The organism is Streptomyces griseoruber (assembly GCF_001514205.1).
In the GTDB taxonomy this organism is placed as follows: domain Bacteria; phylum Actinomycetota; class Actinomycetes; order Streptomycetales; family Streptomycetaceae; genus Streptomyces; species Streptomyces griseoruber.
Window position 1 is genome coordinate 146112 of record NZ_KQ948769.1, and the last position, 56293, is coordinate 202404.

Consider the following 56293-nt stretch of genomic DNA (forward strand, 5'->3'; position numbering starts at 1 on the left):
CCGGTTCGACCGGCGCCCCCAAGGCCGCGATCTGCACCCAGGGCCGGCTGGCCGCCGCGGGCCGCTCCCTGGCGGCGCAGTTCTCCGTCGTGCCGGACGACGTGCACTACATCTGCATGCCGATGTTCCACGGCAACGCGGTGATCGCCGACTGGGCCCCCGCGCTGGCCGCCGGGGCCGGGGTGGCGCTGCGCCGGCGCTTCTCGGCCTCCGCGTTCCTCGCGGACGTACGGCGCCACCGGGCGACGTACTTCACCTATGTCGGCCGGGCGATCCAGTACCTGCTGGCCACCGAGCCGGGCCCGGCCGACCGGGACCATGCTCTGCGGCTCGGCTTCGGGACCGAGGCGGGGGTGGTGGACGCGGCGGCCTTCGAGCGGCGGTTCGGGGTGCGGCTGGTGGAGGGGTACGGCTCCTCGGAGGGCGGCGCGGCGGTGCAGTGGACGCCGGGGACACCGGCCGGCGCCGTGGGGCGGGCGGGGCCCGGGCTGGCCGTCCTCGACGCGGAGTCGGGGAACGAGTGCCCGCCGGCCCGCTTCGACACCGCCGGGCGGCTGCTGAACGGGGACGAGGCGATCGGGGAGCTGGTCAATCGCGGGCCGAACCCGTTCGAGGGGTACTGGCGCAACCCGGCGGCGGAGTCCGAGCGGCGCCGGGACGGCCTGTACTGGACCGGCGACCTCTTCTACCGCGACCCCGACGGCTACCTCTACTTCGCCGGGCGTACGGACGACAGGATCCGCGTGGACAGCGAGAACCTGGCCGCCGCGATGATCGAGAACATCCTCGCCCGGTACGAGGGCGCGGACGCCGTCGCCGTGTACGCGGTGCCGGACCCGGTGACCGGGGACCAGGTGATGGCGACGCTCGCGGGGGAGTTCGAGCCGGCCGCCTTCGTCGCGTTCCTCGCCGCCCAGCCGGACCTGGGGACGAAGATGGCGCCCCGGTTCGTACGGGTGGTGGAGCGGATGCCCGTCACCGCCACCAACAAGATCCACCGCGCGCTGCTGAGGCGGGAGGGGGTGCGGTGCGCGGACCCGGTGTGGTGGCGCCCGCCGGGGGAGTCCGGTTACCGGCCGCTGACCGGCGGGGACGCCGAAGGGCCCCTCGTGTCTCCACGAGAGGCCCTTCCAGGGTGCGCCGCCAGGGACTCGAACCCCGGACCCGCTGATTAAGAGTCAGCTGCTCTAACCAACTGAGCTAGCGGCGCATGACTCCCGCCGTCCACCCTTCGGCGGTCGGCGACAGAGAAAATACTACCTGGTTCCGGGGGTGCTCCGGACCACCGGCCGGGCACCGGGGCGTGCGCCCCTCCGCGTGGGTGAACCACGTGACCGCATAGTCGTATGTCACATGCGGGTCCCCCTTCTCGCTCGATGGTGGTGGCACCAGACCTCTTCGTTCCACCGACCCGAAAGGGGCCCGCCGTGACCACCGTGGAGCTCGACTACAGCAGTGACGGGATCGTCCGCCTGCTGAGAACGCCCCCGGAGCAGCGCTCCCTGCCCTGGCTGAAGGACGCGCTTCAGCAGGCGATCATGCTGGAGCTCGCCACCCTGCCGCCCTACCTGTGCGGCATGTGGTCGCTGCTCCAGGACACCGACTCCGGGAAGGCGGCGGCCGCCGCCATCCGCGTGATCGTCTTCGACGAGATGTCGCACCTCGGGCATGTCTGCAACCTGCTCACCACGATCGGCGGGAGCCCGCGCCTCGCCGACGAGAGCGTGCTGGCGCCGTACCCCTGTCCGCTGCCCGGCGGGGTGCGGCCCGAGATCAATCCCGATCTGGAGGTCTACCTCGGTGGGCTGACGAAGGACTCGGTCGAGATGTACTCGCAGATCGAGGCGCCGGAGGAGCCGCTCGCCCAGTTCGCGGCCGCCGAGGAGACGTTCACCTCGATCGGTGCCTTCTACACCGCGATCCTGGAGGCCTTCCGCGTGCACCAGGGCGAGATCAGGGGCACCCGTCAGCTGACCAGGAGCATGGGGCACCACGGGGAGGGGAACAGCCTCTTCCCGATCAGGACCTTCGCCGACGTCGAGCAGGCGATCACGGTCATCAAGGAACAGGGCGAGGGCACGGACAAGACCCCGGACAACCCCTTCCCCGGGCACGCGGGCGAGCTGTCCCACTACTACGTCTTCCGGGAGATCTTCCGGGGCCGGAAGCTGAAGAAGATCCAGGAGACGCCCCCGAAGTGGGACTTCCAGGGCGACCCCATCCCGTTCCCGAACGCCCGTCCGATGGGCAGGGTGCCGAAGGGCGGCTGGGCGAACGACCCGGGCACCGTCCCCGACGCGGCCGTGCAGGCCGAGCTGGACAAGGGCAACACGGCCTTCAGTGCGATGCTGCACGCGCTGGAGAAGGCCTGGGAGCAGGACCGGCCGGAGGACGCCGACCCGCACATGGACGACGCGATCGGCCACATGTTCGCCCTCAAGGGTCCCGCGCTCAAGCTGATGGACATGCCTCTTCCGAACGATCCCGCGAAGCGCTACGGCCCGGAGTTCCGGTTCGTCGCCACCCCGTAGCACCGGCACCCGGAACGGCGGCCCCCCGGGGCGTGTGTCGAAAGCGGCGTCGTCCGCCCGGAGGGCGGGCCGGACGGGACTTTCGGCACACGCCCTAGATCGCCAGGGAGAGCAGGACCGGGGCCGCGTTCCTGTTCAGGGCGTCGGCCGCGTGGCGCAGCCGGTGGGCGTGGGCGACGGGCAGCGACAGGGCGAGACAGCCCACGGAGGAGCCGGCGGTGATCGGGACGGCCGCGCAGACCGTGCCGACCGCGTACTCCTGGAGGTCGAGGTGCGGGACCGTGGGCGGCTGGGACTCCAGACGGGACAGGAGCAGCCGGTCGCTGGTGATGGTGCGCGAGGTGAGGCGGGCCATCTTGTGCCGGGAGAGGTGGTCGCGCCGGCCGTTGTGGTCGAGCTGGCCGAGCAGGCTCTTGCCGAGCGCGGTGGCGTGCGCCGAGGAGCGGAAGTCGAACCACTCGTGGACGGCGGGAGTGTCGGGGCTGTCGGCGTACTGGGCGATGGTGACCTCGCCGTCCACGTACCGGCTGACGTAGACGGCGGCGCCGATCGAGTCGCGCAGCCGGTCGAGGGTGCGCTGGAGCTGCTCGTGCAGGGCCTGCTGGTGACCGTGGGCGGAGCCCAGGCGGGTCAGGGCGTCCCCGGTGACATAGGCGCCGTCGGTGATCTGCTCGACGTATCCCTCGCGGCGCAGCATGCGCAGGAGCGTGGTCAGCCGCTCCGTGTCCAGGCCGGTCTCGCGGACGAGCTCGGCGTCGGTGACTCCGGTGGAGTGCCGGGCCACCGTCTCCAGGACGCGCAGGGCGTCCTGAGCCGAGTGGTACGGCGCGGTCGGCTCGTGCTTCAGCGCCACGGTGTTCCCCCCTGGTCGCTTCCTCTGGCCGTGATCCATGAGCGGTGTTCCATGAGCGGTGATCCTGGCAGCGAATCATTTCCACGATAACGGCCAAGGAGCCGGAGGGGAGGGGTTGTTGGCGAGAACATGGTGCGCCTTTGATGCCCTCAACTGCGGTACTGACCCTCTGGCATATGCCAAAGACATGTCCAGCCGCTCCGGCCCCGTGCGCGACCTGCCCCGTTACAGCACCGCGCTCAGGAACTCCCGGGTCCGCTCCTCCTCCGGCGCGCCGAAGATCTGCTCCGGTGGGCCCGCCTCGACGACCCGCCCCGCGTCGAACATCAGTACCTGGTCGGAGATGTCCCGGGCGAAGTTCATCTCATGGGTCACACAGAGCAGGGTGATGTCGGTGGTGGTGGCGACGTCCCTGAGGACGTCGAGGACACCGGCGACCAGCTCCGGGTCCAGGGCGGAGGTCACCTCGTCGAGGAGGAGCACTTTCGGCCGCATCGCCAGCGCCCGCGCGATCGCCACCCGCTGCTGCTGCCCGCCCGACAGCCGCGACGGCCGGGCGTCGCACTTGTCGGCCAGCCCGACCATGTCCAGCAGCTCGCGGGCGCGCGCCTCGGCCTCGTCCCTCGACAGCCCGAGCACGGAGACCGGGGCCTCGGTGACGTTCCTGAGGACGCTCATGTTCGGGAACAGGTTGAACTGCTGGAAGACCATCCCGATCTGCCGGCGGACCGCGCGGCGCTGCTTCTGCGCGGCGGGGAACAGCGGCTGTCCGTCCACCGTGATGGTGCCCGAGTCGGGCTCGGTGAGGGTCATCAGCATCCGCAGGATGGTGGTCTTGCCGGAGCCGGACGGCCCGATGAGGGTGACATGGCTGCCGGCCTTCACGGACAGGTCCAGCCGGTCGAGGACGGTGTGGTCGCCGAACCGCTTGGTGACGTTGCTGATCTCAACGGACAAGGCGTCGCTCCAGGGTGCGCAGAAGAAGGGAGGCGAGGGCGGAGATGACGATGAAGGCCACGCCGATCACCGTCAGCGGCTCGGTGAACCGGAAGTGCTGCTGGGAGAAGAGCCGCGCCCGGCCGAGCATCTCCAGCACGGTGATCGCCATCAGCATCGGTGTGTCCTTGAGCATCGCGATCACGTAGTTGCCGAGCGCCGGCACGACCCGGCGGAGCGCCTGCGGCAGGATCACCGCCCGCCAGGTGCGGCCCCTCGGCAGGTTCAGCGCGGTCGCCGCCTCCCACTGCCCGGCGGGCACCGCGTCGATACCGGCCCGGTAGACCTGCATGGTGTACGTCGAGTAGTGCAGCCCGATCGCCACGACCCCGGTGGTCATCGCCGACAGGGTCAGCCCCCACTCGGGCAGCACGTAGAAGAGGAAGAAGAGCTGCACCAGCAGCGGGGTGTCCCGCACGAACTCCGTGACGATCCCGACGGGCCACCGCACCCACCGGGTCGGCGTCCGCATCAGCAGCGCCCACAGCAGCCCCAGCGTGAACGAGATCAGCGACCCGAGGGCCAGCGCCCGCAGCGTGACCAGCAGCCCGTCCCGGAACTGCGGCATGAAGTCGCGTACGGCGGTCCAGTCCCAGTTCATCGCAGCCCCGCCTTCAGCCGGTGCTCAAGCCCTCGCATCAGCCGCGTCAGCAGGAACGCGATGACGAAGTAGACGAGCAGCACGTACGTGTAGATCTCCGCGCTCTCCTGGAGCGCGAGGCGGACCAGGTTGCCGCTGAACGCCAGGTCGCCCATGCCCATCACCGACACCAGGGCGGTGCCCTTGAGCAGCTCGACCAGCAGGTTGGAGAAGGGCGGGATCATCTCCGGCACCGCCTGCGGCAGCAGGATCCTGCGCAGCCGCTGCCCGGGCGTGAACCCGAGCGCGATCCCGCCCTCCTTCTGCGCCGGATCGACCGCGCCGAGCGCCCCGCGCACGATCTCCGCGCCGTACGCCCCGTAGGTCAGCCCGAGCGCGAGCGTCCCCGCCCACATCGGCACGAGCTGCCAGCCGAAGGCGGGCGGCAGCACGAAGAACACCCAGAAGATCATCACCAGCGCCGAGGTCCCCCGGAACACCTCGGTGTAGCAGCCCGCGAGGAAGCGGACGGGCCACCGCCGGTGGGTGCGCGCGATCCCGACGGCGAAGGCCACGACCGCCCCCAGCGCCGCACTGAACACCAGGAGCCGGACGGTCGTCCACATCCCCCTGAGGACGAGTTCCCACAGTCCCGAGGTCATCCGCCGCAGAGCTCCTTCGCGGTCAGGTCCGTCATCTCGGCCTTCGTGAACCCGAAGGGCTCCAGGATCCGCAGCAGCTCCCCGCTCTTCCTCAGCTTCCGCAGCTCGGTGTTGAAGGCGTCCCGCAGCCGGGTCTCGCCCGGCCGGAACGCGAACGCGCCCCCGTCGACATGGGGTGCGCCGTCCACGAGCGGGGCGAAGGGCCGGGTCGACTCGGCCGTGCGGGACTTCTTCACGACCTCGCGGGTGGTCAGGGCCGTCCCCGCGAAGACGTCGACCCGGCCCGCCTCGACCGCGTTCAGCCCGGCCACCTGGTCCGGCACGATCAGGATGTCGCTCTCCCGGTACCCCGCGCCCACGGCGTACCCGATCTCGGCGTACCCGGTCCCGGTGGCGAACCTGGCCTTCTTCGCCACCACGTCCCGGTAGTCGTGCAGCCCCTTCGGGTTGCCCTTGCGGACGATGAAGGCGTCCAGCATCCGGTAGTCCGGGTCGGCGAAGATCACCTGCTCGCAGCGCTCGGGGGTGACGTACATCCCGGCGGCCACGACGTCGAACTGCTGGGAGTTCAGCCCGGGTATCAGCGACCCGAACTCGGTGGGCACGGGCTGCACCGTGCCCACCCCGAGCCGCTTGAAGACCACCTCCGCCAGCTCGGGCGCCTCCCCGGTGAGCCGCCCGTCCCTGTCGATGTACCCGAAGGGGATCTCGCCCGCGATGCCGAGCCGTACGACCCCGGCGGCGCGGAGCCGGTCGAGGAGGTCGCCGCCGTCCGCGGTGGACGCCGTGGCCACGCGTGAACAGCCCGCGGCGCCCAGCGCGCCGAGCGCCGCCACCCCCGCGAGCAGCGACCGGCGGGTGGGGTTGTCGTGGTGTGTGGGGTGTCTGTTCGGTGCAGCCATGGCCGCGCGGCTACCCGGGCGCCCACCGGTTATGCGGGGGCGTCGTGTGAGGGGAGTGTGGTGACCGTCAGCGGCCGGGGACGTATCCGCGCGCCTTGTCGACCACGTTCCGCAGCGGCCGGCCCGCCGCCCAGCGCTCGAACAGCTCGACGAACTGGGCACCCAGCTCGTCGTGCCGGCCGACCGCGGCGCCACTCATGTGCGGGGACACGAGCAGGCCCGGGACCTGCCACAACGGGCTGTCGGGCGGCAGGGGCTCGGTGCCGAACACATCCAGGGCGGCGCCCGCGATCCAGCGGCTGCGCAGGGCCCGTACGAGTGCCTCCTCGACGACCAGGCCGCCGCGGCCGACGTTCAGGAAGCGGGCCGAGGGCTGCATCACGCCGAAGCGGCGGGTGTCGAACATGCCCCGGGTCAGCTCGGTGAGCGGCGCCGCCGCGATCACCCAGTCCGCGCGGGCGAGCAGCCGGTCCAGGTCGTCGGGGCCGTGGATGCCGGTGCGCGGGACCCGCCCGACGAGCGCGGTGGTGGCCCCGAGCGCCTTCAGGGTGCGGGTGACGGCCCGGCCGACCGGGCCCGAGCCGACGACCACGGCCCGGGTGCCGGCCACCGGCCGGCTCTCCCGGGGCCGCCACTCGCCGCGGGTCTGCGCCGCCCAGGTGCCCGGCAGGTCCTTCGCCATCGCCAGGACCAGCGCGGCGACGTACTCGGCGACCGGCTCCTCGAAGACCCCGCGCGCGTTCGTCAGCACCGTGTCGGACGCGGCCAGTTCCGGCGACAGCACCCGCTCCACGTCCGCGCCCGCCGTGTGCACCCAGCGCGGCCTCGGCCCCGCGCCCGGCCAGGCGGCGCGCACCGCGTCCGAGGTGGTGTCCCACACCAGCAGGACGTCGGCCTCCGGCAGCAGTGCGCCGAGGGTGGAGCCGTCGGCGTGCAGCACCCGCACCCGGCCCGTGAGCCGGCCGAGGCGGGGGAGGGGCTCCGCGTCGAGAACGAGGAGCGTGGGGACGGCGGCCATCCGGTGCCTTTCCCATGACCAGGGGCCTGACGTGCGCGGACGGAACACGGTCGCACCCCGCTCCACGGCCGTCAACACGTCCGGACCGCCAACCAGGTGAGGATGGAGGCCGTGGGCTGCGCAGGCTGGGTACCCGGGTACCTCCGGAAGAAGAGCAGCAGCAGGAAGGCCGTCATGACCGCACTCGGATTCCTCCACCCGGGCCACTCCGCCAAGGACGACTACCCCCGTATCGAGCAGCTCCTGGCCGGCGACATCCGGGTGGACCTCGTCCGCGCGGACCCCGGGGAGGACGGCGGGCGCGCCGACGCCTCCCTGCGCCTGGGCGCGCCCCACCGGCTGGCGGCGGGCGTCGAGCAACTGCGGCTGTCGGGCGCGGAGGCGATCGTCTGGGCCTCCACGAGCGGCAGTTTCGGCTACGGCTGGGAGGGCGCCCACGAGCAGGTGCGCACCCTGGCCACGGCCGCCGGCATGCCCGCCTCCTCCACCTCGTTCGCCTTCGTGCACGCGGCCCGGGAACTGCGGGCCGCGCGGGTCGCGGTGGGAGCGACCTACCCGGCTCGGACCGCCGCTCTGTTCGCGGAGTTCCTGCGGACCGGCGGGCTGGAGGTGACCGCGGTGCACGGCGCCGGGGTCACGGCGGCGCGGGCCGGCACCTGGGGCGAGGCGGAGGTGCTGGCCCTCGCGCGGGTTGCCGACGCGTCCGGCGCCGAGGCGGTCCTGCTGCCCGACACCGCCCTGCACACCGTCGCCCACGTCCCGGCCCTGGAACGGGAGCTGGGCAAACCCGTCCTGACCGCGAACCAGGTGACCGTGTGGGAGGCGCTGCGGCTGACGGACCGGCGGGTGAACGCGCCGGGACTGGGGGCGCTGTTCACGCGGGAGCCGATCGTGCAGGTGTGAGACCCGAGGGGGCCCGGGGCCCCCGGGAATAAACGGGGACATCCTCCTGTTAGGGCGCGGAGGACATCGTGAAGCCCGACGACAGGAGGACCCCGTGGCGGCAGACGAGACGGCGGCAGACGAGACGGCGACGGTGGGGACGGCGAACGGCGGGAGGGCGAACGGCGGGAGGGCGACCGACGCGGCGGCGGCCGACGGCATACGGGCCACCGCCCAGGGCACCGCCCCCGCCCCCCTCTCCGTCCTCGACCTGGTCACCGTCGGCTCCGGGCACACCGCCACCGACGCCCTGCGCACCAGCGTCGGCCTCGCCCGGCTCACCGAGTCCCGCGGCTTCCACCGCTACTGGGTCGCCGAGCACCACTCGATGCCCGGCGTCGCCTCCTCCTCGCCCGCGGTGATCCTCGCCCACCTCGCCGCCCACACCGACCGCATCCGGCTCGGCTCGGGCGGCGTCATGCTGCCCAACCACGCGCCCCTCGTCATCGCCGAGCAGTTCGGCACCCTGGAGGCGCTCGCGCCGGGCCGGATCGACCTCGGCCTCGGCCGCGCCCCCGGCACCGACGGGGCCACCGCCGCCGCCCTGCGCCGGACGGCCGGCCTGCACGAGGGCGCGGACGACTTCCCCGAGCAGCTCGCCGAGCTGACCCGGTTCCTGGACGACGACTTCCCCGACGGGCACCGCTACCGCCGTATCCACGCCGTGCCCGGCCCGGTCCAGGCGACCTCGCCCGGCGGTGTGCAGTCCCGGCACCGGCCGCCGGTCTGGCTGCTCGGCTCCTCCGGCTTCAGCGCGCGGCTGGCCGGGCTCCTCGGCCTGCCCTTCGCCTTCGCGCACCACTTCTCCGCGCAGAACACCGTCCCGGCCCTGGACCTCTACCGGGAGTCCTTCCGCCCGTCCGCGGTGCTCTCCGAGCCGTACGCCCTGATCGGTGTCTCCGTCCTGGCCGCCGACGACGAACGCGAGGCCCGCCGCCAGGTCCTCGCGACCGGCCTCAACATGGTCCGGCTGCGCACCGGCCGCCCCGGTCTCTTCCCCTCCCCGGAGGAGGCGGAGGCACACACCTTCAGCGAGCTGGAGCGGGAGTTCGTCGACTCCTGGACGGCGAACATCGTCCACGGCTCCGCCGACGAGGTCCGCACCGGCCTCGACGACCTGCACAAGCGCACCGGCGCCGACGAGCTGATGCTCACCAGCCACGCCCACCGCGGCGAGCTGCGGCTGCGGTCGTACGAACTGGTCGCGGACGGGTACGGGTTGCCGACGGCCGGATAGCCGACGGCCGGATAGCGGCCGGTGTGCCCGGGGCCCCCGGGGCTGATGCCCGGGGGCACCCCTACGGGTTCTGCGGCGCCCCCACGGGTGCCGCCCGGTCCGGGCCCGCCGCCCGTAGCTCGGAGATGCGATCCGGCGACACCGCGCGCGAGTACAGCCAGCCCTGGCCGGTGTCGCAGCCGATGCTGCGCAGCCGGTTGGCCTGGGCGGCGGTCTCCACGCACTCGGCGGTGACGGTGAGGCCCAGACGGTGGGCGAGGTCGATCATCGCCTCGACGACGACCTCGTCGGCCGGGTTGGGCGCCGCGCCCGTGCCCTCGTACTGGAAGCCGCGGACGAACGACCCGTCCAGCTTGAGGACCGAGACCGGCAGCCGGCTCAGATAGGCGAGGTTGGAGTAGCCGGTGCCGAAGTCGTCGATGGCGATGTGCACGCCCATGTCGCTGAGGGCCTGAAGGGCCTGGAGCGGGCGGCCGGCCGAGCCCATGACGGCCGACTCGGTGAGCTCCAGCTGGAGCAGGTGCGGCGGCAGCCCGGTCTCGGCGAGGATCTCCGCCACGTCCGCCACCAGGTCGGAGTCCCACACCTGACGGACCGCCACGTTGACGCTGACGAACAGCGGCGGCTCGTCCGGCCGGTCCAGCTGCCAGGCGCGGGCCTGCCGGCAGGCGGTGGCCAGAATCCATCGCCCGAGCGGGACGATCGAGCCGTCCTCCTCGGCCAGCGCGACGAACCGATTCGGCGGCAGCGACCCGAACCGCGGATGGTCCCAGCGCACCAGCGCCTCCACCCCGCGCAGCCGTCCGTCCGACATGCCGACCAGCGGCTGGTACTCCAGGCGGAACTCGCCGCGCTCGATGGCGGGCCGCAGTGTGGAGGCGAGGGCCTGGCTGGTCATCAGATGCGCGTTGCGCTCCGGGTCGAACAGCGTCCAGCGGTCCTTGCCGTCCACCTTCGCCCAGTACAGCGTGGTGTCGGCGGCCTGCATCAGCGCGGTCGCGGTGGTCCCGGCGGCGTGCCGTTCGACGACCCCGATCGACGCGGAGACGTTCATCCGCTGTCCGGCGAGGTCGAAGGGCGCCTGGAGCGCCTTCAGCACGGACTCGGCGAGATCCGCGAGCTGTTCGGTGCCGGTCGAGTCCTCCACCAGCAGCGCGAACTCGTCCCCGCCCAGTCTGGCCACCAGCGGCTCGCTCGGCCGGTTCTGCCCGGCCTCCTTCGCGCACTCCGTCAGCCGCTCGGCGACGGTGGCCAGCAGCCGGTCGCCGACGCGGTGGCCGAGGGTGTCGTTGACCGCCTTGAAGCCGTCCAGGTCGAGGTAGCACAGGCCGATCCGGCCGGTCCCGCTCTGCTCGTACGACTCCGCCTCCAGGGCCGCCGACACCCGCTCGAAGAACAGCGTGCGGTTGGGCAGCCTGGTCACCGGGTCGTGCATCTGGAGGTGCCGCAGCCTCGCCTGGAGGTCACGGCGGTCGCTCACGTCGGCGACCGACAGCAGCACCCCGGGGCCGCCCTCGTCCAGCGGGGTGACGGTGACCTGGGCCCAGAGCGCGCGCCCGTCGGGGTGCTTCAGCCGCCGGGTGCAGCGCAGTTTCGCCTGGCGGCCGCGCAGCACCTCACGGTAGGCGTGCCAGGTGCGGGCGTCGGAGGCGAGGTCCAGCAGATCGGCGGCGACCCGCCCGACCAGGCTCGCCCCGTCCCCGCCGAGCAGTTCGCCGAGCGCCTGGTTGGCGTCCACGACCTGGCCCTCACGATCGACGACGGCCATGGCCAGAGGCGCTGCCGTGAACACGGAACGGTAGGCCGGGGGGTCGGCTCCCTCCAGGCTCTCCGCACAAGTAGCGGCATGACTGTCACGCTCCGTGACGGCGGACCGGTCGAGGCCTGCCGCGGGCGTCGACCCTTCGGACGTTCCGCTCACCGCTCGCTCCCGCAGTGCACTCGATCGCTGTCCTGGCAGGAAAGTGTGCCGATCATAGATGCTGCCCCCGGAGTTGCGCAGCCACTGCCCAGTGTCCCGGAACACCCCACCTTTCTGACAGATCGTTTCTGCCCGCAGGTGGACCGCTTCTGCGGACCCTCGATCACTTGTGACGGACCGTGAGAATTCCGGGGGTGTCGGGATTGATGCCCGCTTTCTCCCTCCTCACTCTTCTGGGGCAGGCAAACAGGGCATAGCGCGACAAAGTCGAACAGGCTGGGGGCGGTGTCCCGTGAACCGCCCCCGGAGGTCCGAAGTGCCGCGACTGTTCCCGCGCCCCCGACTGCGCAGCACCGCGGCCCTGTGCACCACCCTCTCGGCGATCGCCGCGATCTCCCTGGCCACCGGCCCCTCCATCGCCGAACCCTTCTCCGCCGCGCCCTGCGCCCTCAAGCGCACCGACGCCCACCACTCCGAGGGCCTCGACACCTGGAACACCGCCTACCCCCGCCCCACCCGCGCCCTCGACGCGGTGATGGTCTTCCTGTCCTTCCCGGACCGGGCCCCGGCCACCACCCCCGCCGAACTCGCCGCCGACCACTTCCCGGCCACCAGTCGCTTCTTCCAGCAGGCGTCCTACGGCAGATTCACCCTGCGCGCCCACCCCCTCGAGCACTGGCTCCGCATGCCGAAGCCGTCCACCGCGTACGCCATACAGCGCGACTGGAACGCCGAGCGCCGCGCCGCCTATCTGCGCGACGCGCTCGCCGCCGCCGACCCTTCGGTCGATTTCTCCCGGTACGACCTGGTCTACTTCGTCGCCGACCCGGACGCGCCCGGGGTGGACTCCGACGCCACGAAGGTCGTCAACCTGGACGAGCCCCTGCACGCCGACGGCACCGACATCCGCCGCGTCGTCACGGTCTTCGAGCAGCACCCCCCGGACCGGCTGGTGCTGGCCCACGAGACCGGGCACGTCTTCGACCTGCCCGACCTCTACCACCGCCCGGTCGACGGCAAGGGCGACTGGGACACGTACGTCGGCGACTGGGACCTGATGGGCAGCCAGTTCGGACTCGCCCCGGATCTCTTCGGCTGGCACAAGTGGAAGCTGGGCTGGCTGGCGCCGCGCCAGGTGGTGTGCGTACGGAAGGCGGGGCCGACCCGGCTCACCCTGGAACCGCTCGGCGCCGGCCCGGGGGTCCCCGTCACCGGCACCTCCGGCGCACCCGCCTTCGGCCTCGGCGACGGTGCCAAACTGGCCGTCGTCCGCACCGGCCCCGACTCCGTCCTCGCCTTCGAGGCCCGCGGCCCCCTCGGCAACGACCGCGCCGCCTGCCGCTCCGGCATCCTCGTCTACCGGATCAGCGGCGACGCCCAGTCCGGCCGCGGCCCGGTCGAGGTGATCGACGCCCACCCGCGCACCGAGGCCTGCTGGGAATCCTCCGTCTACCCACCCCTCGCCGACGCCCCGGTCGCCCTCGGCGAGAACTTCACGGTGCCGGGCACCGGCGTACGGGTGCAGGCGGAGGGCCGAACCCCCACGGGAGCCTGGAACGTGAAGATCACGCTGCCGCGCGTATGAGTCGTACCACGGCATGCGAAAGGCCCCCCGCTTCCGCGAGGGGCCTCTGCTGTCGGTGCGCCGCCAGGGACTCGAACCCCGGACCCGCTGATTAAGAGTCAGCTGCTCTAACCAACTGAGCTAGCGGCGCCTGCTGACGTCGTAGACCTTAGCATCCTGGTCGGCCGGGGGAAAAATCGATATCCGTACGGCCGCGCGGGCCGCCCGGACGGCCGCCCAGAGCAGCACCTCGGGGCCCGGCAGCCACGGGTGCCGGCAGTCCGGGGCGACCACCCAGCGGGTGGGCCCCTGCTCCCGCTCCGGAGCGAGCGCGGGCACGGTCACCGCGTCCCCGGTGCCGTGGCACAGCAGCGGCGGCACGGATCCCGTACGGCCGTCCCGCCGGCCGTGCGCGCCCCACTCCTCCCACTCCAGCAGCGAGGGCAGCCGCTGGGCCGTGCCCGGCGCCGCGAACAGCAGCGTCCGCCCCCGGAGCACCGCCACCGGCCCGGAGCCCGGCCCCTCGCTCCACAACCGGTCCAGCATCAGCCGCCCGAACATCGCCGGCGCGCTCACGATGTCGAAGACGGAGCCGCAGGGCAGCACGACCGGGGCGTGCGGCCGCTCGTCCCAGAAGGCGAGGGTGCTGCGCGGATACGTTCCGGCGGAGGCCAGCCAGACGGCGCCGTCCGCGGTGACACATGCGCTGCTCATGCCCACCTGTCTACCGGCTGTGAGGAAACGGTTCCCGAGAGTTGCGGAAAACCGGGACAGGGGGTGGGGAAGCGAGTATCTTGCCCGCCTGGCATATGCCGATCGGGGGTGCCGGTCCGCGCGGCCTACAGCGGGTCCACGGGCCCCCGGCCCTCGGCGTCGCCCCGCAGCAGATCCTGGCCGAACTCGACCATCTTCTTGGCGTAGTCCTCGGTCCACTCGGCCCGCCGGGCGATCTCCGCGGGCGTCAGCCGGTCGAAGCGGCGCGGATCGGCGAGCTGGGCCGCCGCGACGGCCTGGAACTCCAGCGCCCGGTCGGCGGCCGCCTGGAACGCCACCGTCAGCTCCGTCGCCCGCGCCAGCAGCGCGCCCGGGTCGTCGATCGACTCCAGGTCGAAGAAGTGCTCCGGATCACCGGCTGCCTCCGCCGGCTCGAAGAGCAGGGGCGCGGGGCGTAGCCGCGGTTCGTTCCGACGCGGCGTGGGCTCCGCCATGTCTTCTCCTCCTCGTGCGTTCGTGCGTTCGTGCGTTCGTGCGTTCGCGCGTTCCGATGCGGACCACCTTCCATTGTCCCCCGGCGGCGCAAGAGGCCCTCGGCCCCGCACTCTCAAGGAATCCGCACCCCCGGATGTTCCCCCGCCCTCACACCTTCCAGGCCACCCGATGCCAGCCAAGATGCGCCGGCACCGCGTGGTTCGCCGCCCAGCCGTCCGGGCTGTGTTCCTCGGCCGCCTCCGGCGGGTGGGCCGTGCCGGGCTCGGCGTCCGCCGGAGCCGTGCCGGTGCGTCGGTCACGGCTTCACGGCTTCCAGGGCACCCGGTGTTCCCCGAGATGCGCCAGCACCGCGTGGTTCGCCTCCCAGCCGTCCGGGAACTTCACGAGGGTTCCCAGCTGGACCGGTTCTGTCGACGGGTAGTCGTCCAGGAGGTCGTCCACTCCCGCGCGGCAGACCACGATGCAGGCGTGGCGGTGGCGGGAGGCGAGGACGCAGAGGCGGCCGGTCTCCAGGTGGAAGGCGGTGGCGTCGGGGCGGCCGGAGAGCGGGTGGAGGATCACCGTGACGTCGAACTCCATGCCCTGGAGCCGGTTCGCGGTGTCCACGGTCACCTCGGTGACGCCCACTTCCGCCAGTGCCGCCCGGACCGCCGCCGCCTGGTCCCGGTGGGCGGTGCCGACGGCGACCCGGCCGGCGGTCACGGGGGTGGGGTGCGGGGAGCGCTCCGAGGTGGCCGCGCCGCCCCGGTCCAGCAGACGCCGTACGACCGTCGCCACCGCCCTGACCGCCTCGGGGTCGGTGCGGGGCGTGTGCCGTGCGGGCAGCTCCAGCAGGCCCCAGCCCGACTCGGCCGCCTCGTCGATCACCCGGTCGGGACCCGAGCCGTCCGAGGGCACGCCGAAGGAGAGCCGCCGGTCGCCGTGCCCGGTGCCGCTGCGGAACGGGGTGTACGGGTAGAAGGCGTGGGAGACCAGGGGGGCCGCGGAGGCCGGGAGGCGCCAGGAGACCGGCAGGCGGTGCTGGGGGAGGTCCGGGTTGTGCGCCAGCAGGGTCGTCACGGCGGAGCCCGAGGGGTCGTACGACAGGCCCGCCCACTGCTCGCTGCCCACGATCGCGAACGGGTCCAGCTGCCCCGGGTCGCCGACGAACAGCGCCCGCTCGAACAGCCCGGCCACGGCCAGCAGCCCGTCCGAGCGCATCTGGTACGCCTCGTCCACGATCGCGTGCCGCCACGGCTCGTCGACCTTCACATGCGCCCACTTGGCGGCGGTGGAGATGACGACCGGCAGCCCGGCGAGGTCCGCGGCCTTCGCCGACTTCCGCACGTACTCCAGGCGGTCCAGCGCCTTGTCGTACGGGTCGGCGTCGCTGCTGTGCAGCCGCCCCACCGGCAGCTCCGGGCTCTTCTCGGCGAGCCGCAGCACCAGATCGTCGACCTGTGCGTTGGTCTGCGCCACCACCATCAACGGGCGCCCCGCGTCCGCGAGTTCCAGCGCCGCCCGGACGACGAGCGTGGACTTCCCGGCGCCCGGCGGGGAGTCCACGACCACCCCGCGCGCGGTGCCGTGCAGTGTGTCGCGCAGGATCGCGTCGGTGGCGCGGGTCGCGGCCGTACCGGGGTCGAAGGCGGCCTCGGTGGTCACAGGACGTCCTCCCGGGTGACGGAGTCGGGGGCTTCGGGCACCTGCTCACCGGGCGGTCCGCCGTGCGTCCACGGCGTCTCCTCCGGGTCCGGCAGCCTGGCGCCGCCCCGCGGCTCGTGTTCGAAGAGTGTGAAGCAGAGCAGGTCGCCCTTCTCCGGCACCGACCCCTGCTCCGGCTCCTTGCCGCGGCCCATCCGGTCGACGATCCGCAGCACCAGCAGACCCTCCTCCGGCTGCTCCACGAACTCCGCCGCCTGCGGCTTGCCGCCCAGCGACCGGTACGCCTTCGCCCGCTCCCCGAGATACGGCCGGTCGTCCGTCCGTAGGGTGACCAGCGGGCGCGGACTGGGCCGCTTGCCCTCGCTGTACACCAGGGCGACGTCGACGACCTCGCCCGCGAAGGCCTCCCCGGCCAGCCGCCGCCCGGCCATCACCAGCGGGTCGTCCAGCGCCTCCTGTGCTTCCAGCCGGGCCTGTTCCCGCTCGCGCGTGGCCAGCTTGTTCGCCGCGGTCACCGCGTCGTCGCGGCGCGGCTGCGGGGGCTCACCCGCGGCGACCCGGTCGCGGTGGCCGGTGAACGACCAGCGGTCGCGCGTCCACCGCTCCTCGCCGTGCGCCCCCTCGGGCAGCTCCCGCAGCAGGTCGATCCCCCGCCACACGGCCTGCCAGGTGGGCAGGGTCCGGCTCAGCACCAGCTCGCGGATCTCCCGCTCGGCGGCGGCCAGTGCGCCCAGCCGGTCGTCGGCCTCCAGCCCGTCCTCGGCCGCGGCGAACGCGGTCCGCGCGCGGTCGTAGCGCTCGATGGCCGGGGCGAGCAGCTTGTTGTCGAAGGCGGGGTCGGTGGCCGGTCCGGCGGGCGGGCACAGCAGCTGTCCCGCGGCGTCCCGGCCCAGCTCCGCCCGCCTGGCCGCCTCGGCGCCCGTGACGCCCGAGTGGGGGTCCCCCCCGTCGAGCGAAGCCGAGACTGGGGGAGGGTCGATCCAGGCGAGCAGCGCACCCAGGTGCTGGTCCTCCAGGCTGGACTGGCCGGTCGCCCAGTGCCGGCCGAGGACCTCGGTGAGGGCGAGCAGCAGCGACGAACCGGGCACCCGGGCCCGCTCCCCGAAGTGCGTCAGCCACCGGCCGAGCAGCGGCACGCGCGGGGGCGCAGGATGCGGCGACTCCGGGTCCTGTTCCGCCGTACGCCGGAAGCGCATGGAGCGGCCGAGGAGGCGGACGTGGTCGATGCCGGCGCGGCTCGGGACGATCAGCTGGGGCGCGTCGGCGCACAGCTCGACCTCGACCTTGACGCGCTTGCCCGTCTCCGGATCGGTCTCGTTGCGCTCGGCGGCCTCGACGGCGTCGGCGTAGGAGTCGATGTACGGCAGGACGACATCGGCGAGTTCGGCGAGGAACGCGAACCTCAGGTCGCGGTCGCGGGGCTGCGGTACGACGAGCAGCCGCGGGGCGTCCCGGTCGGTGCCGACGAGCGCGCCGAGCGGGGCTCCGGCCTCACCGGCGGTGGTCAGCGGCACGAACACCAGCGGGCGGTCGGACAGATGGCGGTGCCGGACGGTGGCCACGGGGTGGGCGCGGCCGGTGGTGACGGCCTCGAGGCGGGCGAGGGTGGCGATCAGCGACACGTCGCCCCCCGGCCGGCGAGGGCCTCGGTGCGCAGTCGTGCGGCCCGGCGGAGGGCGGCCACGGCCGGGTCGTCCGGGTCCCCGGACTCGCCGCGGGCGGCGGACAGGACGTCCTCGACGGTGCTCAGGCCGCCCAGTTCGGCGCGGAGCGAGCGGCCCAGGGTGGTCACCGCGCCGGCCGCGCGGGAGCGGGCGCGGCAGTGGAACGCCAGCTCGCAGGCGGCCAGGCACTCGGGCGCGTAGGCCGCAGGGACCGCCTCGACGGCCGCCGTGAGCCGCTCGGCGGGCAGCTCGGGGGAGAAGCAGGTGCCCTCGGGGAGGGCGTCGGCGATGTCCTGGATGCGGGTGAGCCGGGCCAGCTGGCGGCTGGTGACCGCGCGCTGCTTGCGGACGTCCACGGCGGAGGCGGTGGGCAGGTTGGAGAAGTCCTTGGGGCAGACCAGCAGGACCCGGTGGCGGACCCTGGGCGCGGGGTCCAGGCGGGCGGCGACCTCCTCCAGGGCCAGCACGTAGACCGCCGCCTGGCGGGCGGCGGCGCCCACCTTCGCCGGGTCGGCCGAACCGTCCAGCATCGGGAAGGACTTGATCTCCACGACCGTCCAGCCGCCGTCCGGGTGCACCACCACCGCGTCGGGCTCCAGGAAGGCGGTGGAGCCGGCGACGTCGAGGGCCAGCATCGGGTGGTCGAGGAACGTCCAGGTGCCGCGGGCCTGCTCGGTGGCCTCGCGCAGCGCCAGCGCGGTCCGCGCGGTACGGCCCTCGGGGCCGGAGGCGGTGAGGTCGGGGGTGCTCTTGGTGGTGGGGGGTTCGGCGCCCGGGTCCAGTCGTTCGTGCACGAGCCGCAGCAGTTCCGCGCCGCCGTCCGCCTTCACCTTCGCCTCGAACGCGTTGCCGCGGGTGAGGGCGAACTGGGACTGGCCGAAGACGGACGGGGAGCCCAGGGCCCCCGCCAGCGCCGCCTTGTTCACCCCGGCGCCGTCGAGGATCGCGCGCCGCTTGCAGCCGGGGTTGGCGGCGAGGGCCGCGAGGGCACGGGCGTCCAGCGCCTTGGCCGGTACGTCGGGGCCGCGCAGCTCAGCGAGCCGCTGCCGGAGCGCCGTCCCCCGCGTCCGAGGGGGAGGCACCCGGTTCGGTTCCTGCCCCGAACCGTGACTCGCGCTGCCGTGGAATTCGTTCACCCGTCGAAGTCTGGCATCCGCCACTGACAATCGGGGCGCCCGTGTCCGGGGAGGTCGCCGGGGAGGTCGCCACGGAGGCCGCCGGGGAAGCCGCCGCCCGGTCCGGGATCCGGGCCGCGAGCGACGGGACGCGGGCGGCGGACGCGGTCCGCAGCCGGTCCGCGGTCCGCATCACGAGCGGTGCCAGCAGCAGGCCGACGCCCATCACGGCCGCGCCGGCGACCGCGTCCAGGAAGTAGTGGTTCGCGGTGCCCATGACCACGATCGTCGTCAGCAGCGGGTAGAGCACGGCGGCCGTGCGCGCCGTGCGGGTGCGCCCGTGGCGCCACAGCATCACACCGCACCACAGGGACCAGCCGACGTGCAGACTCGGCATCGCCGCGTACTGGTTGGTCATCCCGCCGAGCCCGCGCGGCGCGCTGGCCTCACCGCCCCACCAGCCCCACGAGCTGTACTGGGCCATCGTGTCCACGAAGCCGTGCTCCGCCGACAGCAGACGGGGCGGGCAGGTGGGCAGCAGCGTGAAGCCGATCAGACCTATGAAGGTGGACGTCATCAGCCAGGTGCGGGCCGCCCGGTAGTGCAGGCTGCGGGAGCGGAACAGCCAGACCAGGATCACCGGGGTCACCAGGTAGTGCAGCGACGCGTACCAGAAGTCGGCCGGCACGCCGAGCCAGGCCTCGTGGGTGAACAGCCGGTTCAGCGGGTGCTCGGCGTTGATGTGCAGGAGCTTCTCGACGCGCAGGATCGCCAGGCCGTGGTCGACGGCGGTCGTCACATCTCCGCGCGCGAGCAGCCGGCCGGCCGAGTAGCAGGCGTACACCAGCAGGATCAGCGGCAGCTCCGTCCACCAGCGCAGCCGGATCCGAGGGGCCGCCTCGGTGCCCGGTGTCTCGGTCTGCGGCATCCGATCGCCTCCCCCTTCGTGTCGCTCATGTGTCGCTGCGCCCGTGGTCGCGGGACGTGCCACTTTACGGCGTATGCGCGCGCCCCCACGGGGCGCCCCCGGCCCTCAAAGACGCCGGGATCGCCCTCCGGGTTGCCCCGTTTCAGGGTGAGCGATGATGGAGGGGTCCCGCCTCCGATTTCTCCCCTGAGACGTCCCAGGGTTTCCCCGGAAAGGTCCCCCATGGCACCGCGCATCCTGCTGGCCCGGCACGGACAGACCGAGTGGTCGCTGTCCGGCAAGCACACCGGCAGGACCGACGTACCGCTGCTGGAGGAGGGCCGCCGGGGCGCCAAGCTGCTCGGCGAACGGCTGCACCGGACGCCGTTCGACGGGCTGCCGGACGTCGAGATACGCACCAGCCCGCTGGCCCGCGCGCGGGAGACGTGCGACCTCGCCGGCTTCGGTGAGCGGGCGACGCACTGGGACACCCTCATGGAGTGGGACTACGGCGCGTACGAGGGCATGACCCCGGCCGACATCCAGGCGGTCCGGCCCGGCTGGCTGATCTGGCGCGACGGCGTCCCCGAGGGGGAGTCGCTCGCCGAGGTCACCGCGCGCGCGGACGAGGTCGTCGCCTGGGCGCGGTCGGCGGACCGGGACGTCCTGGTCTTCGCCCACGGGCACATCCTCCGCTCCATCGGCGCCCGCTGGCTGGGCCTCCCCCTGGACTTCGCCGCTCGCATCCGCCTGAACCCGACCTCGCTGTCGGTGCTGGGCTGGGCGTACGGCGAGCCGGCGATCGAGAGCTGGAACGACCTCGGTCACCTCGCGCCGTAGCGCGGTCGGGCGCGGTGTCACACCGCTTTGCGCACCGCCGTTCACACCGCTCGGGGTGTCGACGCGTGGCGGTCCAGGAACTCCTGCACTCCGCCGGCCCGTCGGTGCGGCAGCAGCACCCGCGCCGTGCCCGCCAGCATCCCCTGGATCCGCGAGGACTGGACCTGGCCCAGCAGGTCCAGCACCCGCAGGCCCGCCACCGCCGCCTCGCCGGGCCGCCCGCCCCGGGCCAGATCGTCGGCCAGCTCGGCCGTGTACAGCGCGATGTTGCGGGTGAAGTGCGGATCCTGGAGATCGGCCGCGCGCCCCGCGTGCCGGGCCGCCCGGGTCCAGTCGCCGAGCGCGGACCAGCACTGCGCCTCGAGCCCGGCCAGCTCGGCCTCGCCGTAGAACGTCATCCACTCGGGGTCGGCGTCCGAGGGGCCCCGCTCGTAGAGGGCGTGCGCCCGGGCGAGGGCCTGTTCGCAGCCGGTCCGGTCGGCGAGCCCGGCCCAGCCGCCCGCCTCGCGCAGCGCGAGCAGGGACATCAGCCGGGGTGACCCGAGGGGGCGCGCGACGCGCTGGGCGGCCTGCGCGGCCCGTACGGCCTCGCGGGGGCGCCCGGCGTCGCGCGCGAGGAACGCGGTGTTGCAGAAGGCATGCGCCTCCAGTGCCTGGTCGCCGGTCATGCGCGCGGTGGCGAGTGCCTCCGCGTAGTGCGAGCGGGCGTCGTCGAAGCGGCCCGAGTCGTGCGCCAGCCAGCCCACGGAGATGGCGAGTTCACCGGCGCCCGAGTGCAGCCGGTCGGCGGTCGTCTGCCGGGTGGTGCCGGCGTCGAGCAGCGCGTAGGCGGCGCGCAGCGGGGCGGCCGCGCGACGGTAGAGGCCGTCGGCGCCGTGCCGGTCGTCCAGCAGACGGATTCTGCGGACCGCTTCTTCGAGGGCGCCCGCCTCGCTCGACCCGACGCGGCGCACCCGGCGCTCCGCGGCCGGGGCGTGGGAGGTCCCGCCGCCCGGGCGAGACCGGGGGGGCGGGACGGCGAGGCCCAGGGGGCCCAGCGAGGCGGAGGCCACGGTGGCGCCTCCACCGGTCATGAATGCGCGACGCAGCACGTCGCTCTCCTCGTGGTCGTGGTGCGTGTCGTACGGGTCCTGCGTGTCATACGGCTCACCCGCCCCGCGCGTCTCACTCGTCACCCGCGGCTCACTGGTGGTGAGCGCCGGGCTCGTGGTGTGCGCGGGGGGCGCGTCCCCGGCGGCGCGCGCTCCTCGTCCGCGGACGGACGCCCGGGGCGCGAACCCCAGGTCGGTGAGCGTCCGGCCGGGGAACATGTGCAGGAAGACCCGCTCGTACGCGTAGTTGGGGCAGCGGATCTCCCCCGCCTCGACCCGCCCGATGTAGCGCGCGTCGCAGCTGACCCGCTCGCCGATCTCGCGTGCGGCGCGCCGTACCAGTGCGGCGAACTCGGCCGGCGAGCGTTGTCCACGCAGGTGCCGGAAGGCGAGGTTGGGCCGTGGTGGCCGGTCGGGCCGGGGTGGGGTCACCGTTGACGACGCCATGGCCGGGTCCTCTCATGCGAACCGTCGAACCATGCCGGAATCGGGGTGACTTGGCATATTTTCGGCGGTGATCACCCTGATGTCCAGCGAGCAAGAACGTACCTGCTGTGGTTGGGCCGCCACGCGGTGTTTGGCTACAAACCGGATATCTCCTCCACGATCTGCCATGAACTGCCATCCTTTGCGGCGGACTTCCGCCGTAGCCGTTGACGCGGTCGTGCGTTGAATGCCGTGGACTGCAGGAGCGGGCTGTGTGGTGGAGGCCGGGATGGAGACCAGCCGGAGCAACGATCCTTGTACGCCGTCGTCGGCGTTCGGGCCCGCGGGCCCGGCGTGCGACCTCGTGACGGTGCCGACCCGGCAGGGGCTGGAGGCGGTCGACATCCTGCGCCGGGGCGCGGCCGAGGCGGTGGGGCCCGTGCTGCACGACGACGGCGGCGACACCCTCGGCTTCCTGGTGCCGCCCGGCACCGCCGCCGCCTGGGACCTGCCGGGAAGCACCTGCACGGAGACCGACGGGCGCGGCCTGAGACTCGACCCCGAGCCCCCGGTGGAGGGTTCGGACTGGCTGGTGCCGCCCGGCGAGGCGGACCTCGCGACCGATCCGGCGGTGCTGCGCCGGGCGCTGGGCGAGGCGGCCCGGACGATCGAGGCGGCGGACAACTGCCGGTGAGGTGACCCGCCGGGCGTGCGCGAGCCGGCCGTTGCGCCTGCGAGGATGCCCTCATGGGGAAGTCCAGGAACACCCGGCGTGAGCGCGGCGCCGACACGGCGGCCGTCGTCGAGGCCGTCGACGGGGGGCTCGCGGAGCTCCTGCCCGACCGGGACCGGGCGCGGGCCTGGACCCTGCTCATCGACGGGGCACCGCAGTCGCACGTCGACCTCGACGACCCGGCGTACCTCTCCTTCGAGTACCAGCGCCGCCTCGGCCATGTCATCGACCTCACCGGGCCGCCCGGCCGGCCGGTGCACGTCGTGCACCTCGGCGGCGGCGCGTTCACGCTCGCCCGGTACGTGGCCGCGACCCGCCCCCGCTCCACCCAGCAGGTCGTCGAGCGCGACGCCGCCCTGGTCCGGCTGGTGCGCCGGGAACTCCCGCTGGACCCCGGGGCCAGGATCCGGGTCAGGTCCGTGGACGCGCGGGAGGGGCTCGGCAAGGTACCGGACGGCTGGGCCGACCTCGTCGTCGCCGATGTCTTCAGCGGCGCCCGCACCCCCGCCCACCTCACCTCGACCGAGTTCCTCGACGAGGTCCGCAGGGCGCTGAAGCCGGGCGGTCTCTACGCCGCCAACATCGCCGACGGCCCGCCGCTCGCCCATCTGCGCGGCCAGATCGCCACCGCCGCCGCCCGCTTCGCCGAGCTGGCCCTGGTCGCCGACCCCACGGTGCTCCGGGGGAAACGGTTCGGCAATGCCGTGCTCCTGGCCGGCGACCTCCCCCTGCCGATCGCCGAGCTGACCCGCCGGGCGGCGTCCGACCCGCATCCGGCGCGCGTCGAGCACGGCCGCCCGCTCCTCGACTTCACCGGCGGCGCGACCCCGGTGACGGACGCGGCGGCGGTCGCCTCGCCGGCCCCGCCGCCCTCGGTGTTCCGCTAGGACCTTTCCGCGGTCCGGGGCCCGGCGGGGCCCGGCCCTCATGGTGGTTCTTGTTGGTTCGTGCCCTCAGAACGTCTGTACGTCGACCCTCGGCGGCCCGTCGTGCCAGGTGCAGAAGACCGACACCCGGTCCGCGCCCGAGGCGAAGTCCACCCGGATCCATGACTCCGTCTTCCACACCTGCACCGACCAGCCGGCCGCCGGGGTCGCGGACACCAGGGTCGCGTAGGTCGAGGTGAGGTCGAGGACGACCCGGCCGCCGTCGGTGTCGTAGCTCTTGACCGTCCCGGCCGGGGTGTTCTTCGGGGCGGCCGGGGTGGTGGCGGTGCGGCTCGGGGCCGCGGACGCCGAGCGGGCCGTCGGGGAAGCGGAAGAAGAGGAGGGGGAAGGTGCGGGCGAGCGGGGCGGGCCGGAGCCGGGGGAGGACGGGGGAGCCGACTCATGGGCGTCGGCGGTCACCTCGCGCACCGTCAGCGGCAGGGCGCGCGGGGGGTCGTAGGCCGTGCCCGCCATCACGGTGTGGACGCCCCACCACGACAGCGTGACCGCCGCGCCCGTGGCGAGCGTCCAGGCCAGTACGTGTACGAGTCCGCTCCGCATAGCGGGCCATCTTGCCGCACGTTTCGCACCGGTGTCGCACGGACGGGTCACCGGTCGTCCACGGAGGAGGAGTTGTCCACAGGGCCCCGGCCGGGTCCGCGGGCATGGCGTACGGTGCGGCGCATGGCAAGTGTGCTCGTGGTCGAGGACGACCAGTTCGTCCGCTCGGCGCTCATCCGGCATCTGACCGACGCCTCGCATCTGGTGCGCAGCGTCGGCACCGCGCTGGAGGCGCTGCGCGAGGTCGCCCACTTCCGCTTCGACGTGGTGATCCTGGACCTCGGACTGCCCGATCTGGACGGCTCCGAGGCCCTGAAGATGCTGCGCGGCATCACCGACGTGCCGGTCATCATCGCCACCGCGCGCGACGACGAGACGGAGATCGTCCGGCTGCTGAACGCGGGCGCGGACGACTACCTGACCAAGCCGTTCTCCGTGGAGCACCTGTCGGCGCGGATGGCGGCGGTCCTGCGCCGGGCCCGCTCCGGAGCCGGGGAGCCCCCGCCCTCCAGCGTCCTGCGCGTCGGCGGCCTGAGCGTCGATCCGCTGCGCCGCCAGGCGGAGTTGGACGGCGTACGCCTCGACCTCACCCGCCGTGAGTTCGACCTGCTGGCCTTCCTGGCGGCCCGGCCGGGACTCGTCGTCCCGCGCCGGGAGCTGCTCGCCGAGGTGTGGCAGCAGTCCTACGGCGACGACCAGACGATCGACGTCCATCTGTCCTGGCTGCGGAGGAAGTTGGGGGAGACGGCGGCCAGCCCGCGCTATCTGCACACCCTGCGCGGGGTCGGCGTGAAGCTCGAACCACCAGGGGAAGCGGGGCCCGTGCGATGAGGTGGGCACTGGTCAGGGTCTGTCTGGCGGTCACCACGATGGTCGTGGTCGCCTTCGCCGTCCCCCTCGGTCTCGTCGTCCGGGAGATGGCCCGCGACCGCGCCTTCTCCAACGCCGAGCGGGAGGCCGCGGTGGTGGTCCCGGCCCTGTCCATCACCACCGACCGGGAGGAGCTGGAGCGCGTCGTCGCCTCGGCCGGCTCAGGCGACGGGATGGCCGTGCACATACCGGCCGGTGACGGCCGGGCCGCCGTGGACCTCGGCCGGCGGCGGGCCGCCGCAGCGGACGTCGCCGCCGTACGGAAGCTGGGCCGTGCCTCGACCGCCGAGGTGCCGGGCGGCTCCGTGCTGCTCCAGCCGGTCGCGCTGGGCCTGGGGACCGTGGTGGTCGAGGTGTACGTCCCGGAGTCCGAGGTCACCAACGGCGTCGGCACGGCGTGGGCGGTGCTGGCGGGGGTCGGGATCGCGCTGGTCCTCGGTTCGGTCGCGGTCGCCGACCGGCTCGGTGTACGGATGGTGCAGCCGGCCCGGCGGCTGGTGGAGGGGGCGCACGAACTGGGGGAGGGCAAGCTCGGGGCCCGCGTCCCGGAGGAGGGCCCGGACGAACTGCGCCGGGCGGCGGTGGCGTTCAACTCGATGGCCGATCAGGTGGTCCAGCTCCTGGCGAACGAACGCGAGTTGGCGGCCGACCTGTCCCACCGGCTGCGCACCCCGCTGACCGTGCTCCGGCTGAACGCGGCCTCCCTCGGCGACTCCCCGGCCGCCGAGCAGACCCGCACGGCGGTGGCCCAGCTGGAGCGCGAGGTCGACACGATCATCCGTACGGCCCGGGAGGCCAAGCCGCAGACGACGGCGCCCGGCGCGGGGGCCGGCTGCGACGCGGCGGAGGTGGTCCGGGAGCGGATGGCGTTCTGGTCGGCGCTCGCCGAGGACGAGGGCCGCAAGGTCCGCACCGCCGGGGTCGACCGTCCGGTCCGCATACCCGTGGTCCGTGCCGACCTGGCCGCCGCCCTGGACGCCCTCCTCGGCAACGTCTTCCGGCACACCCCGGAAGGGACCGCCTTCGCGGTGGACGTCCACAACAGCGAGGACGCGGTGATCGTCCTGGTCTCGGACGCGGGCCCGGGCATCGCCGACCCCGAGACGGCGATGGCCCGCGGCCGCGGATCCGGTGCCACCGGCTCCACCGGCCTGGGCCTGGACATCGTCCGCCGCCTCGCCGAGTCCACCGGCGGCGACGTCCGCATCGGCCGCTCGGTCCTCGGCGGCACGGAGATCCGCATCTGGCTCCAACTGGACGGCCGCGAGCCGGTCCGCAGGGGCCACCGGGGAGCCATGCGCAGGCGAAGACGGCCGGCGACCAGGTGACCCCCGGCCCCGCGCCCCGGGTGCCCGACCCGGAACCGGTCTCGACCTTTAACCGGCTCCGAGGTCCGGCTTAAGCGCACCCTAAGATCCTCCGCCCCCGCCCCTGTCAGGCATTTTGCCGGGTTCGGGCTCGCTAGTGCCGCGGCAGGCAACGTTCGCCCCGTCGCGACGCCCGGCACGCACTCTCGCCGCACCGGCCGAAAGCCCAAGTACGTCCAGTACGAGGACTTCCGGCCGGCACGCCGAGAGCACGCACCGGACGCCGCTCCTTGACGGGCAAACGTTGCCTGCCGCGGCACTAGCGTGCTGCCGCACCTCACCCCACGAGCAGTGAGGGCGGGCACGTCATGAGCAGCCACCGGCGCAAGGTCAGCGGCAGGAACCAGGTGATCGGCGGTGTCGTCGCCGCGGCGGTGGTGGGCGGTGGGGCCGTGTTCGTCGCCGGTACCGCGCAGGCGGCCGGGGTCGGGGCGGCGTACACCAGGACCAGTGACTGGTCGACCGGGTACACCGCGCAGTACGTCGTCACCAACAACAGCGGGCGGGTGAAGGCGGACTGGAAGCTGGAGTTCGATCTGCCGGCGGGGGCGAGGCTCGGTTCGCTCTGGAACGCCGAGTCGACGGTCGGCGGGCGGCACGTCACCGTGACCCCGCCGAAGTGGGACACCGACGGGCTGGCGGTCGGGGAGTCGGTCACCGTCGGGTTCGTGGTCAACGGGAGCGGGGATCCGGTCGGCTGCCGGGTCGACGGGGCCGCGTGCTCGGCGGACCAGGGGGCCACCCCCGAGCCGAGCGGCCGGCCGACGGGGAGCGCGACGCCCCCCCGCGACGCCCACCACGGCACCCACCACGGCACCCACGCGGACGTCCACGCCGACCGCCACCCCCGCCTCCCCCTCCCCCTCCCCGAGCACGGGCGCGAGCACCGGCACCGGATCCGGCACCACCGCCTCCGCCTCCGCCCCCTCCGCCCCCTTCGCCCCCTACGTCGACACCTCCCTCTATCCCGCCTTCGATCTCCTCGCGCACGCCTTGGCGACCGGCGTGAAGGACTACAACCTGGCGTTCGTGACCGACGGCGGCGGCTGTACGCCGAAGTGGGGCGGGGTGACGGACCTCGGGAGCGACGCGGTGGCGGCTCGGATAGGGGCGCTCCGGGCGAAGGGCGGGGACGTCCGGGTCTCCTTCGGCGGGGCGAGCGGCTCCGAGCTGGCCACGGTCTGCTCCTCGGCGGACGCGCTGGCGGCGGCGTACGGGAAGGTCGTGGACGCCTACCGGCTGACCAAGGTCGACTTCGACGTGGAGGGCGGGGCGCTGCCGAACACGGCGGCGAACACCCGGCGCGCCCAGGCGATCGCGAAGCTCCAGCGGCAGCACCCCGGACTCGATGTCTCCTTCACCCTCCCGGTGATGCCGGAGGGGCTGACGCAGGACGGCGTGACTTTGCTCTCGGACGCCAAGGCAAATGGTGTGAAAGTCGACACTGTGAATGTCATGGCGATGGACTACGGTCCGGCGTACAGCGGTGACATGGGCACCTGTGCCGAGCAGGCGGCCACCGCTACCCAGGCACAGGTCAAGAGCGTGTTCGGGCTGAGCGACAGCGCGGCCTGGAAGGCGGTCGCGGTCACCCCCGTGATCGGGGTGAACGACGTCGCCACGGAGGTCTTCAAGGTCGAGGACGCCACCCGGCTCGTCGCCTTCGCGAAGTCGAAGGGGCTCGCGTGGCTGTCGATGTGGTCGGCGGCGCGGGACAGGCAGTGCCCGGGTGGGGCCAAGGGCTCCGCCGATGCCACCTGCAGCTCGATCGTCCAGGGCGACGCGGCGTTCTCGAAGGCCTTCGACACCCTCGAATGATCAAGGAAGTGATCATGAAGACGATCGAGAAGGTGATCAAGGTGTGTCGGTTACGTTTCGACAAATGAAGCCATCGGCTCTTGACGCATGAGTGGACATACGGCTGTTATTGCGCCACCCCGTGTTCGGTCAAGTTGATTTCTGGTCGATTAAGACCGGAAGTTTTCCGTCAGACCTCCATGACCGAACCTTGCTGTCAGGAGCCGCTTCATGCACGACCTCTCCCCCTCCGGCCGCCTCCACCTCCCCTCCCCGAGCCGTCGCACCCTGCTGCGCGGCATCGGCGGCGCGGCCGTCCTCGGCGCCGGCATACCGCTGCTGTCGGCCTGCGGCGGCAGTGGCACCTCCTCCGACCCGAAGACCGTCAGCCTCGGCTCCAACGCGTCCGACGCGGTCCCGAAGAAGGCCTTCGCCGAGATCTACGCGGCCTTCAAGAAGCAGTCCGGGATCGCGGTCGACGTGAACACCAAGGACCACAACACGTTCCAGGAGCAGATCAACTCCTACCTCCAGGGCACCCCGGACGACGTGTTCAACTGGTTCGCCGGCTACCGGATGCAGTTCTTCGCGGCCAAGGGTCTGACCTCGTCCATCGACGACGTGTGGGCGAAGATCGGGGACAACTTCCCCGACGCCATGAAGAAGCTCAGCAAGGGCGCGGACGGTAAGTACTACTTCGTGCCGCTGTACACCTACCCCTGGGCGCTCTTCTACCGCAAGAGCGTCTTCCAGCAGCACGGCTACACCGTCCCCACCACCTGGGACCAGCTGATCGCGCTGTGCAAGCAGATGAAGAAGGACGGGCTGACCCCGATCGCCTTCGGCGACAAGGACGCCTGGCCGGCGATGGGCACCTTCGACCAGATCAACTTCCGGCTCAACGGCTACGACTTCCACGTCGAGCTGATGGCGGGCAAGGCCTCCTGGACCGACGCCAAGGTCAAGGCCGCCTTCGACCACTGGGCCGAGCTGCTGCCGTACCACCAGGAGGGCTCCCTCGGCCGTACCTGGCAGGACGCCGCCCAGACGCTGGTGTCGAAGAAGGCCGGCATGTACCTCCTCGGCTCCTTCGTCGCTCAGCAGTTCACCGACAAGGCGGACCTGGACGACCTCGACTTCTTCGCCTTCCCGGAGATCAACTCCGCGTTCGGCCAGGACACCGTCGAGGCCCCCACCGACGGCTTCATGGTCTCCAAGGCCCCGAAGAACAAGGAGGGCGTCACCAAGCTCCTGGAGTACCTCGGCACCCCCGAGGCCGAGCAGATCTACCTCAAGGCCGACTCCAGCGTCGTCGCCGCCTCCAGCAAGGCCGACACCTCCTCGTACACCGCCCTCCAGAAGAAGGCGTACGAGATGATCAGTGGCGCCAAGAGCCTCACGCAGTTCATGGACCGCGACAGCCGCCCCGACTTCACCTCCACGGTCATGCAGCCCGCGCTGCAGAAGTTCGTCCGTGACCCCAAGGGCATCGACAGCCTGCTCACCTCGATCGAGCGTCAGAAGAAGACGATCTTCGCGTCCAACTGAGAGCGCGGCTCCCGTAACCCATGAGTACCGACACCACCGAGAAGTCCTCGCAGGCGGCCACCCGGCCGCCTCGGGGCGCGTCCTCGAAGAAGCGGGTTCCGCAGGGCCACCGGCGCCTGCTGACCCGCCGCGACCGGCTCACGCTCGGCCTGATGGCCGGCGTGCCGACGATCCTGCACGTGACCCTCGTCTGGGTCACCGCCCTCGCCTCCATCGCCCTGGCCTTCACCACCTGGGACGGCATCGGCTTCGACTCCATCAGGTGGGTGGGGCTGGACAACTTCAAGGAGCTGTTCACCAACAACCCGCAGTTCTGGCCCGCGGTCCAGCACAACATCATCTGGTTCGTCGTGCTGATCCTGATCCCGACCCCGTTCGGGCTCTTCCTCGCGGTCCAGCTGGACAAGAAGATCCGCTTCAGCCGTGTCTACCAGACCGCCTACTTCCTGCCGGTCGTGGTCTCGCTGGCGGTCACCGGATTCGTCTGGCAGCTCGTCTACAACCCCGACACCGGCCTGATCAACAGCATCATCGGGGCCAACAAGCCGGGCCACTACATCGACTGGATCGGCGACCCGAACCTCAACCTGTGGGCGATCCTGGTCGCCGCCTGCTGGCGGCACACCGGCTACATGATGATCCTCTACCTGGCCGGCCTGAAGGGCGTCGACCCGTCCCTGCGCGAGGCCTCCTCGCTGGACGGCGCCAACGAGTGGCAGACGTTCAAGAACGTCATCTTCCCCACCCTGCGGCCCACGAACACCGTGGTGCTCGTGGTGACGATCATCGAGGCCCTGCGCGCCTTCGACCTCGTCTTCGTCTTCAACAAGGGCGCCCAGGGCACCGAGCTGCTCTCGATCCTGGTCACCAACAACATCATCGGCGAGTCCAGCCGCATCGGATACGGCTCCGCGATCGCCGTCGTCCTGCTGCTGATCTCCCTCGCGGTGATCATCCCGTATCTGATCTCGACCTTCCGGAAGGAGCGGAGCGCATGAGCACCACCACCCTGCCCGTGAAGCAGCGCACCCCCGTCCGCCCCGCCCGGATCCTGCTGCACACCTTCCTCGTCGTCACCTCCCTGGCCTGGCTCGCCCCCCTGCTGTGGGCGCTGTTCGCGGCCCTGCGGCCGTACGCCGAGACCAGCGAGAAGGGCTATGTCTCCTGGCCGGACAAGCTCAGCCTCGACAACTTCACCAACGCCTTCGAGCAGTCGGACATGGTCCACTACTTCGGGAACACGCTGCTCATCGCGGTCCCCGCGGTGCTGGTGACCCTGTTCCTGTCGTCCTGCGTGGCGTTCTACGTCAGCCGCTTCGACTTCCGGGTCAACCTGTTCCTGCTCCTGGTCTTCACCGCGGGCAACCTCCTCCCGCAGCAGGTGATCATCACCCCGCTGTACCGCCTGTACCTGCTGATCGACCTGCCCGGCATCACGGTGAGCGGCAAGCTGTACGACTCCGCGCTCGGCCTGGTCCTGATCCACGTGGCGTTCCAGTCCGGCTTCTGCGCCTTCGTGCTCAGCAACTACATGCGCTCCCTGCCGCACGAGCTGACCGAGGCCGCCCTGGTCGACGGCGCGTCCGTGTGGCGCCTGTACTGGCAGATCGTGCTGCCGCTGTGCAAGCCCGCGATGGCCGCCCTCGCCACCCTGCTCTCCATCTGGATCTACAACGATTTCTTCTGGGCGATCGTGCTGATCTCCACCGGCGAGAACATGCCGATCACCTCGGCCCTGAACAACCTCTCCGGCCAGTACTTCACCGACCCCAACCTGGTCGCCGCAGGCGCCCTGCTCACCGCGATCCCCACGCTGATCGTGTACTTCGCGCTCCAGCGGCAGTTCGTCAGCGGCCTGACCCTGGGCGCCAACAAGGGCTGACGCCCGCACTCGACAGCTCCCTGTGAAAGAGACCCCCGTGCACCACCCCTTCACCCCGGTGGCCGCCGTCCCCGTGGATCCACGGCGCGCCCGTGTCCACGAGGAGGGCTGGCAGTCCTGGAGCCCGAGCGGCGCCTACGCCCTCGACGCCCGCCCCCACCGCCCGGCGAACGCCACCTGGGCGACCGTCTGCTACCGCCCCGGGGTCACCGTCCCCGCGGGGGTCTTCCAGGGCGAGGGCCTCCTCGCCCTCGACCCCGGCGACGGCTCGCCCGTCCGGCTGTGGGCCGCGCCGGACCCGGTCCGCGAGGTGCCCTCCATCCGGCTGGTCGTGAGGGACGGCACGGCGGAGATCGGCGCCGACGGCCCGGTGAAGGAGTTCACGGGCACGGACATCCAGGCGGTGCTGGCCGAGTGGGCGTCGGGCCTCGGCGTCCCGGCGCCGCGCCCGGCGCCCACCGTCTGGTGCTCCTGGTACGAGTACTTCACCGAGGTCACCGAGGACGACGTCCACGAGAACCTCCGCGCGATGGACACCCTCGACCTGCCCGTCGACGTCGTCCAGATCGACGACGGCTACCAGAAGGCCCTCGGCGACTGGCTCACCCTCTCCGGCCGCTTCCGCTCCCGCCGCGGGATCGCGGAGGCCATCCGGGCCCGGGGCCGCCGCGCCGGCATCTGGACCGCGCCCTTCCTGGTCGACCCCGGCAGCGAACTCGCCGCCGGGCACCCCGACTGGCTGGTCCGCACCGCCGACGGCGGCTTCGCGCACGCCGGCCACAACTGGGGCCACGACCTGTACGTCCTCGACACCACCCACCCCGGGGCGGCGGCCTACCTCACCGAGGTCTTCCGCACCCTGCGCACCGAGGGCTACGACTACTTCAAGGCCGACTTCCTGTACGCGGGCGCCCTGGACGGCGTACGGCACGCCCCCGTGGACCCGCTGACGGCGTACCGCGACGGGATCGCGCTGATCCGTGCGGCGATCGGACCGGAGTCGTATCTCCTGGGCTGCGGCGCGCCGGTCCTGCCGTCGATCGGCCTGTTCGACGCGATGCGGGTCAGCCCGGACACGGCACCGCACCGCGCCCCCGAGGCCGGTGACTTCAGCCAGCCCGGACAGGACGCGGCCGAGTTCACCGGCGCCGCCCGGCAGTGGCAGCACGGCCGGTTCTGGACCAACGACCCGGACTGCCTGATGGCCCGTCCGGCGGTGGAGACGCGCGAGCGATGGGCCGCGCACGTGGAGGCGACGGGTGGCCTGATGGCCTCCAGCGACCGTCTGCTCTCCCTGGATCCGTGGGGCGTGGACACCACGCGCCGGCTGCTGTCGGGAGGCGAGTGATGGAACGAGTGCTGAAGGTCCCCGGGATCGCGTACGGCGGCGACTACAACCCCGAGCAGTGGCCCGAGGAGGTCTGGGCCGAGGATGTGCGCCTGATGGCCGAGGCCGGGGTGAACATGGTCAGCGTCAACATCTTCTCCTGGGCGCTGCTGGAGCCGTCCGAGGGCGTGTACGACTTCTCGCGCCTCGACCGCGTCCTCGACCTGCTGTACACCCACGGCATCGCCGCCGACCTCGCGACCCCGACGGCGGCCCCGCCGGCCTGGTTCTTCAAGGCCCACCCCGAGGCACTGCCGGTGGACCGCGACGGCCGCGGACTGGCGTACGGCAGCCGTCAGACGTTCTGCCCGTCGAGCCCCGCCTACCGCGAGGCCGCCGTACGGATGGCGCGGGCGCTGGGGGAGCGGTACGCCGAGCACCCGGCCGTCGTCATGTGGCACGTCCACAACGAGTACGGCTGCCACAACGCGGAGTGCTACTGCGACACGAGCGCCGCTTCGTTCCGCCGCTGGCTGCGGGAGAAGTACGCCGACGACCTCGCGGCGCTGAACGACGCCTGGGGCACCACCTTCTGGAGCCAGTGGTACTACGACTGGGACGAGATCATCCCGCCCCGGGCGACGGGCGCGGTCCCGAACCCCGCCCACCGGCTGGACTGGCGCCGCTTCTGCAGCGACGAGCTGCTGTCGCTGTGCACGGCGGAGCGCGAGGTGCTGGCCGAGGCCGCTCCGGCGATCCCCGCCACCACCAACTTCATGGTGATGTACAACTTCGACGCGCTGGACTACTGGCGCTGGGCGCCGGAGCTGGACATCGTCTCCAACGACCACTACCTGCGCTCGACCGACCCCGAGTCGGAGATCGACATCGCGATGAGCGGTGACCTCGTGCGCTCCCTCGCGGGCGGCCCCTGGCTGCTGATGGAGCACTCGACGGGCGCGGTGAACTGGCAGCCCGTCAACCGGGCCAAGGGGCCGGGCGAGTTGAAGCGCAACGCGCTGGCGCACGTGGCGCGCGGCGCCGACGGCATCGCCTACTTCCAGTGGCGGGCCGCGAAGGCGGGCGCCGAGCAGTGGCACTCGGCGATGCTGCCGCACGCCGGCACGGACAGCGCGATCTGGCGGGACGTGGTGGCACTCGGCGCGGACCTGAAGGCGCTGGCCGAGGTACGCGGCAGCACCGGCACCGCCGAGACGGCCATCGTCTGGGACTGGGACGCCAAGTGGGCGCTGGAACTGCCCTCGCAGCCCAGCGAGGCGGTCCGCTTCCTGGAGGTCGTCCGCTCCTGGTACGAGCCGCTGTGGCGGGCGGGCGTCGCCGTGGACTTCGTACGGCCCGACGCGGACCTGTCGGCGTACCGGCTGGTCCTGGCCCCCAGCCTGTACCTCGTGGACGACGCGGGCGCCGCGAACCTCACCGCTTTCGCCGAGCGCGGCGGCACGCTGGTGGCCGGCTTCCACAGCGGGGCCGTGGACCAGAACTGCCATGTGCGGCTGGGCGGTTACCCGGGCGCGTTCCGGGAGGCGCTGGGGGTGCGGACCGACGAGCTCTTCCCGCTGCTGCCGGGGCAGGAGGTCTCGCTGGACTCCGGTGGCTCGGGGGCGCTGTGGTCCGAGCGGGTGCGGCTCGCCGGAGCGCAGGCCGTCGCCTCGTACACCGACGGTCCGCTGGCAGGCGTCCCGGCGATCACCCGGCACGGCTACGGCACCGGCACCGCCTGGTACGTGGCGACCCTGCCCGACGCCGGGACCCTGGCCGCGCTGCTGCACCGCATCCGCGAGGAGGCGGACGTACGGCCGGTGCTGGACGCGGTGCTGCCGCCGGGCGTGGAGGCGGTCCGGCGGCGGGGCGCCGAGGCCGACTACCTGTTCCTGATCGACCACGCGGGTGCGGGGGCGGAGATCGCCGTCGCCGCCGACGCGGTGGAACTGCTGGGCGGCAAGCCGGTGCTGGGCGGTTCGGTGTCCGTGCCGCCGGGAGGGGTGGCGGTCGTACGGGAGCCGCGCGCGGTGTAGCCGCCGTGCGCCCTCGGCGAACCAAGGCCCCCTTGTCGTCGACTTGGGGGCCTCCTACCCTGCTCTTCTCGCGTGTGTCACCCGTCGGCGAGGGGAGCTTGCGTTGCCCAGGAGACCGTCCGACGAGGAGATCCTGCGAGCCGTCGAACGGCAGCTGGCGGGGCGCCGGATCAGCACCCGGCTCACCGACCCGGGCGCGGCCTCGCTCAGCTGGGAGTCGGTCCTGGAGTGCGAGATCCACCGTTCGATCGAGGAGCGGGGCAAGGAGAGCCGCCGGACGGCGAAGGGCCCGCTGAGCAGGAACGGAGCGATCGCCGAACGCCCCACCTACACGGACCTCGACGCGTACGTCGTGGAGCCGCCCGCCGACCCCGCACGGCGCCAGGTCGTCCACCTGGTCCGGGAGGGGACCCTCGACGAGGTGCCGTGCGGGGACTGTGCGGACGGCCGGAAGGACTGCGCGGCGTGCGCGGGGCGGGGCAGGACCGACTGCCCTCCCTGGATCGACTGCGAGGCGTGCCGCGGCGGTCCGGACACGTGCTGGGAGTGCGACGGCACCGGCACGCCCCGCACGCGCCGGGCCCGGGACGGCGCCCGTCCCCGCAAGGAGGGGACGCGGGAGCGGGCCGCCGAGTGCAAGCGGTGCCACGCGGCGGACGTGGCCTGCCCGAAGTGCTCGGGCGACTGGCGGCGGGAGTGCCCGGCCTGCCGCGGGAAGGGGGACGTGGTCTGCGGGACGTGCGACGGCGACCGGCGTGTCGAGCACAAGGAGTGCGACGCCACGGGCCGCCTCACGGTCTGCACCGGCGCCACGATCACCCACGAGCCCCGCCGTGACACCCTGCCCGTCAAGCGCCACCCCGGGCAGCTGAAGACCGGCGACTGGTACCGGGCGACCCTCACCAGCCCCGACGACGACCTCCCGGACTTCCTGGAGGACGGCCACGCCAAGCGGCTCGCGCCCCTCCTCGCGACCCGGGCCCGCGAGGTCCGTCGTCACGTCACCGTCGCGCTCCTCCCCCTCGCCAGGGTCGAGACCCCTGCCGACCCGGACCGCGTCTACTACGCCTTCCGCCTCCCCTCCGGCGACATCAAGGTCATCGACCGCTTCAGCCGGCAGCGCAAGGCCGCGCTGCTGTGGGCGGCCGCGGCGGTCGTCGCCCTCGCGGTCACGATCACGCTCACCGTACTGCGCTGACCCAGTCGACGAGCTGGACGATGACCCCGTTGGGGTCGGTGACCTGAAAGGCGCGCTCGCCCCAGGGCTCCTCGGTCAGCGGCATGGTGACGGTGACGCCCTCGGCGGTCAGCCGGGCCAGCTCGGCCTCCAGGTCGTCCACGACGAAGGCGAGGGTCACCCCGTCGGCGTGGTCGTCGCGCTGGTCCTCGGGCAGCGACGTGAGACCGCGCCGCAGGTAGACGACGTTCATGCCGGCGTCCGGCCGGCTCAGCGACACGAACCCGTCGGCGGCCGCCTCCTCCCGGAACCCGAAGTGCTCGGTGAGGAAGGCGCTGGACGCGGCCACGTCGTCGACGTTCAGGGACACGGCGGAGGCGGTGATCGGCACGGGTGCTCCTTCGAAGGGGCGGCGACGGGCGAAAACTCCGTACTTTGTACACTGTACTGCGTACGAAGATAACATGCGGGAGAGTCCACGCATGGGGGAAACTGGCCCCGTGCCTGTCGAGAGAAGCAGCGCCGGAGATCCGGCCCGCACCCTGGAGTTGCTCTGGCGCGTCCCCGCCGACGCCCCCCGACGCGGACCGCGGCAGCGGCTCAGCATCGACGCGGTCGTCGACGTCGCGATCGGCCTGGCGGACGCCGAGGGGCTGGAGGCGCCGACCATGCGACGGGTGGCGCAGGGGCTGGGGGTGGCGCCGATGACGCTCTACACCTATGTGCCGGGCAAGGCCGAGCTGCTCGACCTCATGCTGGACGCCGTCTACGCCCGGATGCCCCGGACCGACACCTCGGGGCGGCCCTGGCGGGAGCGGCTGACCGCCGTGGCCGAGGAGAACAGGGCGCTGTTCGAGGCGCACCCGTGGGCCGCGTCGGTCGCCACCGGCCGGCCGCCGCTCGGGCCGGGGCTGATGGCCAAGTACGAACACGAGCTGTCGGCGCTGGAGGGGTGCGGCCTCGACGACGTCGAGCGGGACGACGCCCTGACCTACCTCCTCGACTTCGTCCGGGCCCACGCCCGCTCGGCGGCCGAGGCGCGCGACGCCCGACGGGACAGCGCGATGGACGACGCACAGTGGTGGGCCGCCGGCGCCCCCCTGCTCGCCCAGGTCCTCGACCCCGCCGCCTACCCGACCGCCACCCGGGTGGGCACGGCAGCGGGCACCGCCCACGGCAGCGCCCACAACCCCGAACACGCGTACACCTTCGGCCTGGCCCGCGCCCTGGACGGCTTGGCCGCGCTCGTCGAGCGGAGGGGCGGGGGCTCGGCGGGAAGTCTCTTGTGAGGGCGGACGACGACGCTCGGGGATTCGGGGCAGGGCAGTCGGGGCTGATCGTGAGGGTTCCGGAGGCGGAGCCCCTGGTACGAGCGTGGCGTGACCGGCTCGATCCCTCGGCCTCTGCCGGTGTTCCGGCTCATGTCACGGTGCTCTTCCCGTTTCTCGACGCGAGCCGCATCGATGAGGGTGTGTGTGCCGCGATCGGTGAGGTACTGGGCCGGTACGAGTCCTTCGAGGCCCGGTTCGACCACTGCGGCCGGTTCCCCGGAGTGCTGTATCTCGCCCCCGAAACGGGCGCCGGCTTCAGGTGCCTCACCGAGGCGATCGTGGAACGCTGGCCGGAATGCCCGCCGTTCGGCGGGCAGTTCGACGATGTCGTTCCGCACCTGACGGTCGCCCAGGGCCAGGACGAGGCGGTCGTGGAGATGGCCGAGGCCGACCTGCTCACCGGTCTCCCCGTCGTCACACAGGTCTCGGCGGTCGACTTGCTGGTCCACGACGGGACGCGGTGGCGCCGGCGGGCCGCCTTCCCGCTGGCGTACCCGGGTTTCAGCGGGTGAGGGCGCTTCAGCGGGTGAGGGTGCCGGACTTCAGGGCCCGCAGAAGGTCCGCGAGGGCGTCGGGGGCGACGGCGGCGATCTCGTGGGGGTGGTCGCTTTCGCGGAGGTGGAGGTGGGAGGGGGCGGACTCGGCCAGTTCTATGCAGTTACCCTCACCGCCCGAGCTGAACGAGGACTTCTGCCAGGTGAGTTGGGGCATGCGTTCCTCTCACAGGGTGTACATCACGTGCTGGACGAGGCTCAGCGAGTCCCGGGACTCGTGTGACTCCGGTGCCGACTCCGGGTCGACCGGGGGCAGCGCCAGTTCCGAGAGTCGCTCGAACATCTTGGCGTACTCGTCGAGCTGGTTTCCATCCCGCAGGAAGAGCGACTGGGTCGGATGCTCCAGGTAGACCGTGTCCAGCTCGGGGGCGGAAGCGCCGTAGAGGACGAACGACTGCGTGTGGGCCGCGTAGTTTCCGGCCTCGAACGGGAAGATCTGTACGGTCACATGCGGCAGGCGAGACACCTCGATCAGCCGCAGGAGTTGCCTGCGCATGACCGCAGGTCCGCCCACACGTGTGTGGAGCGCTGTCTCGTGGATGACCGCGTGATACGTCAGCGGGGATCCGCCGGTCAGTACGCGTTGTCTCGCCAGTCGGAACTGGGTGTAACGGGAAGCTCGTTCGGCATCCGATTCGGTGGTCGCGAGGACGGCACGGGCGTAGTCCTCGGTCTGCAGCATTCCCGGGATGAGCATCGGCTCGTGCGTCCGTAGCACGGTTGTACGGGACTCGAGCTCGGCCAGATCCCGAGCCGCCGGACCGATCGTGTCGCTGTACTCGCCCCACCAGCCCCTTCCGCTCTCGTGTGCCATCTCCATCAGGCTCTCGAAGTAAGCGCCCTCGGGGCATCCGTAAGCGCGGAGCAACCGGTACAGGCCGTTGCGGGGAACGTCGACCCTGCCGCTCTCGATGTGACTGATCCGGGTGCGTTCGGCCTCGATCACCTCGGCTGCGACATCCCCTGACAGCCCGGCCCGTACACGGAGTTTGCGCAGTTCCACGCCCAGGCGTCGCTGGCGTTCGCTCGGGTTCGTCCTGGGTGGCATGCGGCGCAGTGTCTCTTGGCGTCCGTGGGATCGTCCACCCGCTTGGGCGGCTGTCACCCATGAGAGCGTAAGTCGGCGTACACGGTTGTAACTTCACCAAGCGTGCTTCTACCGTCGACGACGAGCCCACGAGGAAGTACCCCCGCCCTCACCCCACTTGCCGAGGCCCGGACCTGGTCACCGCGTGGAACCCCACGGCACCATCGACACGGGAGCCCCCATGGAAGACCCGCCCAGCGTCACCCTCACCTTCCCGCCCCACCCCGCCTGGGTCCGCGCCGCCCGCGACACCGTCCGTACCCTCCTCGCCAACTCCCCCCATCCCGAACTCACCGACACCGCGGTGCTCCTCACCTCCGAGGCCGTCACCAACGCCATCAACGCCTGCGCCGACAAGGGCTGCACCAACCCCGTCACCCTCCACGCCGGCTGGGCGGATGCCGCCTGCCTGCGTGTGCTCGTCCAGGACACTGCGCCGGGCCTGCCCGTCGTCCGTACGTCGGCCGCCGATCCGGATGACGAAGGCGGCCGCGGCATACAGCTCATCTCCTACGGCGCCGACGCCTGGGGCGTCTGCACCCATGGGCCGGGGCCGGGCAAGGCGACCTGGTTCGAGCTGGGGAATCGCTGATCGCGGTCAGGTGGATATACTCGAAGAAGCTTCGGATATCCAGGAGGTTCCCATGCCCAAGACACTGATCGACATCGACGAGGAACTGCTGGCCGAGGCGGCCATAGCTTTCGGTACCAAGACCAAGAAGGACACGGTCAACGCCGCACTCAAGGAAGGGGTGGAGCGCAAGAAGCGTGCGCTCGCCCTGGCCCGGCTCGCGGCGCGGGCGGACGCCGGCGACTTCGATGTGTTGCTGGAGAAGGAGAACTACCGTCGATGAGCATGGCCGCCTATCTCATCGACACCAGCGCCCTCGTGCGCATCCTGAAGCGGCCGGCTCGCGCCCTCTGGGAGAAGCCTCTGGAAGAGGGGCTGATCGCCCGCTGCCCGCTGACCGAAGTCGAGTTTCTCTACAGCGCGAGGAACGCCGAGGACCGGGCCGAACTGGTCCGGGACCTGGATGCGGTGTTCGGCTGGACCCCTCTGGACGACCGGGCCGTCACGCGAGCATGGGACGTACAACGGGAACTCACCGAGAAGGGACGGCACCGTTGTGCCGGCGCCGTGGATCTGCTCGTCGCCGCTACCGCCGAACTTCAAGGGCTGACCGTGCTGCACTACGACAACGACTTCGAGACGATCGCGTCGGTGACGGGGCAGCCGACCCAGTGGCTCGCGGCACCGGGCACCCTCTGAGCGGTCCCCGGGGAAACCACCGGGGCGCGGCACGCCCCCTCGACGTGCCGCGCCCCTCCCCTTCCCCGGGTCAGGTGGTTTCGGGTGACGGGGACGGGAGGGTGCCCGTGCGGGCCGCCTCGCCGTACCAGTGCGCGCTCGACTTCGGTGTCCGGGTGAGCGTCGCGTAGTCCACGTAGACCGCCCCGAACCGCTTCCCGTAGCCGTACGCCCACTCGAAGTTGTCCAGCAGGGACCACAGGTAGTAGCCGCGCACGTCCGCGCCGTCGGCGATGGCCCGGCGCACCGCCGAGAGATGGCCGTGCAGATAGGCGATCCGCTCCGGGTCGTGGACCCGGCCGTCCGCGTCGGGCTTGTCGTCGTAGGCCGCGCCGTTCTCCGTGATGTAGAGGGGCAGGCCCGGGGCTTCCTTCGTGTAGCGCATGATCAGTTCGTGCAGGCCCGACGGGTCGATCGTCCAGCCCATCTCCGTGCGGTCCCCGGGCGTCTGGTGGAACGCGACGTCGTCCGCGGCGGGCCAGGGCGAGTGGTCGCTCGCGCCGTGGCCGTCCGTGCGCGGGCCCTTCGGCTGCTCCTGCGCCGCCGAGACCAGCGTGGGCGTGTAGTAGTTCAGGCCCAGCGCGTCCAGCGGCTGGTGGATCGCCCGCAGGTCGCCGTCGAGGACGTACGACCAGTCGGTCAGGCCGGAGGTGGCCGCGAGCAGCGTCGCCGGGTAGGCGCCCTTCAGGATCGGGCCGTGGAAGACGCCGTTGGCCAGGTCGTCGATCCTGCGGACCGCCGCCAGATCCGCGGGCGACTCCGAAAGGGGGCGTACGACCGAGGAGTTGAGGCTGATCGCCACCGAGTTGCGGGCCGGCATCACCGAGCGCAGCGCCGTGGTGCCGAGGCCGTGGGCGAGGTTCAGATGGTGGGCCGCGCGCAGGGACGCCGCCGGGTCGGTGCGGCCGGGCGCGTGCACCCCGGACGCGTAGCCCAGGAACGCGCTGCACCAGGGCTCGTTGAGGGTGATCCAGTTCTCCACGCGGTCGCCCAGCGCCTCGCCGACGATCTGCGCGTACTCGGCGAACCGGTACGCCGTGTCGCGCTCCGGCCAGCCGCCCGCGTCCTCCAGCTCCTGCGGCAGGTCCCAGTGGTAGAGGGTGACGGCGGGCTTGATGCCCTTCGCCAGCAGCTCGTCGACCAGCCGGCGGTAGAAGTCCAGGCCCACCTGCACGGCCGGACCCCGGCCGGTCGGCTGGACCCGGGACCAGGAGACGGAGAAGCGGTACGCCGTCAGGCCCAGCTCCGCCATCAGCGCGACGTCCTCGCGGTAGCGGTGGTAGTGGTCGACAGCGATGTCACCGTGCTCGCCGCCGAGGGTCTTGCCCGGCGTATGGCTGAAGGTGTCCCAGATCGAAGGGGTGCGGCCGTCCTCCCGCACCGCCCCCTCGATCTGGTACGCGGAGGTCGCCGCGCCCCAGAGGAAGGCGGGAGGAAAAGTCACAGGGGTGACGGGATCAGTCATGGAAGCGCTCCCATGGATGGTCGTCGAGACCGACGAGGTTGGGGGGAAGTGTGTGAACGGGGCCGGGGCGGCGGTGACCCGGCCCATGGATCGCGGGGGTCAGCCCTTCATCGGCGCTTCATCAGCCCTTCACGGCGCCCTGCATGATGCCGCCCACGATCTGCTTGCCGAAGATCGCGAAGATCACCAGCAGCGGCAGCGTGCCCACCAGGGCGCCCGCCATGATCAGGGACTGGTCCGGGGTGTACCCGCGGCCGAGGCCCGCGAGCGCGACCTGCACGGTGGGGTTGCCGGTCTGGCTCAGGACCAGGAAGGGCCACAGGAAGTCGTTCCACGTCTGGACGAACGTCAGCATGCCGAGCACCGCCATCGCGGGGCGCGCCGCGGGGAACACCACGTGCCACACCACACGCCAGCTGCTCGCGCCGTCCACCCGCGCCGCCTCGATGATCTCGTCGGGCAGCGCCTGGATCAGGTACTGCCGCATGAAGAACACACCGAACGCGCTCACCAGCGACGGCAGGATCACCGCCTGGAGCTGATCGGTCCACTCCAGCTTGGCGACCATCATGTACAGCGGGATGACGCTCAGCTGCGGCGGCACCATCATCGTGCCGATCACGATCAGCATCAGCGCGCCCTTGCCGCGGAAGCGCAGCTTGGCGAAGGCGAAGCCGGCGACCGTGGAGAGGAACACGATCGTCGCCGCCGAAATCCCGGCCACGAAGGTCGTGTTGACGAAGGCCTTGCCCAGGTTCGCGTCGTTCCAGGCCACGTCCACGTTGTGGAAGAGGTTGGAGCCGAACACGAACGGCGGCGGGTTCTCCGCCAGCCGGTTGTTGTCGCGGGACGCCGCGATCGCCGTCCACACCAGCGGGAACAGCGAAACGACGGTGAACACGCCCAGGATGAGGTAAGCGATCGGACCGCCGTGCATCTGCCCGCCGGCCCGCGCGGACTTGGGACGGCGCACCGTGCGGGCCGTCGGCACGGCGTCCTCGGGTTCGGCGGACTTCGCGGTCGTTGTCGTCGTCGTCACGGCCGGTACTCCTAACTACTGGCGCGCAGCCGGCGCGAGATGACGTAGTTGACGATGCCGATCACGATCAGGATCAGGAACATCGTCCAGGCGATCGCCGAGGCCCGGCCCAGGTGCTGGTTCACCCAGCCCTGCTCGTACAGGTACAGGCCCAGCGTCTGGAACTGGTGCTCCGCGCCGCCCGACGCGCCCTTGTTGGCGTCGAACAGCAGCGGCTCGCCGAAGACCTGGCTGGCGCCGATCGTGGAGACGACGACCGTGAACAGGATCGTCGGCCGCAGCGACGGCAGTGTCACGTGCAGGAACTGCTTCCAGCGGCTGGCGCCGTCCAGCGCCGCCGACTCGTACAGGTCCTGCGGGATCGCCTGCATCGCGGCCAGGTAGATCAGCGCGTTGTAGCCGGTCCACCGCCAGATGATGATCGACGAGACGGCGATCTGGGACGGCCACTTGTCGTTCTGCCAGTCGATCGCGTCGATCCCGGCGAAGTGCAGCCCCCAGTTGATCATGCCGTAGTCGCGCCCGAAGAGCAGCACGAAGACCAGCGAGGCGGCCGCGATCGAGGTCGCGTACGGCGCGAGCATCGCGACCCGGTAGAAGGTCGAGGCGCGCAGCTTGTAGTTGAGGATGTGGGCCAGGCCCATCGCCATCAGCAGCTGCGGAACGGTCGAGATGATCCCGATCGTCAGGGTGTTCCTCGCCGCGTTCCAGAAGAAGTCGTCGTCGAAGATGCGCGTGTAGTTGCGCATCCCCACCCACGTCATGTCGGTGGGCGCGGTCAGCTCCACCTGGTGCAGCGACGCCCAGCCGGTGTAGACCAGCGGGAACAGGCCGAACGCGAGGAACAGCAGGAAGAACGGCGAGACGAAGGCGTAGGGGCTCCAGCGCTTGTCCCGCTGCCAGCGGCGGGACAGCCGGGCCCGGCGCCGCTGCTCCGCATCCGTGGGAACGGAGGGCGGGCGGCCCGGGGCCGCGCCCCCCTCCTTCGCGGGGGGCGCGGCGGTGTCGTGGCGGGTGGCCATACGGGTCACTTGTCCAGGTTGTTGTCGATGGTCTTGGTGGCCGTCTCCCAGGCCTCCTTCGCCGACTTGCCCTTCGTCACGAGGAAGACGCCGTTGTCGGACAGGCCCTGCTGGATGATCTGGTCCTTCGGGCCGATCACCTGCACCGGGGCGGTCTTGGCGGCCTCGGAGAAGACCGTGCCGATCGGCGAGTCACCGGTCATCTCGTTCTTGGCGCCGGTGACCTCGGGCATCGTGTACGTGGTCGGCGCGCTCGGGAAGTTGCCCTGCACCTTGAAGAGCTTCGCCTGCTGCTCGGGCGCGGTCAGCCACTTGACGAGCTCCTCGGCCTCCTTCACGTGCTTGCCGCTCTTGGGCACGCCCAGGAAGGAGCCGCCCCAGTTGCCGGACTTGGGTGCGACGGCCACGTCCCACTTGCCGGCGTCCTCGGCCTTGGCGTTGGCCTTGATGGTGCCGAGCATCCACGGCGGGCAGGCTATGGTGGCGAACTTGCTCTGGGCGATCGTCGTGTTCCAGGGCTGCGTGAACTGGGACTGGGCCTGGACCAGGCCTTCCTCGGCGGCCTTCGCGCTCAGGTCGAACGCGGCCTTCACGGCCGGGTTCGTCTTGTAGATGATCTCGCCGGAGGAGTCGTAGAACTTCTCCTTCTCACTGCTGAGGACGGCGTTGAGCAGGCCGCCGGGGGAGTCCATGAAGAACGTGCCCGCCTTGGCCTTCTTCTTGTACTGCTCGCCGGCGGTGATGAACTTGTTCCAGTCGCCCGCCCACAGCGCGCCGACCTTTTCGCGGTCGGTGGGCAGACCGGCCGCTTGGAAGAGGTCCTTGCGGTAGCACAGGGCCATCGGGCCGACGTCGGTGCCGAGGCCGATCGTCTGGCCGTCCTTGGTGGTGGCCTGCGACCACTTCCAGTCCAGCCACTGGCTCTTGTCGACGCCCGAGACCTTCGACATGTCCTCGAACTTGGCCGCCTGGGTGGCCACGACCTCCGCGATGTTGCCCACCTCGATGGCCTGGACGTCCATCAGGCCGCTGTTGGTGGTGAGGTGGTTGACGAGCGCCGGGTAGTAGTTCTCGTTCTTCTCCGTGACGTTCTCGGCGATCTTGATGTCGGGGTGGAGCTTCTCGTACTCGGTGTAGAGGCCGGCCTCCTTGAAGCCGAAGGTGCCGAACAGCCCCAGCGTGATCGTGGTCTTGCCCTTGCCGCTGCCGGACGACGAACCGTCGGATGCGTCGTCGCCGCCGTCGTCGGCACAGCCGGCCAGCAGCCCGGCGCCCAGCGACGCGACCGCCGCGAGGACTACCACCCGGCGGGCGGTTCGGGTACGTGCGCGCATTGCGTCCTCCTGTTGCCCTGACGTGCCGACCCCCCGGCCAACTGCATTGTTGGGCCCGTTGTTTCTCGCTGCGGCTCGGGCGGGGAACGTGCGGGATGTGTATGTGTCAGGTACCGTGGGAGCGCTCCCATAGGTGATGTGTTGAAGAGTCGTCGGTTCGGGCGGGGGTGTCAAGGGTGGGAACACGGAGAGGTGCGTTCAGTTATCGGGCTGTTAGCTAACCCCGGCGAGTGGTGCGCATTTGGTCCAGTTCGGTACATAACCGACTGATGGGCTCCGGACGGGCCGAGCGGTCGGGACTGTTAGATTCCAGGCCAGCGTGATGACGACGGCGGGAAGGCGGAGCCCATGGCAAGCCACGGAGCGCGGGGCCGCAGCGGTGGCAGGCCCACCCTCGAAGAGGTGGCCGCCCGGGCCGGCGTGGGCCGCGGCACGGTCTCCCGGGTGATCAACGGGTCACCCCGGGTCAGCGACGCGACCCGCGCGGCGGTGGAGGCGGCGGTCGCGGAACTCGGCTACGTCCCCAACACGGCCGCCCGCGCCCTCGCGGCGAACCGCACGGACGCGATCGCGCTCGTCGTGCCCGAGCCGGAGACCCGGTTCTTCACCGAGCCGTACTTCTCGGACATCCTGCGCGGTGTGGGCGCCGAACTCGCCGACACCGAGATGCAGTTGCTGCTGATCTTCGCGGGCAGCGACCGCGAGCGCCAACGCCTGGCCCAGTACCTGGCGGCCCACCGCGTGGACGGTGTCCTGCTGGTCTCGGTCCACGCCGACGACCCGCTCCCGGACCTGCTGTCCCAGCTGGAGATCCCGGCGGTGATCAGCGGCCCGCGGTCCGCCGCGGAGACGCTGCCCTCCGTCGACTCCGACAACTACGGCGGCGGCCGCTCGGCCGTGGAGCACCTGCTGGCCCGGGGCCGCACCCGCATCGCCCACATCACCGGCCGCCTCGACGTGTACGGCGCCCAGCGCCGCGTCGACGGCTACCGCGACGCGCTGCGCGACGCGGGGTACGAGGCGGACGAGGGGCTCGTCGAGCCCGGTGACTTCACGGAGGAGGGCGGGCACCGGGCCATGGTGGCGCTGCTCTCCCGTGACCCGTCGCTGGACGCGGTGTTCGCCGGCTCGGACGTGATGGCGGCGGGCGCCCGCCAGGCCCTGCGGGAGGCGGGCCGCCGTATCCCCGAGGACGTGGCCCTGGTCGGCTACGACGACTCGGCCATCGCCCGGCACATGGACCCGCCCCTGTCGAGCGTGCGCCAGCCGATCGAGGAGATGGGACGGCGCATGCTCGACCTCCTCCTCACCGAGATCGCGGACCGCCGTCCGGCGGCGTCCCGCGGCCTGGAGCCACGCCAGGTGGTCCTGGCGACGGACCTGGTGGGACGGGCCTCGTCCTAGGTCCCTGGGCCCGGGGCTCTTCCGATGGATCCTCGCGGCGTCGCGGCGGGGTGTCGAGGCGCCATCGGATCTCGCCGTCCTGCTCCTCCTCGGTGGGGGAGAGTCCGGCCGCGCGGGCCACGGCGGCTGAGGCGTGGTGGCCGGGGTGGACGTGGGCGGTGATCGTACGGACGCCCTGCCGCCGTAGCTGCCGCACGAGCCCCCGCGCCGCCTCGGAGGCCAGACCGCGGCCCTGCCAGGGGGTGCCGACCACCCAGGCGATCTCGGCGTGCTCCGCGCCGCTCAACGTGGCCTGGACGGTGCCGGCGAGACGGTTCTCCCCGGTGAGCCGCAGGACCCAGTTGTGCCAGGAGACGGCCGGGTCGGGGGAACCGGCGACGAGACGCTCGTAGCGGGTGCGCAGGGCCTCGGGGGTGCTGGGGGTGCCGCCGATGAAGGTGTGGAGGGCGGGGTCGGCGAGGACGGCGGCCATCTCCGCGGCGTGCTCCACCTGGAGGGGGAGGAGGGTGAGGCGGGCGGTGGTGATCGGTTCGGTGCGGATGGCGTTCCCCCGTGGTTCCCGTGTTCCCCGTGGTTCCCGTGTTCCCCGTGGTTCCCGTGGTTCCCGTGGTCCCTGGAAACGCATCAGCCGGTGACCTCCCTTTCGGGAAGTCACCGGCTGATGACTCAGGGTGAGTGACGGGACTCGAACCCGCGGCATCCTGGACCACAACCAGGTGCTCTACCAGCTGAGCTACACCCACCAAGACCGGCTGTTGACTTTGTGTCGTCTCCGACCGGCCGAGAAAAAGTGTACAGGGTCCGAAGGGGTGCTCGCGCACGGCTTTTCCCGGGGCCGTCCGAGGGCCGCTCCCGGCGCCCTACTGGGCGGGCAGCACGTGCTTCGCGGCGATCGCCCGCGCGGTGTCGGAGTCGGGGCCGGGCTGCGCCACGAAGACGGCCTCGCGGTAGTAGCGCAGCTCCGCGATCGACTCGCGGATGTCGGCGAGGGCGCGGTGGTTGCCGTTCTTCTCGGGGCTGTTGAAGTACGCCCTCGGGTACCAGCGGCGGGCCAGCTCCTTGATGGAGGAGACGTCGACGATCCGGTAGTGGAGGTAGTCCTCGAGGGCCGCCATGTCACGGGCGAGGAAACCGCGGTCGGTGCCGACGGAGTTGCCGCACAGCGGGGCCTTGCCGGCTTCCTTCACATGCTCGCGGACGTAGGCGAGGACCTGGGCCTCGGCCTCGGCGAGGGTCGTGCCGCCGGCCAGTTCGTCCAGCAGGCCGGACGCGGTGTGCATCTGGCGCACCACCTCCGGCATCGTCTCCAGCGCCTTGGCCGGCGGCCGGATGACGATGTCCACCCCCTCGCCGAGGATGTTCAGCTCGGAGTCGGTGACGAGGGCGGCAACCTCGATGAGCGCGTCGTCGGACAGCGAGAGGCCGGTCATCTCGCAGTCGATCCACACCATGCGATCGTTCATGCGACCACCCTAAAGCGGAGGTCCGCTTTTGTGGTGCCCCCGTGCTGGTGCGGGCCTTGTGCTGGGGCGCCGCCCCCGGACCCGGCGCGCGACGGGCAAGGGCGGCGGGGGCGCTCGAAACGCCCCCGCCGCCCTGTCCGTCTAAGGCGTCACATCCCGCTTCGCTGCCCCGGCAGGCTCGCCCGGGATGCCGCGTACGCCTCGCGTGCGTGGTCGGACGCGAGGCCGGATCCGGAGCCCAGGGCGCCGGAGGTGGCCGTGCGCCTGATCTGGGGAGGGACCGGGCCCGGGCCCTCCGGGTGGAGGGACGGAGGCGGACCCGCCGGTGACGGCGGTTCGGCCTCCAGCACCCGCTCGCCCTGCGGCCGGCGCGCCCGGTACGCCGCCCGGTAGGCGGCCGGGGACGAGCCGAGCTGGCGGCGGAAGTGGCCGCGCAGCGCCACCGGGGAGCGGAAGCCGCAGCGGCCCGCGACCTCGTCCACCGAGTAGTCCGACGTCTCCAGCAGGCGCTGCGCCTGGAGGACCCGCTGGGTGATCAGCCACTGCAGCGGCGCGCTGCCGGTCAGGGACCGGAAGCGGCGGTCGAAGGTACGGCGCGACATGTACGCGCGCGCGGCCAGCGTCTCCACGTCGAACTGCTCGTGGAGGTGTTCCAGCGCCCAGGCGACGACCTCGGCGAGCGGGTCGGCGCCGATCTCCTCCGGTAAAGACCGGTCGAGGTAGCGCTCCTGGCCGCCCGACCGGCGCGGGGGGACCACCAGACGGCGGGCCAGTGCCCCGGCCGCCTCGTTGCCGTGGTCCGTCCGCACGATGTGGAGACAGAGATCGATGCCGGCGGCCGTGCCCGCCGACGTCAGGACGTCGCCGTCGTCCACGAAGAGCTCTCGTGGATCCACGTGCACCGACGGATAGCGCTTGGCCAGCGTCGGTGCGTACATCCAGTGGGTGGTGGCCGGGCGGCCGTCCAGCAGACCCGCGGCGGCCAGCACGAACGCGCCGGTGCACAGGCCCACGATGCGGGCACCCTCTTCATGCGCCCGCCGCAGCGCGTCGAGTGCGTCCTCCGGTGGCGGAGAAGTGATCGAACGCCAGGCCGGTACGACGACCGTGCCCGCCCGTGAGATCGCTTCCAGGCCATGCGGCGCGGTCAGTTCCAGGCCCCCTGTGGTCCGCAGTGGGCCTTCCTCGCCGCCGCACACCAAGAGGCGATATCGCGGCACGCCGGCGTCCTGGCGGTCAATCCCGAACACCGACAGCGGAATGGAACTCTCGAAGATGGGGCCGCCGCTGAACAGCAGCACCGCGACGATCTCCTTGCGGCGTCGCCCGGAAAGTTTCCGGGCCGCGGCTTCCGGCGCGGCAGTGGAGTCGTGGCTCATCCTGCTAAGCCCCCCTCGGTGGTCGCGGCTCCTCGGTTGTGTCGCTCCTGCACGTTTCCCCTCGGTCCTGCACGAGTCCCCCGCCGTAGACAGTCAAGATCGAATCTACTGTGTCGCGCGACGCCGGAGTGGCCAGTTCAGCACCCGGCGGATTGTCGACTTGGCAACTTGGCGTGAAGCATTCGATCACGAAGCGTTGCACTCGTGGAGCGTGCAGGGAAGTGCGCCTCGTCGTAGTGGCCAATCCCCGTAGGGTGCGCGGGGCTCCCGAGGGGTTATACGCGCAGGTGGCGCGGGGGGTGGGGGGTGGTTACGGCAAGGGATGCGCAGGGGGCGGAAGTTGGCTGAAAAGCACCGGTCCGGTGCGTGAAAACCGGTCAACCGGCCGGTGAGTTTCCCCCGGAGTGACGACCGCCACGATGCGACCCCGTTCCGGTGCGCTGATGGCGCCCCCGGTGGTGCGCCTGTGGCGCGTGTTCCCCGGCCCCCGCGTCCTCCGCATCCTCCTCCTCGGCGAGCAGCCGGGTCGCGCCCCGCTCGGACTGCCTCAGCAGCAGCCGGCAGACGGCCGTGACGGCGGCGAGGCCCAGGGCGGTCCCGGCGGCGCCGGCGAGGGAGCTGCCGTACCAGAGGAGGACCATCGGGACGAGGACGCAGGAGAAGGCCGCCCAGCGGATCAGTTCGGTGGTCGTGCGCTCGCTGCCGGGACGGGGGGCGGACGGCGGGCGCGACGGGAGCATGGGGCGGCTTCCTCCCTGGAGTGGCGGGTAGGGTGCGGCCGGGGCGGTCCCGGCGCACGGTGCTCAACGCCGGCGGGGCCGGTCGGTCACTGCGGAGCCCCCTCCGGTCGGCCACGGGTAAGTGAATCCTGTGCAAACCGCCTGTACGGGGCAGCAACCATTGCGTTACGGGCGCCCCCTCGTGCATGCTCCCTGGAACCCCCACCGAGGGTGCTCGGGGTCTGGGCGTAGGAGGAGTGGCGCCGTACCCTTGGGGGTATGGGGTGGGGAAGACAATTCCCGGACACAGCTCCGACGCCCAAGCCGTCCAACCCATACAAGGATCGATACGCCGAGACAGCCATGGCCGGTCACGAATTCTTCGAACCCGCGGACCGCAAGCGGCCCGTCGCCGACCCCACGGCGGCCGAGCCCCTGGCGGCGGAAGAAGCACGTCCCACCTGCGATCCCGCCTTCAAGCACGGCGTGGTCGTCGGCTTCGACGGCTCCACCTCCAGTGAACGCGCCCTCGCGTACGCCATCGGCATGGCCCACCGCTCCCGCGCGGGTCTGATCATCGTCCATGTCGCCAACCGGCTGCCCACGACCGTGTGGGCGGGCTGCGAGCCGCCGGTCTTCGTCGATGTGCCGGACCACCGCACCGAGGTGCTCGGACTGGAGCTCGCCTGCGCGGAGTACCTCGCCGAGGTGCCGTGGATCCTGGTCGAGCGCGGCGGTGACATCTGCCACGAACTCGAAGAGGTGGGGCGGGAGTACGAGGCGGACGCGATCGTCGTGGGTTCCACGCACGGCATCGTGGGCCGGATCTTCGGCTCCGTCGCCGGGCGCCTCGCCAAACGGGCGAAGCGGCCGGTCATCGTCATCCCGTAGCCCTCTCACGGCTCCTCCGCAACTCTCCCGCGCTCCCTCTGTGCGGTGTTCGCGCGCCCCCCGAATTCACCTGCCCCCACAGGTGTTTGTGCCCTTGTGAAGGGCATATATCGGTCACCGCGCACCGCACAACCGCATGAAGGGAGCCCGCCGTGGACAATGACGTCTCCGCGGGAAGCACCACCACGATCGTCGGCCGACTCGCCCTGGGCATCACCCTGTTGGCGTTCGGACTCGGGTACACCGACCTGATCGACGGCGTGACGGCGGCGGACGCCGTGACCATCGCTCACTACATCGGCGGCGTCGCCCTGTTCGTCGCCGGTCTGCTGGCCCTCCGAGACCGCGATACGGCGGGCGGCACGGCCTTCACCGTTCTCGGCGCGTTCTGGTTCACCTGGGCCGTCTCCGCCGGCTCCCAGGCCTCCGACAACGCCGCCGGACTCTTCCTGCTCCTGTTCGCCCTCGTGGTGCTCTCCCTGGCCGCGGCGGGCGGGGACCAACTCACCCGTGGGACCTACGGGTTGTTCCTGGTGGCGCTGGTGCTGATGGCCGTCGCCGCGTTCGCCGGCAACGACTCGCTCACCAAGGTGGGCGGTTGGTTCGCCGTCGCGGCGGGAGCGGTCGCCTGGTACGCCGCCACGGCGGCGACGGCCCACTGGCCCACCGCGCTCCCGCGACGGGCTGCCGGCCGCGGTGTGACGGCCGCCGGCTGAAACGGCAGCCGAAGCCGGGGAGTTCGGGCAGCCCCCCGGCCGACCGGGCGGACCCCCGCGACCGATGACGTCGCGCGGGGTCCGTTCCCGTTTCCGTGTGCCACGGCGGGAGTTCACCGCTCCGCCACCTCGCCCCGCACCCTCGTGATCAGGGCTTTTCCAGTGCTCCGAAGTCGATGACAGAACCTGACGCCCGCTCTGGCATCGCCGGATGCGTATGTCCCGGCTCCACGACGCCAACGCCCGCATGCTGGCCCACGCACCGTCCGTCCGGCCGGTCTCCACGGGCGACATCATCCGCACCCACCGCAAGAAGTTCCCCTACCGGGGCTTCGCCGGGATCGACTCCCCGTACTGTCCGCCGTTCGTCATGTTCTGTGTGAACGACGACGCGGTCGCCCTCGACACCCTGTGGAACGGCAGGTTCGGCTATGAGCCGGGCAGCCTCTCCACCCGGTCCCGGCTGGCCGCCCGGAGCACGACCATCGCCGCTCTCGGGGAACCTGCTGTCGACGGGTTCACCCTGGAGCACGCCGCCGCCGACGCCGAGCTCAAGCGCATCCGGCTGCGCACGCTCGACGAGGTCTTCGCCGACACCCGGCTGGACCTCGTCAAGATCGATGTGGAGGGGCACGAGCCGGCGGTTCTGCGCGGGGCCCGCGAGGTGCTCCGGCGCGACCGGCCGACCGTGATGCTGGAGGCGCTGCGCGACGCGCCCCTGGAGACCCTGACCGCACGGTTCGACCCGCTCGGCTACGACTGCCACTGGGTCACCGAGGCCGACGGCACCCTGGTGCCCTGGCACGAGCCCCCGGCCCCCGAAGACCCGGAACCCGATCTTCACCCCGCGGGGATGAGAAAGCGCCGGGCGCCTCTCGACGCCCGGCGCGCTGCACCTCGTACCGCGGACCGCTACTCGACCGTGACCGACTTCGCCAGGTTGCGCGGCTTGTCGATGTCCCGGTCCAGGGCCTTCGCCGTGTAGTAGGCGAGGAGCTGGAGCGGGATGCCCATCAGGATCGGGTCGAGCTCGTCCTCGTTCTTCGGGACGACGATCGTCTGGTCGGCCTTCTCCTGGTGGTCGTGGGCCACCGCGAGGATCCTGCCGCTGCGGGCCTTGATCTCCTCCAGGGCCGCGCGGTTCTTCTCCAGCAGGTCGTCGTTCGGGACGATCGCGACCGTCGGCAGGGCCGGCTCGATCAGGGCGAGCGGGCCGTGCTTCAGCTCGGAGGCCGGGTAGGCCTCGGCGTGGATGTAGGAGACCTCCTTGAGCTTCAGGGAGGCCTCACGGGCCACCGGGTAGCCCCGGACGCGGCCGATGAAGAGCATCGAGCGGGCCTCGGCGAACTCGTCGGCCAGCTTCTTGATCTCGTCCTCGTGGGAGAGGATCTCCGCGATCTGGCCCGGCAGCTTGCGCAGGCCCTCGATGATCCGCTTGCCGTCGCGGACCGAGAGGTCGCGGGTGCGGCCGAGGTGCAGGGCGAGGAGGGCGAAGGCCACCGTGGTGTTGGTGAAGCACTTGGTGGAGACCACGCAGACCTCCGGGCCGGCGTGCACGTAGACGCCGCCGTCGGCCTCGCGGGCGATCGCCGAGCCCACCACGTTCACCACGCCGAGGACGCGGGCGCCCTTGCGCTTCAGCTCCTGGACGGCGGCGAGGACGTCGTACGTCTCACCGGACTGGGAGACCGCGATGTACAGGGTGTCGGGGTCGACGACCGCGTTGCGGTAGCGGAACTCGGAGGCCGGCTCGGCGTCGGCGGGGATCCGGGCCAGCTCCTCGATCATCTGGGCGCCGATCATGCCCGCGTGGTACGAGGTGCCGCAGCCGAGGATCTTCACGCGGCGGATCTGCCGGGCCTCGCGGGCGTCCAGGTTGAGACCGCCGAGGTGCACGGTGGAGAAGCGGTCGTCGATGCGGCCGCGCAGCACGCGGTCCACGGCGTCGGCCTGCTCGTGGATCTCCTTGTGCATGTAGGTGTCGTGGCCGCCCATGTCGTAGGAGGCGGCCTCCCACTCCACGGTGGTGGGCTCGGCCGTGGTGCGGGTGCCCTCGGTGGTGTAGGTGCGGAAGTCGTCGGCCTTGAGGGTGGCCATCTCGCCGTCGTCCAGCGTGACTATCTGGCGGGTGTGGGCGACCAGCGCGGCGATGTCCGAGGCGACGAACATCTCCTTCTCGCCGATGCCGAGGACGACCGGGGAGCCGTTGCGGGCGACGACGATCCGGTCCGAGAAGTCGGCGTGCATGACGGCGATGCCGTAGGTGCCCTCGACGACCCGCAGGGCCTGGCGGACCTTCTCCTCCAGGGTCTCCGCCTGGGAGCGGGCGATGAGGTGGGTGAGGACCTCGGTGTCGGTCTCGGAGAGGAACTCGACGCCGTCCGCCTCCAGCTTGCGGCGCAGGTCGGAGGCGTTGTCGATGATGCCGTTGTGGACGACGGCGACCTTGTGGTCGGCCGACATGTGCGGGTGGGCGTTCACGTCGGAGGGGGCGCCGTGGGTGGCCCAGCGGGTGTGGGCGATACCGGTGGTGCCCTTGAAGCGCGCCGGGACCTTGGCCTCCAGGTCGCGGACCCGGCCCTTGGCCTTGACCATCTTCAGACCGGCCGTCTTCGGCGTGGTCACGACGATGCCGGCCGAGTCGTAGCCGCGGTACTCCAGCCGCTGGAGGCCTTCCAGCAGCAGCGGGGCCACGTCACGCTTCCCGATGTATCCGACGATTCCGCACATATAAGAGGTATCCCCAAGCTTGTTCTGTCACCCGTGGGTGAGTCACCCGTAGACGATGCGCCGCAGCTGCCGGACGGACAGCTCCGGCGGCGCGACCGCCCGGTACTGAAGGTCCGCCGCGATCCGTTCGAAGATCTCCGCGTTCACCAGGCCGTCGGCCTGGAGCTCGCGGTGGCGGCGACGGACGTAGTCCTCGGTCGTCTCGTCGAAGAAGGCGAGCACGTCCTGGATCACCCGCAGCGCCTCGCCCCGCTGGAGGGGCGTGGACCGCATCAGATGATCAACCAGTTCGTCGTGCACCCGGTAGATCCTGAGGTACCGGAGCGGGTTTCGCAAGAAATCTGCCCGATTTCGGGCAGGGCTCTGTGGAGGGGCCTTGGGGGAACCTTGAATGTGTTATGGGCGCCTGTTCGTGAACCGTCCATTTGGCGTCTTGCGGTCCGTCGCCCGGGGCGACGAGTTTCAGACGTCATGGACACTCCTCGCATGGGCGTACCCGACCAGCTCGCCGAGCGCATGAGCATGGCCGAGCAGCACGAGTACCTGCGCGCACGATTCTCCCGGCGCACGATGATCAGGGGTGGCGCGGTCACCCTGGGCGCCGTCACCGGTGGCGCGTTCGTGACCGGGGCCACGGCCCGGGCCGCCGTTCCCACGCAGCCCCTGTCGCACACCGAGGAGGTCGACGGCTCGCTCGTCGCCCCCTTCGGCCGTCACCTCGCCTGGGGCAACGACCCCCGCACGGAGATCACGGTCTCCTGGCAGGTCCCGGTCGCCGTGAAGAAGCCCTTCCTCCGCATCGGCGCCCACCCCTGGGACCTCTCCCGCAAGATCGAGGCCGAGGTCCGCACCCTCTACACCCCGGCCGGGGTCGGCGCCTCCGGCGACCACACCCAGTACTACCTGCACGCCAAGCTCACCCATCTGCGCCCCGGCCGGACGTACTACTACGGCGTCGGCCACCAGGGCTTCGACCCGGCCGAGGCACACCTGCTGGGCACCCTGGGCACCTTCACCACCGCCCCCGCCCACAAGGCGCCCTTCACCTTCACCGCCTTCGGCGACGAGGGCGTCAGCTACCACGGCCTCGCCAACAACAGCCTCCTGCTCGGCCAGAACCCGGCCTTCCACCTGCACGCCGGCGACATCGCCTACGCCGACCCGGCCGGCCAGGGCAAGACCGCCGACACCGGTTTCGACTCGCGGATCTGGGACCAGTTCCTCGCCCAGACCGAGTCCGTCGCCAAGTCCGTGCCGTGGATGGTGTCGTACGGCAACCACGACATGGAGGCCTGGTACTCGCCCAACGGCTACGGCGGCGAGGAGGCCCGCTGGAACCTCCCGGACAACGGCCCGGACAGGAAGAACCTCCCCGGCGTCTACTCCTTCGTCTACGGCAACACCGCGGTCATCTCACTCGACCCCAACGACGTCTCCTTCGAGATCCCGGCCAACCTCGGCATCTCCGGCGGCACCCAGACCACGTGGTTCGAGGCGCAGCTGAAGAAGTACCGCGCCGCGAAG

Annotated in this window: 52 protein-coding genes, 3 tRNA genes and 3 pseudogenes (2 of these 58 only partly in view); 27 read left to right on the top strand and 31 right to left on the bottom strand. The window is 71.8% G+C overall.

Annotated features, from left to right (window positions below; genetic code table 11):
• Window positions 1-1171 (top strand): annotated as a pseudogene (locus AQJ64_RS19465) (AMP-binding protein); it begins 475 nt to the left of the window's first position.
• Here AQJ64_RS19465 and AQJ64_RS19470 read toward each other — a convergent pair.
• Window positions 1137-1210, bottom strand: a tRNA-Lys gene (locus tag AQJ64_RS19470). The pseudogene AQJ64_RS19465 and the gene AQJ64_RS19470 sit on opposite strands and share 35 nt — an antisense overlap.
• A gap of 217 nt (window positions 1211-1427) precedes the next feature.
• Here AQJ64_RS19470 and AQJ64_RS19475 point away from each other — a divergent pair.
• Window positions 1428-2531 (top strand): ferritin-like domain-containing protein, encoded by a 1104-nt coding sequence (locus AQJ64_RS19475; protein ID WP_240512952.1) that lies wholly within the window; start codon window positions 1428-1430, stop codon window positions 2529-2531.
• A 94-nt stretch (window positions 2532-2625) separates the two neighbouring features.
• Here the strand turns inward: AQJ64_RS19475 and AQJ64_RS19480 are convergent, their stop codons facing one another.
• From AQJ64_RS19480 to AQJ64_RS19505, 6 genes are all read right to left on the bottom strand, one after another.
• On the bottom strand, window positions 2626-3384 hold the full coding sequence (locus tag AQJ64_RS19480; protein WP_055638366.1) for an IclR family transcriptional regulator: 759 nt from the start codon (window positions 3382-3384) through the stop codon (window positions 2626-2628).
• Between the two features lie 225 nt (window positions 3385-3609).
• Complete coding sequence (gene ehuA, locus AQJ64_RS19485; protein ID WP_055638367.1) at window positions 3610-4341, bottom strand: ectoine/hydroxyectoine ABC transporter ATP-binding protein EhuA; 732 nt, start codon at window positions 4339-4341, stop codon at window positions 3610-3612.
• Complete coding sequence (gene ehuD, locus AQJ64_RS19490; RefSeq protein WP_055638368.1) at window positions 4331-4981, bottom strand: ectoine/hydroxyectoine ABC transporter permease subunit EhuD; 651 nt, start codon at window positions 4979-4981, stop codon at window positions 4331-4333. The genes ehuA and ehuD overlap by 11 nt, the downstream gene beginning before the upstream one ends.
• A complete protein-coding gene (gene ehuC / locus AQJ64_RS19495) occupies window positions 4978-5622 on the bottom strand; it encodes an ectoine/hydroxyectoine ABC transporter permease subunit EhuC (protein WP_055638369.1) in 645 nt (214 codons plus the stop codon). The genes ehuD and ehuC overlap by 4 nt, the downstream gene beginning before the upstream one ends.
• Window positions 5619-6524, bottom strand: coding sequence for an ectoine/hydroxyectoine ABC transporter substrate-binding protein EhuB (gene ehuB / locus AQJ64_RS19500; protein ID WP_055638370.1), 906 nt, complete (start codon window positions 6522-6524; stop codon window positions 5619-5621). Before ehuB ends, ehuC begins: the two co-directional genes overlap by 4 nt.
• 67 nt (window positions 6525-6591) lie before the next feature.
• Window positions 6592-7542 (bottom strand): D-2-hydroxyacid dehydrogenase, encoded by a 951-nt coding sequence (locus AQJ64_RS19505; RefSeq protein WP_055638371.1) that lies wholly within the window; start codon window positions 7540-7542, stop codon window positions 6592-6594.
• A gap of 174 nt (window positions 7543-7716) precedes the next feature.
• Here AQJ64_RS19505 and AQJ64_RS19510 point away from each other — a divergent pair, with 174 nt between their 5' ends.
• Window positions 7717-8445, top strand: a complete 729-nt coding sequence (locus AQJ64_RS19510) for a maleate cis-trans isomerase family protein (RefSeq protein WP_055638372.1) — start codon at window positions 7717-7719, stop codon at window positions 8443-8445.
• 133 nt (window positions 8446-8578) lie between these two features.
• A complete protein-coding gene (locus AQJ64_RS19515) occupies window positions 8579-9721 on the top strand; it encodes an LLM class flavin-dependent oxidoreductase (RefSeq protein ID WP_055638375.1) in 1143 nt (380 codons plus the stop codon).
• A gap of 61 nt (window positions 9722-9782) precedes the next feature.
• Here AQJ64_RS19515 and AQJ64_RS19520 read toward each other — a convergent pair whose 3' ends face one another.
• Entirely contained in the window at window positions 9783-11642 is a 1860-nt protein-coding gene (locus AQJ64_RS19520) for a putative bifunctional diguanylate cyclase/phosphodiesterase (protein WP_055638373.1), read from the bottom strand.
• Between the two features lie 316 nt (window positions 11643-11958).
• Here AQJ64_RS19520 and AQJ64_RS19525 point away from each other — a divergent pair, with 316 nt between their 5' ends.
• Window positions 11959-13227 (top strand): M6 family metalloprotease domain-containing protein, encoded by a 1269-nt coding sequence (locus tag AQJ64_RS19525; protein WP_059202809.1) that lies wholly within the window; start codon window positions 11959-11961, stop codon window positions 13225-13227.
• A 56-nt stretch (window positions 13228-13283) separates the two neighbouring features.
• Here AQJ64_RS19525 and AQJ64_RS19530 read toward each other — a convergent pair.
• The 7 genes from AQJ64_RS19530 to AQJ64_RS19560 form a co-directional block, all read right to left on the bottom strand.
• Window positions 13284-13357: transfer RNA gene (locus tag AQJ64_RS19530), tRNA-Lys, on the bottom strand.
• Window positions 13348-13920, bottom strand: a complete 573-nt coding sequence (locus tag AQJ64_RS19535; RefSeq protein ID WP_059202810.1) for a bifunctional DNA primase/polymerase — start codon at window positions 13918-13920, stop codon at window positions 13348-13350. Before AQJ64_RS19535 ends, AQJ64_RS19530 begins: the two co-directional genes overlap by 10 nt.
• 125 nt (window positions 13921-14045) lie before the next feature.
• A complete protein-coding gene (locus AQJ64_RS19540; protein ID WP_055638618.1) occupies window positions 14046-14414 on the bottom strand; it encodes a hypothetical protein in 369 nt (122 codons plus the stop codon).
• 304 nt (window positions 14415-14718) lie between these two features.
• On the bottom strand, window positions 14719-16059 hold the full coding sequence (locus AQJ64_RS19545; RefSeq protein ID WP_055638617.1) for an AAA domain-containing protein: 1341 nt from the start codon (window positions 16057-16059) through the stop codon (window positions 14719-14721).
• Window positions 16056-17681, bottom strand: coding sequence for a hypothetical protein (locus AQJ64_RS19550; protein ID WP_055638616.1), 1626 nt, complete (start codon window positions 17679-17681; stop codon window positions 16056-16058). Before AQJ64_RS19550 ends, AQJ64_RS19545 begins: the two co-directional genes overlap by 4 nt.
• Window positions 17672-18805, bottom strand: coding sequence for a hypothetical protein (locus tag AQJ64_RS19555; protein ID WP_055638615.1), 1134 nt, complete (start codon window positions 18803-18805; stop codon window positions 17672-17674). Before AQJ64_RS19555 ends, AQJ64_RS19550 begins: the two co-directional genes overlap by 10 nt.
• On the bottom strand, window positions 18756-19766 hold the full coding sequence (locus AQJ64_RS19560) for a phosphatase PAP2 family protein (protein ID WP_055638614.1): 1011 nt from the start codon (window positions 19764-19766) through the stop codon (window positions 18756-18758). Before AQJ64_RS19560 ends, AQJ64_RS19555 begins: the two co-directional genes overlap by 50 nt.
• 222 nt (window positions 19767-19988) lie before the next feature.
• Here AQJ64_RS19560 and AQJ64_RS19565 point away from each other — a divergent pair, with 222 nt between their 5' ends.
• The gene (locus AQJ64_RS19565) at window positions 19989-20585 is read left to right on the top strand and encodes a histidine phosphatase family protein (protein WP_055638613.1); all 597 of its coding nucleotides are present in this window, start codon (window positions 19989-19991) and stop codon (window positions 20583-20585) included.
• 41 nt (window positions 20586-20626) lie between these two features.
• Here the strand turns inward: AQJ64_RS19565 and AQJ64_RS19570 are convergent, their stop codons facing one another.
• Window positions 20627-22123, bottom strand: coding sequence for an NsdA family TPR-like regulatory protein (locus tag AQJ64_RS19570; protein ID WP_059202811.1), 1497 nt, complete (start codon window positions 22121-22123; stop codon window positions 20627-20629).
• Window positions 22124-22391: 268 nt separating this feature from the next.
• Between AQJ64_RS19570 and AQJ64_RS19575 the strand changes: the two genes are divergently transcribed.
• Both AQJ64_RS19575 and AQJ64_RS19580 read left to right on the top strand, forming a co-directional pair.
• The gene (locus AQJ64_RS19575) at window positions 22392-22796 is read left to right on the top strand and encodes a hypothetical protein (protein ID WP_240513026.1); all 405 of its coding nucleotides are present in this window, start codon (window positions 22392-22394) and stop codon (window positions 22794-22796) included.
• A 53-nt stretch (window positions 22797-22849) separates the two neighbouring features.
• Window positions 22850-23722 (top strand): spermidine synthase, encoded by an 873-nt coding sequence (locus AQJ64_RS19580; RefSeq protein ID WP_059202812.1) that lies wholly within the window; start codon window positions 22850-22852, stop codon window positions 23720-23722.
• A gap of 66 nt (window positions 23723-23788) precedes the next feature.
• On the opposite strand, the gene AQJ64_RS19585 is transcribed toward AQJ64_RS19580, so the two are convergent.
• Window positions 23789-24322 carry a hypothetical protein gene (locus AQJ64_RS19585; protein ID WP_059202813.1) on the bottom strand — a complete coding sequence of 178 codons (534 nt, stop codon included), beginning with the start codon at window positions 24320-24322 and terminating at the stop codon, window positions 23789-23791.
• A gap of 123 nt (window positions 24323-24445) precedes the next feature.
• On the opposite strand from AQJ64_RS19585, the gene AQJ64_RS19590 reads away from it, so the two are divergent.
• From AQJ64_RS19590 to AQJ64_RS19630, 9 genes and pseudogenes are all read left to right on the top strand, one after another.
• Window positions 24446-25153: a response regulator transcription factor gene (locus tag AQJ64_RS19590; RefSeq protein WP_059202814.1), complete on the top strand. Its 708-nt coding sequence runs from the start codon at window positions 24446-24448 to the stop codon at window positions 25151-25153.
• Window positions 25150-26520 carry a HAMP domain-containing sensor histidine kinase gene (locus AQJ64_RS19595; RefSeq protein ID WP_059202815.1) on the top strand — a complete coding sequence of 457 codons (1371 nt, stop codon included), beginning with the start codon at window positions 25150-25152 and terminating at the stop codon, window positions 26518-26520. Before AQJ64_RS19590 ends, AQJ64_RS19595 begins: the two co-directional genes overlap by 4 nt.
• 347 nt (window positions 26521-26867) lie before the next feature.
• Window positions 26868-28377: pseudogene (locus AQJ64_RS19600) on the top strand (glycoside hydrolase family 18 protein).
• 210 nt (window positions 28378-28587) lie between these two features.
• Entirely contained in the window at window positions 28588-29904 is a 1317-nt protein-coding gene (locus tag AQJ64_RS19605) for an ABC transporter substrate-binding protein (protein ID WP_055637939.1), read from the top strand.
• Window positions 29905-29924: 20 nt separating this feature from the next.
• Complete coding sequence (locus tag AQJ64_RS19610; protein ID WP_055637940.1) at window positions 29925-30902, top strand: carbohydrate ABC transporter permease; 978 nt, start codon at window positions 29925-29927, stop codon at window positions 30900-30902.
• Window positions 30899-31786 (top strand): carbohydrate ABC transporter permease, encoded by an 888-nt coding sequence (locus tag AQJ64_RS19615; protein WP_055637941.1) that lies wholly within the window; start codon window positions 30899-30901, stop codon window positions 31784-31786. The genes AQJ64_RS19610 and AQJ64_RS19615 overlap by 4 nt, the downstream gene beginning before the upstream one ends.
• Window positions 31787-31823: 37 nt before the next feature.
• The gene (locus AQJ64_RS19620; protein WP_055637942.1) at window positions 31824-33134 is read left to right on the top strand and encodes a glycoside hydrolase family 36 protein; all 1311 of its coding nucleotides are present in this window, start codon (window positions 31824-31826) and stop codon (window positions 33132-33134) included.
• The gene (locus AQJ64_RS19625) at window positions 33134-35149 is read left to right on the top strand and encodes a beta-galactosidase (RefSeq protein WP_055637943.1); all 2016 of its coding nucleotides are present in this window, start codon (window positions 33134-33136) and stop codon (window positions 35147-35149) included. The genes AQJ64_RS19620 and AQJ64_RS19625 overlap by 1 nt, the downstream gene beginning before the upstream one ends.
• Before the next feature lie 103 nt (window positions 35150-35252).
• Window positions 35253-36347 carry a hypothetical protein gene (locus AQJ64_RS19630; protein WP_055637944.1) on the top strand — a complete coding sequence of 365 codons (1095 nt, stop codon included), beginning with the start codon at window positions 35253-35255 and terminating at the stop codon, window positions 36345-36347.
• On the opposite strand, the gene AQJ64_RS19635 is transcribed toward AQJ64_RS19630, so the two are convergent.
• A complete protein-coding gene (locus tag AQJ64_RS19635; RefSeq protein WP_055637945.1) occupies window positions 36331-36717 on the bottom strand; it encodes a VOC family protein in 387 nt (128 codons plus the stop codon). The genes AQJ64_RS19630 and AQJ64_RS19635 overlap by 17 nt on opposite strands.
• Window positions 36718-36826: 109 nt before the next feature.
• Here AQJ64_RS19635 and AQJ64_RS19640 point away from each other — a divergent pair, with 109 nt between their 5' ends.
• Both AQJ64_RS19640 and AQJ64_RS19645 read left to right on the top strand, forming a co-directional pair.
• On the top strand, window positions 36827-37615 hold the full coding sequence (locus AQJ64_RS19640) for a TetR/AcrR family transcriptional regulator (RefSeq protein WP_099054125.1): 789 nt from the start codon (window positions 36827-36829) through the stop codon (window positions 37613-37615).
• 50 nt (window positions 37616-37665) lie between these two features.
• Window positions 37666-38169, top strand: coding sequence for a 2'-5' RNA ligase family protein (locus AQJ64_RS19645; protein WP_055637949.1), 504 nt, complete (start codon window positions 37666-37668; stop codon window positions 38167-38169).
• Between the two features lie 7 nt (window positions 38170-38176).
• Here the strand turns inward: AQJ64_RS19645 and AQJ64_RS19650 are convergent, their stop codons facing one another.
• Window positions 38177-38368, bottom strand: a complete 192-nt coding sequence (locus AQJ64_RS19650) for a DUF397 domain-containing protein (RefSeq protein WP_055637947.1) — start codon at window positions 38366-38368, stop codon at window positions 38177-38179.
• A 9-nt stretch (window positions 38369-38377) separates the two neighbouring features.
• Window positions 38378-39259: a helix-turn-helix domain-containing protein gene (locus AQJ64_RS19655; protein WP_055637948.1), complete on the bottom strand. Its 882-nt coding sequence runs from the start codon at window positions 39257-39259 to the stop codon at window positions 38378-38380.
• A 220-nt stretch (window positions 39260-39479) separates the two neighbouring features.
• Here AQJ64_RS19655 and AQJ64_RS19660 point away from each other — a divergent pair, with 220 nt between their 5' ends.
• The 3 genes from AQJ64_RS19660 to AQJ64_RS19670 are packed head-to-tail and all read left to right on the top strand — an operon-like array spanning window position 39480 to window position 40568.
• A complete protein-coding gene (locus AQJ64_RS19660; protein ID WP_059202846.1) occupies window positions 39480-39890 on the top strand; it encodes an ATP-binding protein in 411 nt (136 codons plus the stop codon).
• 52 nt (window positions 39891-39942) lie between these two features.
• Window positions 39943-40152: a type II toxin-antitoxin system VapB family antitoxin gene (locus AQJ64_RS19665; protein ID WP_055633942.1), complete on the top strand. Its 210-nt coding sequence runs from the start codon at window positions 39943-39945 to the stop codon at window positions 40150-40152.
• Window positions 40149-40568 carry a PIN domain nuclease gene (locus AQJ64_RS19670; protein WP_055633941.1) on the top strand — a complete coding sequence of 140 codons (420 nt, stop codon included), beginning with the start codon at window positions 40149-40151 and terminating at the stop codon, window positions 40566-40568. Before AQJ64_RS19665 ends, AQJ64_RS19670 begins: the two co-directional genes overlap by 4 nt.
• Before the next feature lie 70 nt (window positions 40569-40638).
• On the opposite strand, the gene AQJ64_RS19675 is transcribed toward AQJ64_RS19670, so the two are convergent.
• The 4 genes from AQJ64_RS19675 to AQJ64_RS19690 all read right to left on the bottom strand — a co-directional run bounded on the left by AQJ64_RS19675 (window position 40639) and on the right by AQJ64_RS19690 (window position 45467).
• Window positions 40639-42072, bottom strand: coding sequence for a GH1 family beta-glucosidase (locus AQJ64_RS19675; protein ID WP_055633940.1), 1434 nt, complete (start codon window positions 42070-42072; stop codon window positions 40639-40641).
• A 121-nt stretch (window positions 42073-42193) separates the two neighbouring features.
• Window positions 42194-43111: a carbohydrate ABC transporter permease gene (locus tag AQJ64_RS19680; protein WP_397804227.1), complete on the bottom strand. Its 918-nt coding sequence runs from the start codon at window positions 43109-43111 to the stop codon at window positions 42194-42196.
• An 11-nt stretch (window positions 43112-43122) separates the two neighbouring features.
• Window positions 43123-44133: a carbohydrate ABC transporter permease gene (locus tag AQJ64_RS19685; RefSeq protein WP_055633939.1), complete on the bottom strand. Its 1011-nt coding sequence runs from the start codon at window positions 44131-44133 to the stop codon at window positions 43123-43125.
• A gap of 5 nt (window positions 44134-44138) precedes the next feature.
• Entirely contained in the window at window positions 44139-45467 is a 1329-nt protein-coding gene (locus tag AQJ64_RS19690) for an ABC transporter substrate-binding protein (RefSeq protein ID WP_055633938.1), read from the bottom strand.
• A 348-nt stretch (window positions 45468-45815) separates the two neighbouring features.
• Here AQJ64_RS19690 and AQJ64_RS19695 point away from each other — a divergent pair, with 348 nt between their 5' ends.
• The gene (locus AQJ64_RS19695; RefSeq protein WP_055633937.1) at window positions 45816-46871 is read left to right on the top strand and encodes a LacI family DNA-binding transcriptional regulator; all 1056 of its coding nucleotides are present in this window, start codon (window positions 45816-45818) and stop codon (window positions 46869-46871) included.
• Window positions 46872-46926: 55 nt separating this feature from the next.
• Here AQJ64_RS19695 and AQJ64_RS46120 read toward each other — a convergent pair.
• The 5 genes and pseudogenes from AQJ64_RS46120 to AQJ64_RS19720 form a co-directional block, all read right to left on the bottom strand.
• Window positions 46927-47412: pseudogene (locus tag AQJ64_RS46120) on the bottom strand (GNAT family N-acetyltransferase); the annotation flags it as partial.
• A gap of 129 nt (window positions 47413-47541) precedes the next feature.
• A tRNA-His gene (locus tag AQJ64_RS19705) sits at window positions 47542-47614 on the bottom strand.
• A gap of 117 nt (window positions 47615-47731) precedes the next feature.
• On the bottom strand, window positions 47732-48334 hold the full coding sequence (gene orn, locus AQJ64_RS19710; RefSeq protein ID WP_055633935.1) for an oligoribonuclease: 603 nt from the start codon (window positions 48332-48334) through the stop codon (window positions 47732-47734).
• 149 nt (window positions 48335-48483) lie between these two features.
• A complete protein-coding gene (locus AQJ64_RS19715; protein WP_059202817.1) occupies window positions 48484-49713 on the bottom strand; it encodes a helix-turn-helix domain-containing protein in 1230 nt (409 codons plus the stop codon).
• 377 nt (window positions 49714-50090) lie between these two features.
• Complete coding sequence (locus AQJ64_RS19720) at window positions 50091-50453, bottom strand: hypothetical protein (RefSeq protein ID WP_055632287.1); 363 nt, start codon at window positions 50451-50453, stop codon at window positions 50091-50093.
• Window positions 50454-50795: 342 nt separating this feature from the next.
• Between AQJ64_RS19720 and AQJ64_RS19725 the strand changes: the two genes are divergently transcribed.
• From AQJ64_RS19725 to AQJ64_RS19735, 3 genes are all read left to right on the top strand, one after another.
• Window positions 50796-51323: a universal stress protein gene (locus AQJ64_RS19725; protein WP_055632286.1), complete on the top strand. Its 528-nt coding sequence runs from the start codon at window positions 50796-50798 to the stop codon at window positions 51321-51323.
• 152 nt (window positions 51324-51475) lie between these two features.
• On the top strand, window positions 51476-52039 hold the full coding sequence (locus tag AQJ64_RS19730) for a GPR1/FUN34/YaaH family transporter (protein WP_055632285.1): 564 nt from the start codon (window positions 51476-51478) through the stop codon (window positions 52037-52039).
• A 211-nt stretch (window positions 52040-52250) separates the two neighbouring features.
• Window positions 52251-53024: an FkbM family methyltransferase gene (locus tag AQJ64_RS19735; protein ID WP_079061792.1), complete on the top strand. Its 774-nt coding sequence runs from the start codon at window positions 52251-52253 to the stop codon at window positions 53022-53024.
• Here AQJ64_RS19735 and glmS read toward each other — a convergent pair.
• Window positions 52952-54769, bottom strand: a complete 1818-nt coding sequence (gene glmS / locus AQJ64_RS19740; RefSeq protein WP_055632283.1) for a glutamine--fructose-6-phosphate transaminase (isomerizing) — start codon at window positions 54767-54769, stop codon at window positions 52952-52954. The genes AQJ64_RS19735 and glmS overlap by 73 nt on opposite strands.
• Before the next feature lie 42 nt (window positions 54770-54811).
• Complete coding sequence (locus AQJ64_RS19745; RefSeq protein WP_055632282.1) at window positions 54812-55069, bottom strand: hypothetical protein; 258 nt, start codon at window positions 55067-55069, stop codon at window positions 54812-54814.
• 186 nt (window positions 55070-55255) lie between these two features.
• Between AQJ64_RS19745 and AQJ64_RS19750 the strand changes: the two genes are divergently transcribed.
• Window positions 55256-56293, top strand: the 5' portion of a protein-coding gene (locus AQJ64_RS19750; protein ID WP_055632281.1) for a purple acid phosphatase family protein. 525 nt of this gene lie beyond the right edge of the window; 1038 of the gene's 1563 nt are visible here — the first part of the coding sequence; it begins with the start codon at window positions 55256-55258; its stop codon lies off the right edge, out of view.

Coding starts and splice junctions, on each gene's coding strand:
- AQJ64_RS19585 (WP_059202813.1), bottom strand. CDS start 24,322: ATGCGGAGCGGACTCGTACACGTACTGGCCTGGACGCTCGCCACGGGC.
- AQJ64_RS19605 (WP_055637939.1), top strand. CDS start 28,588: ATGCACGACCTCTCCCCCTCCGGCCGCCTCCACCTCCCCTCCCCGAGC.
- AQJ64_RS19660 (WP_059202846.1), top strand. CDS start 39,480: ATGGAAGACCCGCCCAGCGTCACCCTCACCTTCCCGCCCCACCCCGCC.
- AQJ64_RS19650 (WP_055637947.1), bottom strand. CDS start 38,368: ATGCCCCAACTCACCTGGCAGAAGTCCTCGTTCAGCTCGGGCGGTGAG.
- AQJ64_RS19735 (WP_079061792.1), top strand. CDS start 52,251: ATGCGTATGTCCCGGCTCCACGACGCCAACGCCCGCATGCTGGCCCAC.
- AQJ64_RS19560 (WP_055638614.1), bottom strand. CDS start 19,766: ATGCCGCAGACCGAGACACCGGGCACCGAGGCGGCCCCTCGGATCCGG.
- AQJ64_RS19505 (WP_055638371.1), bottom strand. CDS start 7,542: ATGGCCGCCGTCCCCACGCTCCTCGTTCTCGACGCGGAGCCCCTCCCC.
- AQJ64_RS19690 (WP_055633938.1), bottom strand. CDS start 45,467: ATGCGCGCACGTACCCGAACCGCCCGCCGGGTGGTAGTCCTCGCGGCG.
- AQJ64_RS19665 (WP_055633942.1), top strand. CDS start 39,943: ATGCCCAAGACACTGATCGACATCGACGAGGAACTGCTGGCCGAGGCG.
- AQJ64_RS19565 (WP_055638613.1), top strand. CDS start 19,989: ATGGCACCGCGCATCCTGCTGGCCCGGCACGGACAGACCGAGTGGTCG.
- AQJ64_RS19695 (WP_055633937.1), top strand. CDS start 45,816: ATGGCAAGCCACGGAGCGCGGGGCCGCAGCGGTGGCAGGCCCACCCTC.
- ehuB (WP_055638370.1), bottom strand. CDS start 6,524: ATGGCTGCACCGAACAGACACCCCACACACCACGACAACCCCACCCGC.
- AQJ64_RS19675 (WP_055633940.1), bottom strand. CDS start 42,072: ATGACTGATCCCGTCACCCCTGTGACTTTTCCTCCCGCCTTCCTCTGG.
- ehuD (WP_055638368.1), bottom strand. CDS start 4,981: ATGAACTGGGACTGGACCGCCGTACGCGACTTCATGCCGCAGTTCCGG.
- AQJ64_RS19535 (WP_059202810.1), bottom strand. CDS start 13,920: ATGAGCAGCGCATGTGTCACCGCGGACGGCGCCGTCTGGCTGGCCTCC.
- AQJ64_RS19510 (WP_055638372.1), top strand. CDS start 7,717: ATGACCGCACTCGGATTCCTCCACCCGGGCCACTCCGCCAAGGACGAC.
- AQJ64_RS19720 (WP_055632287.1), bottom strand. CDS start 50,453: ATGCTCCCGTCGCGCCCGCCGTCCGCCCCCCGTCCCGGCAGCGAGCGC.
- AQJ64_RS19715 (WP_059202817.1), bottom strand. CDS start 49,713: ATGAGCCACGACTCCACTGCCGCGCCGGAAGCCGCGGCCCGGAAACTT.
- ehuC (WP_055638369.1), bottom strand. CDS start 5,622: ATGACCTCGGGACTGTGGGAACTCGTCCTCAGGGGGATGTGGACGACC.
- AQJ64_RS19615 (WP_055637941.1), top strand. CDS start 30,899: ATGAGCACCACCACCCTGCCCGTGAAGCAGCGCACCCCCGTCCGCCCC.
- AQJ64_RS19575 (WP_240513026.1), top strand. CDS start 22,392: ATGGAGACCAGCCGGAGCAACGATCCTTGTACGCCGTCGTCGGCGTTC.
- AQJ64_RS19625 (WP_055637943.1), top strand. CDS start 33,134: ATGGAACGAGTGCTGAAGGTCCCCGGGATCGCGTACGGCGGCGACTAC.
- AQJ64_RS19590 (WP_059202814.1), top strand. CDS start 24,446: ATGGCAAGTGTGCTCGTGGTCGAGGACGACCAGTTCGTCCGCTCGGCG.
- AQJ64_RS19655 (WP_055637948.1), bottom strand. CDS start 39,259: ATGCCACCCAGGACGAACCCGAGCGAACGCCAGCGACGCCTGGGCGTG.
- AQJ64_RS19540 (WP_055638618.1), bottom strand. CDS start 14,414: ATGGCGGAGCCCACGCCGCGTCGGAACGAACCGCGGCTACGCCCCGCG.
- AQJ64_RS19670 (WP_055633941.1), top strand. CDS start 40,149: ATGAGCATGGCCGCCTATCTCATCGACACCAGCGCCCTCGTGCGCATC.
- AQJ64_RS19725 (WP_055632286.1), top strand. CDS start 50,796: ATGGCCGGTCACGAATTCTTCGAACCCGCGGACCGCAAGCGGCCCGTC.
- AQJ64_RS19570 (WP_059202811.1), bottom strand. CDS start 22,123: ATGGCGTCGTCAACGGTGACCCCACCCCGGCCCGACCGGCCACCACGG.
- AQJ64_RS19610 (WP_055637940.1), top strand. CDS start 29,925: ATGAGTACCGACACCACCGAGAAGTCCTCGCAGGCGGCCACCCGGCCG.
- AQJ64_RS19580 (WP_059202812.1), top strand. CDS start 22,850: ATGGGGAAGTCCAGGAACACCCGGCGTGAGCGCGGCGCCGACACGGCG.
- AQJ64_RS19595 (WP_059202815.1), top strand. CDS start 25,150: ATGAGGTGGGCACTGGTCAGGGTCTGTCTGGCGGTCACCACGATGGTC.
- AQJ64_RS19685 (WP_055633939.1), bottom strand. CDS start 44,133: ATGGCCACCCGCCACGACACCGCCGCGCCCCCCGCGAAGGAGGGGGGC.
- orn (WP_055633935.1), bottom strand. CDS start 48,334: ATGAACGATCGCATGGTGTGGATCGACTGCGAGATGACCGGCCTCTCG.
- glmS (WP_055632283.1), bottom strand. CDS start 54,769: ATGTGCGGAATCGTCGGATACATCGGGAAGCGTGACGTGGCCCCGCTG.